Source organism: Rathayibacter iranicus NCPPB 2253 = VKM Ac-1602 (genome assembly GCF_003149025.1).
In the GTDB taxonomy this organism is placed as follows: Bacteria; Actinomycetota; Actinomycetes; order Actinomycetales; family Microbacteriaceae; genus Rathayibacter; species Rathayibacter iranicus.
This window is the reverse complement of record NZ_QGDV01000007.1, coordinates 1-56,386: the sequence shown is the minus strand read 5'-3', so window position 1 is coordinate 56,386 and position 56,386 is coordinate 1. Positions and strand designations below refer to the sequence as shown.

Below are 56,386 nucleotides of genomic sequence, written 5' to 3'. Positions count from 1 at the left end.
CCGTCGACGGTGGCGTTCAGATCGCGGTGCCGGTCGTTCTCGAATTCGTGGGTGGAGCGGCCGTCGAGCTCGACGATCAGGGTCCGGCCGATCAGCAGATCGACCCGACCGACTCCGGGGACGTGCACCTGAGTTCGAGCGACGACGCCCACGACGTGCAGGCGCCAGCGGGCCAGGGTCTCGACTCCGCTCTGGGAGTCGTTGCGAGCGAACGCGAGGAGCGCATGCAGCCGCTGCGGGCACGCGGAGCGGAGGTCGGCGAGGTCGTCGGGGCCAAGGATCCGCTTCTCGAGGGCGGACTCGAGCGCGACGAGCAGATCCTCCTCCCCGAGGACGCGGCCGAGCTGCAGCAGAGCGTGGATGGGCGAGACGCGCAGAGGTTCGTCGCCCGGGTGCGCGGGATCCCAGTGCAAGCGGATCCCGCGGGGGGCAGCTACGCGGGCGGCATGGGGGCCGACGTGGATGTGGAGCTGCGTGGAGCGCAGGACCCAGAGGCCGTGGGAGCGGGCGGCGTCGGTCGCGGCGAGGCGGCCACCGAGGCGGAAAGCGGTGAGGGCCTCGGACGGGAGGTTCGGGGCGGCGTACCAGCCGCGGCGACCGCGGACGAGCCGACCGGTGACCACGGCGGCGTTGAGTTCGCGCACCGTCGCTCCCGTCGCGACCAGTGCTGCGCGCCGCGCGATCCCACCCCGACGCATCAGCTCGGCTTCGATGTCCATGGCGCCACGATCGCGGATCTGCTCGAGCATCGGTGGTCGGCCGGGTCTTCTGGGGAGGGCTACCGCTTCCTGCGGGATGTGGAGGGAGGTCTGGGTAGGCCGCGGAGCGGAGGTGCTGTTCCAAACGAAGGAAGGATCTGCCGAGGCCGGCCGGAAACACGGGGCTCGGAGCCCGGTCCCGCCAATCCTTCCTTCGTTGAGAACGGGATAATCGGCGCATGCAGATCTACGCCGACCTCCCGGCCGTCCGAGCGCGACAGATCGTGGCGGATGCCCTCTCGATCGGAGTTGCTGTGGTGGCGATCGCCGCCGGGCTCGCCGTCGGCTCGCTGATCGCCGGCCTCGCTGAGATCGGGCGGCGACTCGAGAGCGCTGGCAGCGGCTTCGGCTCGACGATGAGCGACGCCGGCAGCACGCTCGGCGAGATTCCGCTCCTCGGCGATGCCGTACGCGCCCCCTTCGATGAGGCAAGTGGCGCCGGTTCGATGCTGGCCGCCGCGGGCCGCGACCAGCAGCAGCTCGCCGGCGCCCTGGCGGTGGTCGCTGGAGTCTCGGTGGCGGGGCTGCCGCTCCTCCTACTTGCTGTCCTCTGGCTGCGGCCTCGGCTGCGCTTCGCCCGGCGCACGGCTGAGCTCCGGACGCTCGGGTCGACCGTGACGGGCTCTGAGCTGCTGGCTCTGCGTGCGCTCACCCAGGCGACGCCGCGCGAGATCCTTGCCGCGCATCCCGACGCGGTTCCCGCGTGGCGCCGTGGTGATCCCGTGGCGACTTCGGCTCTCGCGGCTCTCACCCTCCGCCGGGCTGGTCTTCGACCGCGCTGACCCGATGCCGAGTGGAACGTCCCTCGGAGGGATGACGGCCACACCACCCCCCGGACGACGACGGCGACACGTGCGGCTCCGTAACGTCGAGGACATGCAGAACCAGACCTCCTCCGTCGTGGCGCGCGTCGAGGGCGTGCGCAAGCTCTACGGCAGCACGCCGCCCGTCGTCGCCCTCGACGACATCACGCTCTCGATCGAGCGCGGTGAGTTCACCGCCGTCATGGGTCCGAGCGGATCCGGCAAGTCCACGCTCATGCATGTGCTGGCGGGGCTGGACACCGCGTCCTCCGGTCGCGTGTTCCTCGGCAGTGCTGAGATCACCGCGATGAGCGACGCCGAGCTCACCGTGCTGCGTCGGCGCAGCGTCGGTTTCGTGTTCCAGGCCTTCAACCTGGTGCCCACGCTCGATGTCCGCGGGAATATCCGCCTTCCGTTCCAGCTCGACGGCCGTGCCATCACCGCCGAGGAGGAGGACTGGATCGCCCGCCTGATCGACTCCCTCGGCCTCCGCGAACGCCTCAACCACCGACCGTACGAGCTCTCGGGCGGCCAGCAGCAGCGCGTCGCGATCGCCCGCGCACTCGCCACCCGCCCGGAGCTGATTTTCGCGGACGAGCCGACCGGCAACCTCGACTCCCGCACCGGCCGGGAGGTGCTGGCTTTGCTGCGCGCCTCCACTCGCGAGTACGGGCAGTCGATCGCGATGGTGACGCACGACCCGATCGCCGCCGCCTACGCCGACCGCATTGTGTTCCTCCGCGACGGGGTCGTCGTCGACGACCGCCGTGGAATGAGCGCCGAGGAGATCTCGCGCGCCATGCTCGCTATGGAGGGAGCAGCGTGAGCCGCGTGAATACCGGCTCTAGCCAGGGCGGCGGTGCGATCGTGACCGTCGCCGCGCTCTCGGCCATGTTCGGCACGATGCTGGTACAGGTCGTTACCGTGATGTCCGCGGCGATCTCGGCGAGGGGGCTCGAAAATGTCGGTACGGTCTCGCTGACGCTCTCGATGGTCGGGGCCGTTTTCTTCGGTATTGCGGTGTACGTGGGCGGGATCGTCACGGCCAACTCCGTCTCGACAGTGATCGCCGGGCGCACCCGTGAAATCGCGCTGCTGCGACTGCTCGGCGCCTCTGGCCGGTCCTTGCGCGGCGAGGTGGTGCGCACCGGTTTCCGCCAGGGCCTGCTCGGCGCGGCGATCGGGCTGGTGGCTGGGGTCGCCCTGGTCGCGCTCGGTGCGGAGTTCGCGATGCGCAACGGCATGATGGGCCGTTTTGAGTACCCGTTGGTGTCGTTCGGGCTCGTCGTGCCTCCGCTGGCGGTGATCGCCTCGACGGTGATCGCATCCTGGTCCGGCTCGCGCCGCGTCCTCGTGGTGGCTCCCGCCGACGCGGCTGGCTCCTCGGCCGAGCCGCGCTACGACGAGCTGCGCGCTCGTACCGTCCGCAACGTGTTCGCGATCGTGCTCGTCGTGATCGGCGGGCTCCTACTCGCAGGCGGGGTCGTGATGGGTCTGACGAATCCGACGGGCGTCCTGCCGGGTCTGCTCGGCGGCATGGTGTCGTTTACCGGAGTCGTCCTCGGGGCGCCCGTGCTGCTCCCGCCGCTGACCGCGCTGGTCGGACGTGCCTTTGGCGGCAGTCCGGTAGCGCGCCTCGCCTCCGCCAACGCGATCCGCAATCCCGCCCGCAGCGCCCGCGCCGTGATCGGTCTGGTGATCGGAGTGGCCCTGGTCACGATGTTCGCGGTCGGTACGGCGACGTTCAGCTCGATCATGAAGCGTGCAGGCGAGCTGAACCCGGAACAGTTCGCCGCGTTCGAGCAGATCGTCTCGGTGACCACGGCGGTGATGACCGTCCTGCTCGGATTCTCGGTCCTCCTCGCCGCAGTCGGCATGGTCAACACGCTTTCGCTGAGCGTGCTGCAGCGCCGCCGCGAGCTGGGGCTCCTTCGTGCTCTCGGGTTCACCGGCTCGCAGGTGCGCTCGATGGTGGTGCTGGAGGCGGCTCAGATGATTCTCGCGGCGATACTGCTCGGCGTGGTGCTCGGCATCGCCTATGGCTGGTGTGGGGCGGTCTCGCTCTTCGGATCGAACCCCGGCGTCGGCCTGGTGCCGCCGACGATTCCCGTGCCGACCCTCGTGGGCGTGCTCGCCGTGAGCATCGCGATCACGGTCGTCTCGGCCGTGGTGCCGGCGCGCCGGGCCACGACGGTGTCTCCGGTCGCGGCGCTCGCCGTCGCCTAAGTCGCCCGGAGGTCGTGCTCGCACGACCGAGAACCCCAATGGGAGGAGTTCCTGCTCGCTGTCAGCGAGCAGGAACTCTTCACGGTCAGAGCGAGCGGCCAGGCCGCCGGTCACGGTATAGACCGCGGATGCCCCCAGTTCCGGTGGCGTCCACTGCTCCCGCATACCTGGTCGAGGAGGCGCACGAGGGCCCCGGCGGACGACTCGGTAGGCTAACTCTCGACGAGCCCGCGCGTCCCTCGATGGTTGCGCGACGTCCCGAAGGGAGAACGGCCTCATGGGGCGACTGATCTACGACTCGACCCTTGAGGCAGACTTCGACGACCGGCTGTTGGCGCACCTGCAGATCGTGATCGGGTCGAAGCTTGCCCGCAACGAGTCGTTCTACTTCTCCTGGAAGGACTCGCAGGCGGTGGGCGACGGGCGTACCTCGATCTGGCTGCACCCTGCGATCCCTCTGCGATTCAAGTACCACGGCGGCCGGGCTCCGGCCATCAACCCCGACTGGATCCGCCAGCTGCTGGCCGATTCGCACACCGCTCACGGTCTGCGGATCAGCGAGGAGCCGCACGGCGCCGTCCGTCACACCGACGAGGAAACCCTATGAAGCGCGTCGAGATCACGTACGGCGGGCTGCCGTTCAGCCTCAGTGAGACGAGCGCCGCCGAGGTCCGTGCGAGCATCGACCGCGCACTCGATGGATCCGCACCGCGCTGGATCACCGTCAACCAGGGCGAGGGTGAGTCGCGGGAGACGTCGATCCTCATCACTCCCGGCGTCGCGTTCTCGGTCGCCGACGTCGCGCACTGATTCCGCGACGGCCGAGCACTGCTCCTGCGGTCAGCGAGCGAGCACGGCCGGAAACTCTCGCGCGATCTCGCTGGCGAGGTACCCTGCTGGGCCGAGTCGTCCCGCGAGGACGGCGTCAGCCTCCGTGTGGAGGTAAGCACCCCAGGCAGCGGCGCCCATCGGATCGACGCCGCGGCCTCGAAGTCCCGCCGTCGCTCCCGCCAACACGTCGCCGCTGCCTGCGGTCGCCAGGCCCGGATGCTCGCCCTCGATCCAGACGACGTCGCCGTTCGGTGAGGCGATCGTGTTGAACAGGCTCACCACCGCGCCGTAGCGCGCGGCGATCGCCACCGCGGCGCGCTCCACGTCGTCGACCTCCGCGCCGAGCAGCCGGGCAGCCTCCTCCGTATTCGGCGTGAGGAGGAGCCGCCCCGCCAGGCGTCGGGCCACCCGGCGCTGCCCGGGGAGCACGCCGAGTGGGAAGGCGTCGAGGTGCACCGCTGGCACGGCGTCGAGGAGGGGCGCGAGCGAGCGCAGGGTCGCGGTCGTCGCTCGAGGATCATCCAGGCCGGGCCCGACGAGCGCGACATCGGCCGAGGCGAGTTCGCCGGCCAGCGCCTCCAACCCGCGGCCCGAGATCGAGCCGCCGCGGGTTTCGGCGAGTGGCACGACGCCGCACTCCGGCAGAGCGACGGCCGTGGCCGGGGCGACCGACTCGGCGACACAGAGTGTGATCCGTCCGGCTCCAGTGCGCAGGGCGGCGACGCCCGCGAGTATCGCGGCTCCGGGAGTCTTGCGGGCACCTCCGACGACGACGACGTCGCCGCGGGCGTGCTTCGAGCCGCTGGGCGCAGGCAGCGGCCAGCGCCGTTCGAGGAGGGCGCGATCGGTGACCTCACTCATAGGGATCTCCTTCTCCGGCGTCGCGGTTGTCGTGCCGGGTGACGGGAGCGCCGGAGCGCTCGAGGTGCGTGGTGCGGTTGAACAGCGCCAGGCTCCAGCCACCGCCCTCGCGGACGAGGCGGGTGACGGACGCGTTCGCGACCGGGGTCGACGCGCCGATATCGAGCAACTCGTGCTCCGAGAGCATTTCGCAGACGTAGCGGACGATCAGCACGACCGCGTCGTGACAGAACAGCACGGCGGGGCCGTGGGGCGCGGCGGCGTCGAGATGGTCGAAGAACGAGCGGACCCGTAGCGCAAGATCCGTCCAGGCTTCGCCCCCCGGCGGCCGGTAGTAGAACTTGCCAAGCCACTCGCGACGAGCTGCCTCCTCGGGCAGACGGGCGCGTAGGCCCGCGGAGGTGAGGCGGTCGGTGACGCCGAGGTCGCGGTCGCGCAGGCGTTCGTCGCTGTGCAGCGGCAGGTCGATCCCGGCCTCTGCAAAGGCGAGACGCGCGGTTGAGGAGGCGCGGCGATAGGGCGAGGTCCAGGCCGAGGCGGGTTTTTCCTCGCCAGCTAACCAGCGGCCGAGCGCCCGGGCCTGCTCCTCGCCCGCGGGAGAGAGGTCGACGTCGGCGTCGCGCCGATCGACCATGATTTCGTGGGCTCCCTTGGCCTCGGCAGCGCTCGCCGCGATATTGGCGAGACTCTCGCCGTGCCGTACCAGGAGGATCTCGGTCGGTCCGGTCGTGCGGGAGGCTGCCATTCCTCCACGCTCGACCTCTCTGCCGCGAAGCGCCAGGGGTTTGCGTGTCGGTGCGGCGGGTTGCTACGCGATGGTGCGGTCCTTCGAGACGGAGGGTGGGTCCTTCTCGGCCGTGACCGCGGTCTCGACTGCGGCGCGCGTCTCGGGGTCGCCGAGGATGCGGAAGTGGCCGCCGGTTTCGATCCGCACGTTGACCGCGCCCTCGAGCATGCTGCCCTCGGGGATGTGCGGATCGAAGAGCCCGAACACCGAGGTGATCCGGGCATTCGCCCCCGCTCGGCCGGCGAGCAGCAGCGTCGTCGCATCCCGAGGGGAGAAGGCCCGGAGGCTCCGCAGTATCAGGTAGGGCGCGTAGCGGGAGCCGCCGAACGGGGTTGAGACGGCGACCATCCGGTCGATGCGGCCGTCGTGGTCGAGTTCGGTCATCACGTACTTGCCGATCAGGCCGCCTTTGCTGTGCGCGACGATCACCACGTCGCGCAGATTGTGCTCGGCGAGGTAGGCGGCCACATCCTCCGCAGTGCGGGCAACCGGGCGACCGTTGCGGCCGAGGCTCGTGAGAACGTGCAGCGGATGCCCGCTCGCGTGCAAGGGGTCGATGATCGGGCGGAGGAACGACCAGGTCTCCCAGATGCCGGGCAGGACGACGACCGGCCGGCGGTCACCGTCGAGGTAGTCGTCGGGCGCCCGGCGTGAGAGGACGCCGCGCACCTGCCAGGCGACGGCGTATGTGTAGTCCTGAGTCCACCAGGTGGCGGTGCGCAGCAGGCTCCGGAGCCGCCTCATGCGGCCGACTCCGCCTGGCGGGGTGCGGGTAGCGGAGTCGGCGCCTCGTCGAGCGCGGCGGCGAAGCGGAGGATCTCGTGCGCCAGAGCTTCGGGCTCGGTGCGCGGCACCACGTGGCGCGACGCCGCCAACTCGGCGAGGCTTCCCCGCTCGGCGTCGGCGAGGAGGCGCTCGCACCAGTCTCGGGTCGCGATCGGGTCGTCGCGCCCGCGCACGATCAGGACCGGCTGGGCGAGAGCGGCGAGCCGCAGTTGGATCGGGTAGTGCAGCATCTCGGGCAGCTGACGGAGGTACCAGCGCAGTCCGCCGCGCAGGTAGTCGGCGAGCACGATCGCATCGACTCCGACCGGCTCGCCGAGGCAGTCGCGCAGGAGAGCGAGCCCTTGGCGCAGGGAGCCGGGCCTCAGTGGGTCGACGACGGGCCCGATCAGGACCGCCCCGTCGATGAGATCCGGAGCGCGCAGGGCAAGTTCGACGGCTACCTGCGTTCCCATCGAGTGCCCGATCGCGACCGCCCGGGTGACGCCACGCTCGATCAGCGCTTGCTCGACCTGCCGGGCATGATCTTCGATCCCGACCCGCTGCTGTGGTCGGCGGTTCGCCCCGAAACCGGCGAGGTCGACTCCGATCACCCGGCTGTGCCGGCCCAGCGCCGCCGCGAGGGGGGAAAAGGTGTGGTGCGACATCCCGATGCCGTGGATCACAACGAAGGTGCGCTGGGCCTCGGCGCGTCCACCGGTGAGGGTGCGCAACTCGACCCCCTCGACGTCGTGTCGCACAGAGGTCACGCGTCGGGGTGATGTCGGCAGCATCGTCCCAGGCTAGGTACTCGGCGCGGACAGCGCTTGGGGATGCGCGCGCGGCGGCTGTGGTCTAGGCGTCCGGCCCCTGTGGAGGAGCGACCGGCGGGCGGACCTGTCAAGCGCCTCCGCTGCGGCAGCCGTGCTGCCTACCCTCAAGCGAGGGCGACGGATGCCGCTCGCGGAGGGATGACGACATGCGGATCGCGATTGTCGGGGCGACGGGAAATCTGGGTACGGCACTGCTGCGACGCCTCGACGGCGAGGCCGGGGTGGACGAGATCGTCGGAGTCGCGCGGCGGGCACCCGCGCTCGACTCCGAGGAGTACCGGGGCGTGCGCTGGGTCGAGGTCGACATCGCCTCGAGTGAGGCGCCGCGCCTGCTCCGCGAGGCCTTCGCCGGGATCGACGCGGTCGTGCACCTCGCGTGGGCACTGCAGCCGAGCCACGATGAGCGGTTCCAGCGGCTGGTCGACGTCGGAGGGACCGCGGCCGTGCTCGCGGCGGTCGCCGCCGCCGGAGTTGGCCAGGTTGTGGTCGCGTCGTCCGTCGGTGCGTACAGTGCGGCTCCCAAGTCGACCCGGGTCGACGAGAACTGGCCGACCGGTGGTCTGCACACATCGACGTACAGCCGACATAAAGCAGCGAACGAGCGGGCGATGGATGTGTTCGAGGCCGAGCACCCGGAGGTGGTGGTCACCCGGCTGCGCCCTGGGCTTGTGTTTCAGCGCGGCGCGGCGACCGAGATCGCCGGACTTTTCGCGGGACCGCACTATCCCACCCGATGGCTGAAGGCGGTCCGTATCCCTGTCCTGCCGCTGCCTCGGACCCTGATCGTCCAGGGCGTGCACGCCGACGATGTGGCCGACGCGTTCTGGCGCGCACTCGACAGGCAAGCGGGCGGCGCCTTCAACGTCGCTGCCGAGCCTGTCCTCACTCCGCAACTCCTGGCCCGCGCGATCGGCGCCCGGCTGGTGACGGTGCCCTTCGGTCTCCTCCGTTCGATCGTCACCGCGACGTGGCACCTGCGGCTACAGCGGACGGACGCGGGGTGGCTCGACATCGCGGGCAACGTCCCGGTGATGTCGACCGAGCGGGCGCGCGCCGAGTTGGGCTGGACGCCGAGGTTCACGGCCGAGGAGGCGCTCGGCGAATTGATCGAGGGCCTGGGCGACCGGTCGACCATCGCGGGATCTCCTCCGCTGCGGGGATAGGCGAGCCGCGGGAGGGTCAGCTACTCAGCGAGACCGGGCCGGAGGCGTCAGGCCTGCTCGTCCGTCACCCAGATGAGGACCTTGCCGATGGCTCCTTGCTCGACCGCGTCGTGCGCGGCGGCAGTCTCCTCGAGCGGGAACCACGTCAGCGGCAGGCCCGCCGCCTCGCCCACCGGCAGTGCGCCGTCGGCGAGGGCGGCGGTGATGTCCTCCGCGGCGGCCTGCAGGGCCTCCTCGCCGACCGTGTACAGAAGGAGACCCTGCCAGCGCGCGTTCTTCGCGAAGCTGGCGACGATCGGCGCCGTGAACTCGTCGCCGTTGTTGTTCGCGTAGTAGGCGATGCTGCCGTGGTTGGCCAGCACCGCCACGTCGAGGGCGGCGTTCTGCGCGGGCGCGACCTCGACGATGTGCTGAACACCGTCGGGCGCGAGTACGCGGATACGGTCAGCCAACGCGTCATCCGGGTACTGCAGCACGTGCTGCGCGCCTGCCGCGCGGGCGAGTCGCTCCTTGGAGTCGCTGCTCACCGTCGCGATGACCGTGGCGCCCGCCCAGACGGCGAGCTGGATGGCCGCATGCCCGACCGCGCCGGCGCCGCCCTGGACCAGGACGGTGCGGCCGGAGAGGGCACCGGGAGCGAGGCGAGAGGGGCCGTGTTCGTGCACGGTGAGGGCGCGGTGGGCCGTCATCGCGGGGACGCCGAGGCTGGCGGCGACATCGGTCCCGATCCCGTCGGGGAAGCGCACGACATGCTCTGCGAGCAGCACCGCCGACTCCTGCGCAGTACCGGTGGGGCGCTGATGGGCTGACAGGTACATCCAGACCCGGTCTCCGACGCGCAGGCCCTCGACGCCGTCGCCGACCGCTGCGACGATTCCCGCGCCGTCCTGGTTGGGGACAACCTCCTCGAAGGCGAGCTCGCCGCCGGCGCGTGCCTTCCAGTCGGTCGGATTCACTCCTGAGGCGAGCACCTGGACGCGGACCTCGCCGGGCCCGGGGTTTTGCGCCTCCCGGTCGACGAGGGAGAGAACGGAGGAGTCACCGGTGCGGGAGTAGACGATCGATCGCATACCGAGGGCAAGGCACGGATCGCGCGAGGTATTCCCGTTCGTACTTGCGCTGCCCGAGGTGCTCCTTCGGGTCGCGGAGCGGTCTCTCGTCCTCCCCTTATTCGGCGCCAACGGGAGCAAGGTTTGTGGATGGTGCCTATCATGACGACCACTCAAAAGCGTCTCGTGGGGGGCGCGGAAGGCAGGAGGATCCGTGCGAGTACGGTTTGATGCGGAGGCGGCGAGTCTTCTCTCGTCACGATTGCGGAGTGCGGGGGTGGAACTCTCGCGCCAAAGTCAGGAGCGGGAAGCCGCGGTGCTCGACGTGCAGATCGACTTCTCGGGGGTCGCGCAGGTGGTGTTCGAGCGGGCGTGCACGATCGCTCTCAACGATCGGATGGCGCTCATCGACGTCTTCTCGATGGTCGCCGACCAGGTTGACGCGGTGGCTGAGCAGGCGGTGGCGGAGCAGGAGCGCCGCGACGCCCTCGACTCCTGGTACGAGCGGGAGAGGATACGTCTACACAATCAAACTACCGGGGACCCATTCCAGGCGCTGAAGGACGAGGTCGCACGGGATCTCGATCCGCGGCCCTCCACCGAGCCGATCCGTCCCCGTCCGCTGTACGTGTCCTTCGGAGTGCGGGCGCGATACCACTCGACCGAGGGCGCTCCGACGTCGGGGAGGAGTTCGGCCGACCCGATGCGCCTGCGCAGCTTCCTGGGAGTCGCTCGGGCGCTCGATCGGGAAGCGGGCGACCTGGTCAACCGGCTCAGCGGCGACTGGACCGATTTCGTGGACAGGTGCTCCTGGGCACCCATCGAGCGAATGGACGCGCTGGGCGGTCTGATGGGTCTCCTGAACGAAAATGCGGACGATGCGAATTGGCTTGAGCGCGTCGCAGAGGCGTTCGAGCGCGCCGGGGGCGGCACGCTCTCGGACGTCGCGATCGGCACCTGCGCGATCGGGCGGCAACCGGCTCCGCTGCGACATCTCCTCGATCGGAGTCTCACGTCGCCGGACGTGCTCGCCGCGTGGCGAGACTCGGGGCTGAGGCCCTCCGACGTTGCGGGTCTTCCCCTCGCGACGCAGATCGCGTTCGCCGATCTCGACGGGCTGCCGGCCGCCGCCCGCGATGCCGCGTCGCGGGCCGTGCTCGATGCGGCGGAGCGCGACCCGATGGGGGTATATCTGGCCCTCGGGTTGGGGAGTGGGGAGGGCATCGGGCTGGCAGAGTTCACGAAGCAGATGAGTGCGTTGCGGGATGCGGTGCGGGATGCGGACGAGAAGGCGCTTGATCTCCCGACCGGGCCCGAGGGGAAAGTTGCACAGCTTGTCGGGCTCAGCGTGGACGATGGGGCACTGGTCGGGGCTATCTCGCTGGGGAATCTTGATACGGCGGACCGGGTGACCGTTAATGTTCCGGGAGCGACCACGACAGTTGCGAGCATGGAGCAGAACGTACGCGTGGCGAATGATCTATTCGAGGGCGCTGCCTTCATCCATCCTGATACCTCCTTCGCTGTCGTCTCGTGGATCGGCTACCGCACTCCCGCGGGAGCTGAGGCCTTGACCGATGCGCGTGCCGCCTCCGGGTCTCCCCGTCTGAGTGGCTTCATCGATGGTTTCCTCGATGCGCGAGCGGATCTTCTGCCCGAGAACATTTCCCTCTTGAATCACTCCTACGGCTCGCCGACGGCGGTCGATGCCTGTCGGGACATTCGGCACCGCATCGACGCGCTCGTCTCCTATGGCTCCGCTGGGGTCGACCCAGATATCGACCTGAAAGACCTGAATGTCGACAAGGTGTTCGCGACCGAGGCCGATGCCGACGGGACGGCAGATATCGGCCGTCTCTGGGGTCTGGGTCCGCGCGTCGACCCCCGGACCCTCGACGGCGCGATCATCTTCTCCGCCGAGGAAGGGGACGGGACAAAGGCTGTGACCGGACATGATATGTCGCCAGACGAGTCGAATGGAGACGTCGGCTACCTTTCACCGGATGCGACCTCCTTCAAGTCCGTAGTCAAGATTATGGCGACGGGGGACGTGGCTCAGTGAGAGCGAGGAAGAATTTGCGGCGGACTGTCCGTGCAATGCTGGCGACGGCACTACTGGTGATGCTGCTCTGCGGATGCGGAGCGGGTGGAGAAAGGAGCACGATGACGGAGCAGCGGGATGCGGCGGGGATGACGCAGGCGGAGGTGGCGGAGTTGTCTTTGGAGCAGGAGTTCGAGTTAAATGCGCAGCATTATGTGCATATGAACGAGTTGTTGCGGGATGCGCAGTTGCGGATTAGTGACGGTGTGTGGAGGTGGAACGGTGGGGAGACGTTGCCCGAGGAGGGGTTCAATGGTGGCGTGGGTGGGGGTCTTCCGGGCGCGACGGGCAAGAACAGCTACTACGTGCAAGGAGGCCGGATTATCACCCCGGAGGGGGCGAACGGTTCTCTCTCGGACCTGGATCCGATGCGGAAGTATTTCGAGGAGCAGGGGTGGCAGTATTTCACACGGGAGCACACAACGGACGCCGATTTGTGGGGTATCACGGGTGATGGCTATCGGATTAACTATTATATCCAGGCGAGTGGAGTGTATTCAATTCAGGTGTATAGCGAGTTGTTTTGGACGAACGATGCTCATGCATTGTTCGAAGCGGTCGCGTCGAGGAGGGAGAGGGAGCATCCGGAGGAGTCGCTTCCCGGCGTGTATGTCCCCTTTCCTCAATGGGATGCTCCGATCCGTCCGTTGGGTCGTCAGTGATCCTTCTGCGGGCGGCAACGAGGATCGTAGGGGTTCTCGTGGTCCTTCTCGTCGTGTCGGCGTGTTCGTCGGTTCCGGTGACGGAGCGGCGGGATGCGGCGGGAATGACGCAGGCGGAGGTGGCGGCGTTGACTTTGGAGGAGGAGTTCGAGTTGAATGCGCAGCATTATGTGCATGCGGAGGAGTTGTTGCGGGATGCGCAGTTGCGGATTAGTGACGGCGTCTGGATGTGGAACGGCGGGGAGACGTTGCCGGAGGAGGGGTTTAATGGTGGTGTAGGGGGTGGTCTTCCGGGTGGGACGGGTAAGATCAGTTACTACGTCACGTGTACTCGGATCATCAAGCCTCCGGGGGCTCAAGGGGCGAAGGCGGATCTGGATCCGATGGTGGCGTATTTCGAGGAGCAGGGGTGGGAGTACTTTGTTCGGGAGAAGTCTAAGAGCGCGGATTTGTGGGGGATCACGGGTGACGGCTACCAGATCAACTATTTCATTCAGGCGAGTGGTCAGTACTCGATCCAGGTGTATAGCGAGTTGTTTTGGACGAACGATGCTCATGCATTGTTTGAAGCGGTCGCGTCCCGGGATTACGACCCGTTCCCGGAGGAGTCGCTTCCCGGTGTGTATGTCCCCTTTCCTCAATGGGATGCTCCGATCCGTCCGTTGGGTCGTCCGTGACTTCTTTGAGGATGGCAACGAGGATCGCAGGGGTTCTCGTGGTCCTTCTTGTCGTGTCGGCGTGTTCATCGATTCCGATGACGGAGCGGCGAGATGCGGCGGGGATGACGCAGGCGGAGGTGGCGGCGTTGACTTTGGAGGAGGAGTTCGAGTTAAATGCGCAGCATTATGTGCATATGAACGAGTTGTTGCGGGATGCGCAGTTGCGGATTAGTGACGGTGTGTGGAGGTGGAACGGTGGGGAGACGTTGCCCGAGGAGGGGTTCAATGGTGGCGTGGGTGGGGGTCTTCCGGGTGGGACAGGTGAGAACAGCTACTACGTGCAAGGGGGTCGAATTATCACCCCGGAGGGGGCGAACGGTTCTCTCTCGGACCTGGATCCGATGCGGAAGTATTTCGAGGAGCAGGGGTGGCAGTATTTCACACGGGAGCACACAACGGACGCCGATTTGTGGGGTATCACGGGTGATGGCTATCGGATTAACTATTATATCCAGGCGAGTGGAGTGTATTCAATTCAGGTGTATAGCGAGTTGTTTTGGACGAACGATGCTCATGCATTGTTCGAAGCGGTCGCGTCTCGGGATTACGATCCGTTCCCGGAGGAGTCGCTTCCCGGCGTGTATGTCCCCTTTCCTCGATGGGACAACCCGATCCGTCCGCTGGGCCGCCAGTGATACCCAGAAGGGCGGCGGACCCGAAAGTCCACCGCCCTTCTGCGGTGAAAGCGAAGCGGAGTGCGCGGCGGACGTTCCGTGCGGTGCTGGCTACAACACTGTTGGTGATGTTGCTCTGCGGGTGCGGAGCGAATGAAGAGAGGAACACGATGGCGGAGCGGCGGGATGCGGTGGGATGACTCAGGCGGAGGTGGCGGAGTTGTCTTTGGAGGAAGAGTTCGAGCTGAATGCGCAGCATTACGTGCACATGAACGAGTTGTTGCGGGATGCGCAGTTGCGGATCAGTGATGGTATCTGGAGATGGCACGGTGGGGAGACGCTGCCCGAGGAAGGGTTCAGTGGTGGTGTAGGGGGTGGTCTTCCGGGTGGGACGGGTGAGAACAGCTACTACGTGAGAGGTGGTCGAATTATCACCCCGGAGGGGGCGAATGGTTCTCTCTCGGACTTGGATCCGATGCGGAAGTATTTCGAGGAGCAGGGGTGGCAGTATTTCACGCGGGAGTATACGACCAACGCCGAATTGTGGGGTATCACGGGTGATGGCTATCGGGTGAAGTACTTCATTCAGGCGAGTGGAGTGTATTCGATCCAGGTGTATAGCGAACTGTTTTGGACGAACGATGCACATGCGCTGTTCGATGCGGTCGCGTCGCGAGACGTTCCTGAGTTCCCTGATGAGTCTCTCCCTGGTTTTTACGCCCCGTTCCCACGCTGGGATGCTCCGCTTCACCCCCGCGGTCGCCAATGACACGCACAGGGGCGGCGAACCCGAAGGTCCGCCGCCCCTGTCAGAAGCATCCGATCAGGACTGCGCGTCCTCCTGGACGGCGTGCTTGGCCTCGCGAGCCGAGTCCGACACGTCGTCGGCAGCGGAACCGCCGGCCTCCTTGACGTTCTGCGCGGCATCCGTCGCAGTCTCCTTGACCGCGGAGAACGCCTGCTGCGCGGGCTCGCGGAGTTCGCTGGCGGCCTCCTTCGCGGCGTCTGTCACCGTGTCAACGACCGGCTGCGCCTGCTCCTTGACGCGGCTTGCTGCTTCCTTCTCCTGACTGGACGCCGGGATCAGCGAGGCGACCAGCAGACCGGCGCCGAAGGCAATCAGGCCGACCGCGAACGGGTTGCCCTCGGCCTTCGCCTTGGCAGAGCCGGCTCCGCTCGAGAGCGAGTCGGAAGCCTCGTGGGCCGAGCCCATCACGCGGTCGCGGACCGAGCCCACGGCCGATTTCACCCTGTCGGTCTGCCGCTGAGCGATGGCGCTCGGGCTGACCTTCTCGGCGAGAGCGTCGACGTCGCCGCCGAGCTCGAGGCGAGTGTGTTCGATATCCGCGCGAATCTCGTCGGCGCTCTTCGGCGAATCCGCACTCTGCGGCGTGTTCTCTGTGTTGTAGGTCATCGTCCTGCCCCGTTCGGCTTGAGGGTTTCGGGAATCTTCTTGAGGGAGTCGACCGTTTCTGGGGCGCCGTCGACCTCCTTGAGGCTCTTGCGCCCGACGGAGTAGAGGATCGCGGCAATAACGCCCCAGATCACTGCCACGACAACTCCCGACCAGCCATTGCCGATCAGCGTGCCGAGGCCCCACCAGAGGGCAATCGAGAGGAAGAGCACGGCCATCAGCGCGGCATAGCCTGCACCCCCCAGCAGGCCTGCGCCCTTGCCCGCTTTGCTAGCGGACTCCTTCAGCTCGGCCTTAGCGAGCGCCATCTCCTGACGGATCAGGGTCGAAAGGTCGCGGGAGACCTCGCCGAGCAGATCGCCCAGCGACGTCGAGCCGGCCCGCTGGTCGGCGGTCGGTTCCGAGGAGCCTGCGCGATGCGCGCCCGACAGGTCGCTCACAGTCGGGTCCCACCGGGGAAGGAGTCGTAGCCGGTCGCGGTGGGCGGAGTGCTCAGCGGATCGGCGATTGGCTCAGTCGGCAGGTAGTCGCGCTCCAGAGAACTCGACCCGACGGTTCCGTAGGCGGAGGGCGCGGGAGCGTCGAACTCGGGTCCGTCGGTGCGGGAGGTGGTCGCCTCCTTCTCGTCCTTCGCCTCGGCGGTCAGCGCGCGGATGAGGCGCCCGCCGACCAGTCCGGCGGCGGCAGCAATCGCGATGAACGCTCCCGGACGGCGTCGTGCGAACGAGCGGACGTCGTCGAGCAGTTCGGAAGGGTCGCGATTTTCGAGCCACTGGGCCACGCCCTGGGCGCGGGAGGCCGCCTGCGAGACGAGGTTCGCTGCCGCATTCTCGTTGCCGCCTTCGCCGTTCGCGAGTGCGGTCAGATCGTCGCTGAAGGCGCGGACGCCCTTGGCGGCGTTCTCCTTCTGCGCGTGCGCCTGTTCGGTGAACTGCGTTCGGCTCTGGTTGTAGAGGTCCTTGACCTGGACCTTGGCCTCCTGAACCACAGTGGCGGCCTCGTCTTTGCCGGTCGAGAGCACCTCGCTCGCGGCCTGTTTGGCGTCGCCGGCGACGACGCCGGCCTGCTCCTTCGCGGTGCCTGCCGTCTCCTTCGCCGAGTCGACTGCGCCACCGGAGCCGGATGCGGCGTGCGCCCCAGTCTCGGTGGAGGTCTCGGTCGCGCCGAAGTTCGCGGCGCCGTTTCCAAATGGAGGTGAAGCGGGATCGATGTTCGACATCGTGTGTCCCTTCCAGGGTCGTGGTGTGGATGGCGTGCCGGCGCCGCCCAGTCTGGACGGGGCGTCGAAGCATCGGGAAGGGAGTAGCGGTCGGCTCCTCAAGGGGGATAACATCCCGCGCCCACGAGGTCGCCGGAGCTGTCGATCCTGAGAGCGGCCAGGACATTGTCTCGCGACGGGCGTCAAGCCCCTTCTGGCCGTCCGACGGGGCTGCTTACCGTCGAAGGACAGGCAGTAGATGTCCGATCCACCCGAATCATTCGACTACCGGAAAGGCACACCAGTCATGTTCTTCCACCGTCAGGAACTGCAATTCACGGCCACGCCCTCACGGCCCGACGCAGTCTTTGCCCGCCGATTCCAAGAGGTGCTCGGTGGCCAATACGGCGAGATCACCGTGGCGATGCAGTACGGATTTCAGGCCTGGAACGCGCACGACCCGGGCAAGTACCGGGACCTCTTGTTTGGCATCGGTGCCGAGGAGTTCGGTCACGTCGAGATGATCGCCGTCATGATCGCCCAGCTGCTCGAGAAGGCTCCGGTCGAGCAGTCCGAGGCTGCCATGACCAAGGACCCGGTTCTCGCGGCCGTGGTCGGTGGTATGGATGTGCAGGCGGCGATCGTCGCCGGAGCCGGGGTCCGGCCTGTCGACAGCATGGGCAACCCGTGGCAGGGCTCCTACATCACCGCCAGCGGAAACCTGCTCGCCGATTTCACGGCGAACGCTAACGCCGAGATGCAGGGGCGTCTTCAGGTCGCGCGGCTCTACCACATGACCGACGACCACGGAGTGCGCGACCTGCTCTCGTTCCTCCTGGCTCGCGACACCATGCACCAGAACCAGTGGATCGCGGCGGCTGCCGAGTTGCGCGCCGAGGGCAAGGAGGATCTGCCCGTGCCCTCGAACTTCCCGATCTCGAAGGAGGAGCGCTCGGTGTCGTACGAATACATCAATTTCTCGGATGGCGCGGCCGCGTCGGAGGGGACTTGGGCGTCCGGCCCGACCCCCGATGGCAAGGGCGAGTTCAGTTACCGCGTCGCAGAGCCGGGCGCTGGAGTCATGATGCCACCGCCCACTCAGCCGGACGAGCGCTTCTACGGCACCGACCCGAAGCCGAACATCGTCGAGAAGGCAGTGGGGGCCGTGAAGGATGCGGTGACGGGCAAGTGAGGGCCGCACGCCTCCTTGGGGCCCTGGGCGCCTCCGTTCTCGCGGTCGGCCTGCTGGCCGGCTGCACGGGCGATGCTCAGACGCCGAACCAGTCGGGAAGCGCCGTTCCCACCAGCGCTGACGACGGGTCGACCCCGACTCCCACCATGCAGCCGACGCAGACGGCCCCGTCCGAGATGGCCACTCCCGCGACCTGAGTGCTCCGTCTCGGGACCGAGCTGCGCAGTCCGAGCGCGAATATTGCCAGTCCACGCGTGTCCTCGGCAAGCCCCTTTTCGTATTCAGCCGACCGGCAGTCTTCGGCCTTACGGTCGTGCCAACGATCAGCAAAGGAGGCACCACCATGGGGCTCGATGACAAGATCAAGAACGCCGCTCAGGACATCGCCGGCAAGGCGAAGGAAGCCCTGGGCGACCACAAGAACGATGACAGCCTGAAGGCCGAAGGCCAGAAGGACCAGGCTGCGGCCTCGACCAAGAAGGTCGGCGAAGACGTCAAGGATGTCTTCAAGTAGGTCACACCTCTACCGCGAAGGCGGCGCTCCCCTTAGGGGGGCGCCGCCTTCGTCATCGGTACGCGGAGCGGATCCCCGCGGCGGCTACGGGTGCAGCACGACCTTGATGCAGCCGTCCTCCTTCTTCTGGAACGTCTCATAGAGGCCGGGAGCGTCCTCGAGGGGAGCGCGATGCGTGGTGAGATCCAGGACTCCCAGCGGGTCGGCCGGATCCTCGACCAGTGGTAGCAGCTCATCAATCCAGCGCTTCACGTTGCACTGCCCCATCTTCACTGTGACCTGCTTGTCGAACATCGACTTCAGCGGCAGTGGGTCGGCCTCGCCGCCATAGACGCCGCTGAGCGAGACCGTCCCCCCGCGGCGCACGAGATCCAGGGAGGCAGTCACCGCAGCGAGTCGATCGACCCCCACCGTGTCCATCGCCTTGCGGGCGATCGGATCAGGGAGTATCCCGGCCATCGTCTGGGCGAGGGAGCCCATCGGGGACCCGTGCGCCTCCATACCGACCGCGTCGACGACGGAGTCGGGTCCGCGCCCGTCGGTGAGGTCACGGAGCTGGTCGGCGATGTCGTCCGAGAGATCGAACGTCTCGACGCCGTGGCGGGCCGCCATCTCGCGGCGCTCGGCAACCGGATCGACCGCGAGCACGCGGTAGCCCTTGTGTACGCCGATGCGCGTGGCGAACTGGCCGACCGGGCCGAGTCCGAAGACGACGAGCGATCCGCCATCGGGTACCTGCGCATAGTCGACGCCCTGCCACGCGGTGGGCACGATGTCGCTGAGGAAGAGGTAACGCTCGTCGGGCAGGTCGGACCCGACGACGACCGTGTTGTAGTCAGCCAGCGGAACTCGCAGGAATTCGGCCTGCCCGCCGGGGACCTGGCCGTACATCTTGGTGTAGCCAAACAGTGCGGCTCCGGACCCGTACTCGGTCACCTGCGTCGTCTCGCACTGCGACTGCAGGCCGCGGCGACACATGAAGCACTCGCCGCAGGCGATGTTAAAGGGAACGACGACTCGGTCGCCAACCCGCAGCGTTGTCACTCCCGCGCCGACCTCCTCCACGATGCCCATTGGTTCGTGCCCCAGCACGTCGCCCTTGTCGAGGTACGGGCCGAGGATTCGATACAGGTGCAGGTCGGAGCCGCAGATCGCGGTCGAGGTGATCCGGACGATGGCGTCGGTCGGCTGCTGGATGCGGGGGTCGGGTACGGTCTCGACCGAGACCTTCTCGATGCCCTGCCAGGTAAGTGCTCGCATGTGTGTCTCCGTTCTCCGGTTCACGCCGGGTTGAGGTCCAGCGCACACCAGCGCGGCACGGGAGGGGAGGGGCTTGACGCCCTTCTCGGAGCGAATCGACGGTTCGACACCACGCGGGCATGCGGCGTTCACCTCGCTCACGGCGGCGGGGTGATGGGATGGACGGATGGATGCTCTTTACACCGCCATCGCCCACGCCTCCGGTGGAGGACGCGACGGCCACGTCCGCACAGAGGACGACCGTCTCGACCTCGATACCCGCGCCCCCGAAGAGCTCGGCGGCTCCGGGGAGGGAACCAACCCCGAACAGCTTTTCGCCGCCGGCTATTCGGCCTGCTTCCTCAGCGCACTGCACGGAGCCGGCCGGCAGCTGAAGATTGACACGACCGACGCAGCCGTCTCGGCCAGCGTCTCGATCGGCAAGAACGACTCCGGCGGGTTCGGTCTCTCGGTCGAACTCGACGTCTACGTGCCGAAGGCGAGCGCCGAGGAGGCGCAGAACGTTGCCGACGCGGCGCACCAGCTCTGCCCCTACTCGAACGCCACGCGGGGCAACATTCCCGTGCAGATCAACCTGGTCGACTGAGCAGCGGTAGCACGACGGCGCCTCTCCAGGGCTAGGCAGGGGCCGTCGTCTGCATCCGCTCAGCGACCAACGGAGCACGCTCCGTTAGGGTCGCACCATGAGTGAGGACCTGTCGCAAGAAGAGACCCTGGCACGAGCCGAACTGGTGCAGATTCGCCAAAGCATCGACAACATCGACGCGGCGCTGATCCACCTGCTCGCGGAGCGCTTCAAGTTCACGCAAAAGGTCGGACGGCTCAAGGCAGCTCACGGATTGCCGCCCGCCGATCTGGATCGCGAGGCGAGCCAGATTGCGCGACTGCGGGCGCTCGCCGAGGAGTCGCACCTCGATCCCGCGTTCGCCGAGAAGTTCCTCGGGTTCATCGTCGCCGAGGTCATTCACCACCACGAGCGCATCGCGAGCGGTATCGAGGACTGAATCGCCTGCTCCCGTGTCTCTCGCCGCACCACTGCGTGGTGAGCGAGCGGATCGGGGCGGTCAGTACTCCATGCCGCGTGCGGTGCAGAGATTTTCGCCCTGAACTCAGTCGGTGCCAACGCGCTTGCTCAGCAACGTCCTCACGCTCGTCAGCGCGAAGGCCGCGCTGACGCACAGCGACAGGACGGAGGCGGCCACATAGGTTGTCTCGACGGAGGTGGTCTCGGAAATCAACCCGCCGAGCGCATTCCCGAGAGGAATCCCTGCCCCGAGCGTGAGAAGTCGTCCTGCGATAGCGACCCGGCCCTGGATATGGTCAGCCGCAAGGCTGTGACGCAGCGCCGCGGAACCGACGAAGACCACGATGAAGGGGACAGCCCAGAGACCCACGACCGCCAGGGTGAAAGCGGGCGATCGGGCGACAAGCATCCCCGAGAGAGCCACCGCGGCACAGAGGAAGCTGATCGAAGTCACGAGAAGCGGGTGCCTCGTGAACGGAATTCTTGTGAGGAGCCAGGACCCGAACGCGGACCCGATGGCAATCGCCGTGTACGCCTGGGCCACGAGCGCCGTGCCTTCTTCGTGTCCGTAGCGACCGGAGAAGAGCACGACAAGTTGCCCGAGGACAAGGCCTTCGGTGAGGGCGAAGAAAAAAGCGGCGGTAGTGACGCGCCGGACAGGGAGAGTTCCCCACATAAAAGCGAAGCCAGAGAAGGCCGCTGACCATGTCGGCCTCGACCTCGGTACCGCATCGGCTGCATCGAGGCGGCCGCAGATGGCCCTGAGGAGAATCGCCGACCCCAGAAGCCCGACGGCTTCAATGAAGAAGACATTTGTCGCGCTCGTCTCATGGAGGGCGACACCAGTGGCGAGAGGTGCCGCTATTTCCACGATTGCGGAGAATCCCGCGACAGACGCGCTCGCGCGCTGAAGACCATCCGCTCCAACGAGTGTCCGTAGTGCACCTGCATGTGCCGAATCGGTTGCAACGAACAAGACATTTGTGACGACGAGGACCGTCAAGAGGATGGGCAGGCTCAAGCTGCCGAGGAGTGCGCTGGCTGCCATTCCTGCGAGAGCAAGCCCACGCAGGAGGGTGCAGACGACGAGCACCGGACCCCGAGGCCACCGATCCACGAGGTGACCGACCGGTATGCCGAAAGCGAAGTAGCTCGCACCGCCAATGCCCGAGGTGAGTCCCGTCAGAACTGCTGAGCCCGTAGAGGCGTACACAAGGACGGGGACGACAACGGTGGTCGCTGCCGCCCCCGCGATCGAAATGAGCCTTGCCGACAGATACACGACGAAGACGGTTTTGCCGTCTGCGGTCTCTGAAGGTGGTGTGTTCGATATCGTCACTGGTGGTCCTCAATCGACTTCACATAGCCTACTCTGAGAAATGTCTTGGCGAGGGTTATTGCCGCTGACCTACCAATGTGGGCACTCATGTCCGCGACGGTGATAGCTGAATTTTCTTGAAGAATCTTGAGAGCTGGCATCGCTTTCGCGTTCATCCTGTAAGTCCTCAGCCCGACTGTTACATCAACTTTGCCGTCCGGCGCATCGTTCACCGTGAGAACACGCTGTCCCTCGACTCGAATCAATCTGCTCGTCTCATCAAGGGCAGCTTCGGATTCTGCCAAGTTTTCAAAAAAATTTATATGCCCTGTGCCGGTTTGCCTGGCGGCTCTGGCTATAGCACGGTTAAAGGTTTCCACAACGTCTAATGTGCCAAGCTTGAAAATGAGTCGTTGAAAGGCACGACTCAACGCTTCGGTCACGTTTGCAGAGCGCGATTCATTGAGTGTCGGCTGCTCGGCGAAGGCTTCATCGTCCTCCGTGATGTCTTTGACTACATCCTGAAGAAGCTCGGAGAGTGACCGAGGCTTGGTCGTGACGGAAAGGTGGAAAGACATCTGGTCCACGGAGGACGCAACGTGGGGAGTTCCCCAGGGAAGATAAAGCACATCCCCGGGATTCATGACGAACCCCATCGTGGGCTCTCCTAGTGCTTGAGTATCGAGGGCGTAGCCGACCGGCGGGCGCGGAGTGATGGTCTCCCACACGCGCCACTTCTTCTGACCGTAGAGCTGGATGACGAACACCTCTGTATTGTCCAGGTGAGGGGCGAATCCTTGGACTCCACCTCCTGGCGTCAGAAAGGAGACCACGTCGCTTCGGCAGCCAAGCGCCCGAGAGAGGGTCGATGTAACCTCGCGAAGATTCGCGTTGAAGTGATTCATCGAATTCCAAGTGACCGTTGCTCCGCCTTGGAAAGCCTCAATTACCTTCTCAGGATCGATGACGTCGTCCATATGTGAGAGTTGGACTCGAGTCAGCTTAGTAAAAACGCCATCTCGAATCTGATCTCCCTCCTTCGCCATGCGAAAGTAAGGCGGGCGAATTGCTTCACTCGTGAGTAGGTCATCAACTTCTTTGAGAGTCAGCAACTCATGTGGCGCGGGTATGGCGCCAACACGAAGTAAAGGCTTCTTGTCTCTATATTCATCGAGGAATGTGTCAGCGTCTCCAGCCAGGTTCTCAAACTTTATGTTAGTCAAGGGTCGTGCCTCTCTTGCGTCAGTGATGATGAGGGTTGGGCAGGACGAAAATCCCGGGGAAGGCCGCTGCTGCTAAGTACCGGGTGGCCAGCCCCGACAAGGTACGTTGGAAACTCTTCTGACGGATCGAGATTCAGGAGTTCGCTGACCTGGGAATCTTCGAAAGCGGCAGTCTGAAATGGTCCTAGATTCACCGCTGTCGCTGCGAGCGCGAAGGTCTGGGCGACGTGACCGGCGTTGTACATCCACGTGCGGTAAGCGCGAGGATGTCGGTACTTGTAGGCGATCCTGGTGAGGACAGATGTCATGAATACTGAGAATCCCGAATCAACCGCATGCGGCTGGCTTGCTACGATTGGTAGTAGGTATTCACGGTCGGGCAAGGGTGCTACGAACTCGAGCGAGTGCTCAAGGGTATTGTAGTGATAGATTGCCGCCTCTAGTTCTGAGATATTGTAAGCGAGAACGTACGCCTCTACGTCATGCCGGGAGCCTCCAGCGGGACTCGCTTTGACGAGTTGTGTTCCTAGGGGGCCGGTGTCCTGGAAATTCGTCGCTCCGAAGGAGCGCGCAAGGACGGTGGTGAGGTCGTTAAGACTTACTGGCCGAGCGGTGAAGTCTCTATGCGTCCGCCGTCTTGAAAATGCGTCGTCGAGGGGGACTAAAAGCGGAGGAAGAAGTCGCGGAAGATAAACACGTTTCGCTTGCGGATAGTGCTTTACGCGGGCGGGTTGGCTGTCCTGAGCAAATTGCTTTGCTAATTCGGAAGACCGTTCGGAACGGAAGGGGACGAAGCCGACGTCCAACGTGGCGTGATGAAAGGCTAGCGCGTCAGGACCGAATGCGGCCGCCCACTTGCATGCTTCGCCGGTGAAACCATCGGTCGACTCGATGAACCCTAATTGGAGAAGTTCCTCGAGGAGTGTTTGAATCGCTGGCCGAGCGACCTCTGGATATTCGGCGAGTAGGGTCTCGAGATCGACCGGGCTCGCGACTCGATTGATGATGCTGAGAACATTCGCGGTGACGCGAAGTCGGTTTCTAGATCGGAGATTACTAAGTACGGCCTTCCCGTCAATCCATCGGACGGACAAGTTTGAGCTTTGAACTAGCGACAATTTTGCCTCAATGACAAGAAAAGATGAAGCGGGGCGGACGTGATTGCCCGCCCCGCGAGCAATGATGCACTAAGAGATGTTGGCCAGTGGCATGAGCTCTGATGCGTCTGCGATCAGCTCGATTTCGAGATCGATGTCTTTTTCCATGTGGTCACCCCCCTTTCTTGTTTGTTGCGCTCTTCGCCTGGATCGGCGATAAGTGATGGCATGGTCGAACGCCACCTCGGAAGCGATGAGATCCCATCGCCCGTGTCCTCTTTATCGAGGAGTCCGGACGGAGCACGCGTTGACTGACGGCGACGGTGAAGGTTGGGAGAATCTGGAGGAGTCGACGCCGTCCCCAATTCCAGTGTCCTATCCGAATGCTGGAGTTCAGCACAAAGACGTTCCTGTTACCTAGTTCTCTCTTCAGGGGCGGGCATCTCTCGGGTGCGCGAGCGAGGACGTTGTGCATTGCCGGGCGATGAATCAAACCTGCCGGGTGGCCGGAGTTGGAATGGACGTCCTCCGGGACCTCACCGCCGAAGATCTCCGAGGTTGCACGCGAGGAAGGTCTGCACATCCCGTCGAAGACTTCTTGGCGCAGCTCAGCCCTCGATGCGGAGCAGCCCCGGCAGTGGCGCGGTGCGCTCGCGAAGCACGCCGAGTAACAGCGGATAGTCGGGGAAGAACTCATCCCGACGCAGCATGGGCAGGCGTAGCCCGAGCGGCACCCGGGTGACGCGGCCGCTCGTCTCGATGAGGGTCAGGCGCAGACCGCTCCGCCCGGTCGGACTGCTTGCGACCACGGAGCGCAGCGCGTCGAGTGGAAAGACCAGGCCGTCGATCTGGATCGCCGACGCGGAGACGATGATCGTCTTGGGCAGCCCGGGTCGAAGCGCGAGGCGCGCGGCGGTCAGACCAAGCGGTAGGGAGAGGGCCGCGATCACGGAGCCCGCGATGATCTGGTGTCTCTCGCCAGAGGGGGCGTCAGCGAGGGCGACCGCCAGGATTCCCGCGGCGAACGCCTCGGTGGCGACGATGACGAGCACGAGAGCCCGCCGACGCAGCGGAGCGAGAAGTGGGCGGAAGAGCACCGCGTGCGCGCCTGTCGCGTCGGCGGGGGCGACAGCGTCGCGGATGTGGGCGACAGCACCGAGGTCGGCGAGCAGGGCGGCCAGATCCTCGGGGCGGTAGTGAGCGCAGCGGACGTCGACCCCATCACCGCGGCACCAGGCGACGAAGCCGTCACCGTCGCGCGACTCCATGAAACGGACCGACCGGCGGGGCCACTGCTCGCGCCGCCGGTGTCCGCGCATCAGCACAACTCGAGTCTCGGTGGTCATGATGCGGGTCGGCGTGAGGACGAAGAGGGACACGGCCGAGGCGAGGCCGACTGCTGCGGTCACGGCGAGGAAGATGAGGGCGAGGATCGATTCGTCGAGGACGCCGCGTCGATCGGCAAGAATCGCGAAGGGGATGAGCACGGCGGCGAGGCCCGCTCCGACCAGCCGGAAAAAGAGCGCACGCAGGCGGAGAAGGGCCGACGGGCCATACAGACGCCCGGCCCGGATCACCGCTGGTTCCGACTCCACCGCGTCAGGGTATCCCTCACTGTGCGGGGGTAGGTGGGCAGGCGCAGAGACGGCGCGATCCTCGCCTCATCCGTCCCTAGCTCGGGGTACTTCGCGCAAGAATCCATCCGACATATGCCGGGCGACGGCTCAGGAGCCGCCGCCCGAGCGGGCTACGCCTCGACGGTGCGTCGCAGGGCGCGGACGGAGGTGACCCGACGTCGAGCGATGGCGACGACGGTCAGCAGCAGTCCGAACAGTAGCCAGACCACGAGTCCGACGACCGCGCCGGCTGTTCCCTCCGTCCCCTCGACGACTCCCGAGAGCACGTTCTGCGCGGCGGACAGCGGCAGGAAGCCGAGCACATCGGTGAACAGACCCGGCACGGTCGAGATGATGCCCGCGCCGAGCGCGATCACCGCCGCGACCATCGAGAGGAACCGGCCGACGCCTCCGAGCAGTGCCACGAGGCCCTGGTTGACGGCGGCGAACGACGCCCCCGCCAGCATCGAGAGCAGGGCGAAGCCGACCCAACGGCCGAACTCCAGACTTGCGACGTTGCTCATCACGATCGCCACCGCGAGGCCCTGCACGACTCCGATCACGAGAGCGGGCACGTAGGAGGAGAGGGCCAGCGCCGCGGAGGAGCGGGTCGAGGAGAGCGCGCGGTGCGAGAACGCGGCGAGCACGAGGAACGTCGCGAGGGCGCCGAGCCAGAGGGCGATGGTCGTGAAGAACGGGACGCTGGCCGCTCCGAAGAGGTCATTCGTGTTGCTCGCGTTCTCGACCGGGTCCGAGACGACGTCGGCGAGGTTCGTCGACTCGGACTCGGTGTAGGTCGGCAGTTGGGCGACGGCTGCGTCGAGTCCCGTAGCGAGCGAGCGGGTGCCGTCGGTGAGCTGCACCGCGCCGTCGGAAACCCCGGTCGCGCCATCTGCGAGCTGGGTGGCTCCGTCGGCAGCGGAGGAGGCGCCCGTCGCGAGCTGGGCCGCCCCTCCCGCAGCGGTGGTCGCGCCGGCCGCGAGGTCGCGGGCTCCTTGCGCCGCGCTGGTCGCTCCGGTGGCGAGCTGAGCTGCGCCGCCCGCGGCCGCGTCGGCTCCGCCGGCCAGCTGCGTCAGGCCGCCGGAGAGTTGGCCGATGCCATCAGCGAGGGAGCGGGCACCTGTGGCGGACTGCCCGACGGCGTCGATCAGCGAGGGTTGCCCGCCGCCGCCGGTGCGGATTCCCGCGTCGATCCCGGCCACCGCGCCCGCCGTCTGCTGGGTGAGGGTGACCGCGCCGGTGGGTCCGCTCGCCGAGGCGAGGACGGCCTTGGCCGCGACGCACTGCTCGGTGCTGCACCACTCGAGCACGGTCGAGAGGCCGGCCAGCGTCTGCGCGGTGGCTGTGGCAGCGCCCGCGCTCAGGGCGGCAACCTGCTGCGTCCCCTCGCCGGTCTTCTCCACTCCGCCCCTGAGCTGGTCGAGGCCGTCAGCGAGGGAGGAGGCGCCGCCCTGCAACGTCGCCGCCCCCGTTGCGGAGCTGCGGGCACCCGTGGCGAGCTGCGCGACTCCGCCCGAGAGATCGGACGCGCCAGTACCCAGCTGCCCGACGCCGTCGGCGAGGGAGGAGGCGCCGGTGCCGAGCTGTGCGACTCCGTTCGACAGGGACGAGGCGCCCGTCGCGAGCTCGCCGACGCCGGTCGCGAGGCTGCCCGTGCCATCGGCGAGGGAGGAGGCGCCCGTGCTGAGCTGGTCCGCGCCGTCGGCGAGGGTCCCGGCTCCGTCGGCTGCCTGGCTGATGTTGTCGTGCAGGGTGTTGAAGCCGACGTAGACGTTCTCGAGATACGCGGTGGTGAGCTGCGTGTTCAGCAGTGAGGTGGCGGTGCTGGTGACGGTCGCCGAGATCGCGTCGTCGACGAGCTTGGCTTTCTGGCTGGTGGCGATGTCGATGGTCGCCTTGGTCGCCTGCGCAGCCTCGCCCGAGTACGAGGTGGCCGCGGCCGAGAAGGAGGAGGGGATGGTCACGACGGTCGCGTAGCTGCCGTCGGCCAGGCCCTTGGCGGCGTCGTCCTTGTCGGTGAGAACCCAGGTGAAGTTGCCGGTCGAGTCCGAACCGGAGACATTCGGCGCAAGTGTGGTGCTCGGCGAGGGCGTCGCGGTCGAGGAGTCGTTGCCACCCGTGACGAGACCGGAGGCGAGCTGGCGCCCGAGCGGAACGGTCTGCCCGTTGACCTCGACGGGCGTGTCCTCATTGACCACGGCGGCCGTGATCCGGTCGAGGCGCTCGGTCGGGTTCCATAGCGCCCAGACGAGGAGGCCGCCGATCACGAGGGGGACGAGGACGATCCCGAGAAGGGTCACCCCGGACACCTTCTTGACTCCGCGCGGGCGTTCGAGGGAGAAGCGAACCATCTGTCAGAGGACCTTTGCGATCGCGCGGCGTTCGGCCGCGGGGGAGACCGCGAGCGTGCCGCGGTCGGTGGGGAGGACGTCATCGAGCGCGTCGGCGTCGATGGCGGAGACGACCACGGTGAACCTGCCGTCGGCGGCGCGGGCCGCGTGGAGTTCGGCCCGGATTGCCTCGCGCAGCAGCGGATCGGTGACCGTGTCGAGGTCATCGAGTACCAGGATCGACGGGGCCGACTCGAGGGCCGAGCGCACCTCGGCGACAGGATCGGCTACTCCGGTCAGGCGCACCAGCCCGACCTTGGCGCGCACGGCGCCCGAGCGTATCGGCACCACCAGGCCCGCGACTTTCAAGCGCCCGGAATCGGGGGCGAGACGGCCGGCGATGCTCAGCAGCAGCGCGGTGCGGCCTGAGCGGTGCGGGCCGTGCACGACGAGGGAGGATCCGGCCGCGACCCGCAGCGACACATCGCGGTACACGGGTCCATCGGGGCCGTCGAGGCACAGGCCCTCGGCGGCGATCGCGTCGGTCGCGCCCGGCTCCGGCCAGTCGGCGAGCGCGAGCTCCTTCGTCAGGCCCTCGCCCTCCACGTCGAAGGAGGGCAGGATGCGGTCGAGCCACCGCGGCATGTGCCACGCGCGGTCGCCGAGGAGGTGCAGCACGGCGGGCACCAGCGTCATCCGCACGATGAACGCGTCAACGAAGACGCCCACGGCCAGGCCGAGCGCGATCGGCTTGATGTTGGTGTCCCCCTCCGGCACGAAGGCGGCGAAGACCGAGAACATGATGATCGCGGCGGCCGTGACCACCTTGGCCGAGCCGACGAAGCCCGACTCGACGGCCGCTCGCGCTGGCCGACCGTGCACGTAGTCCTCGCGCATCCGCGAAACCAGGAATACCTCGTAGTCCATCGCCAGGCCGAAGAGCACGCCCATCAGGATGATCGGCATGAAGCTGATGATCGGTCCGGTCTTGTCGACGTGCAGCGCCTCAGAGAACCAGCCCCACTCGAAGACTGCGGCCACGGCACCGAAGGAGGCGCCGACGGAGAGTAGGTAGCCCAGCGTCGCCTTGATCGGCACCCAGAGCGAGCGGAACACCATCGTCAGCAGCACCAGCGACAGGCCGACCACGAGCAGACCGAACGGCAGCAGCGCCTTGGCGAGCGTGTCCGAGATATCGATACCGACCGCGGTCTGGCCGGTCACCGCGAGGTCGACGCCGTACTCCCGCTGGAAGTCGTCGTGCTTGTCGCGGATCTCGGCGACCAGCGCCTTGGTTGCCTCGGAGTCCGGGCCGCCCTCCGGGATCACCTGGATGATGCCGGTGTCGGCGGTCCCGTTCGGCGTCGCAAGCGGCACCGAGGCGACTCCGTCGAGCCTCTCGATCTCGCCTTTCAGGTCGTTCATCAAGCCGAGCGGATCGGTCGAGCCGATGATCGTGCCGGTGACGATGAGCGGGCCATTGTAGCCGGCTCCGAAGTTCTCGGCGAGGAGGTCGTAAGTGGTGCGCGCCGGCGTGCCCTCGGCCTGGTAGCCCGCATCAGGCAGGGCGAGGCGCAGGCTGAGCGCCGGGATGCTGGCGACGCCGAGCACGCCGATCACCGCGATGATCGTGACGATCGGGAAGCGGGTGACGACCCGGACCCAGCCGCGGAAGAAGCCACGGGGGACCTCGGCGTGCGCGTGCGAGCCCGGGGAGGGCACGGCCGCGTGTCCTGGTGCCTCGGAGTCGACGTGGGTGCCCGAGGTGGCCGCGGCCCGCTTCTTCAGGCGGCGCTCCTTGGGGCGCAGACGTCCGCCCGCGAAGCCGAGCAGCGCGGGGGTCAGGGTGAGGGCGATGACCACGGCGATGGCGACTCCGCCCGCCGCCGCGATGCCCATCGTGGTGAGGAAGGGGATGCCCGCGACCGACAGGCCGACCAGGGCGATGATGACGGTCAGGCCGGCGAAGACGACAGCGGAGCCGGCGGTCGCGGTCGCGCGCGCGGTCGACTCCTCCGGATCCATGCCCTGGCGCAGCTGGTCCTGGTGGCGGCTGATGATGAACAGGGCGTAGTCGATTCCGACCGCAAGTCCCAGCATCAGGGCCAGGAGGGGCGTGGTCGACGAGATCGAGGCGAAGCGGGTGGCGATGAAAATTGCCGACATCGAGAGCGCGACGCCGAGCAGAGCGGTGACCAGCGGCATCCCGGCGGCCAGGAACGAGCCGAAGGTGAGCACGAGCACGACGAGCGCGACCACCAGGCCGATCGCTTCGGTGATCGTCACGCCGGGCAAGTTCTGCGCGAAGAGGTCGCCGCCGAGCGAGACGACGGAGCCGGCGGGCAGGGCGTCCTGGAGGGTCGTCGCCTCGGCCTTGAGCGCATCGCGGCTGGCGGTGCTCGTGGTGGTGGCCGAACCGTCCATCTGCGCGGTGACGACCAGAGCGTTGCCCGCCTTGGAGATCGTGCCCGACACGCTGTCGGAGTAGGGATCGGTGACCGCTGCCACTTCATCGACGTTGCCGAGGGCGGCGACCGCATCGCTGACCGGCCCCTTCACGTCGGCGTCCTGGACGCTGCCTCCCTCGGGCGCGATGACGACGTAGCGGGCCGACGTGCCGCTGACCTGGGGGAAGGTGCGCTCGAGTTGGTCGAGCGCGGTCTGGGACTGCGTGCCGGGGATGGAGAAGGTGTTGTCGGTGCCCTGGTTGAGCAGCAGCGCTCCGCCTCCGCCCGCCACGACGATGAGCAGCCAGAGGACGGCGACGAGGCGGTGGGCGCGGTACACGCGACGACCGAGACGGTAGAGCAGCGACGACACGCGGTCTCCTGACGGTGGGTGGGAGGGAGGCGATACGTCTCTGTACCTGGGCGCCAGGGTGGGGCTGGGTGCCGCGACGGGGACTGGCTTCGATACACGAGCGTATCCGATACGACGCCGTATTCGATACAGGAACGTATCGCGTACAGTGAGGGTCGACGAAGGCATTGACAATCTGGGAGGTGCACACAGTGACGGCGATCGAGCCCACTGCTCCCGAGACCTCCCGACGCGGGCGCACGCGCGAGCGCCTGCTCGACGCCGCCTACGACGTCTTCGCCGAGACCGGCGTGCACTCCGCCTCCGTCGAGCAGATCTGCGAGCGCGCGAGCTTCTCGCGCGGTGCTTTCTACTCCAACTTCTCCTCGAAAGAGGAGCTGTTCTTCGCCCTGATGGAGCGGGAGAACGGCGCTCGGATCACCGGCCTCGTCGAGCAAATGGGTCGCACCATCCCCCGGGTCGTCGAGTCGGACGAGCCACTGAGCGCCGAGACCCTCGCGGTGGTCATCCTCGACTTCCTTCAGGGGCCGGTGACCGACAGTCGGCGGTGGTGCGTGGTGGAGTCGGAGTTCGAGCTGTTGGCCCTGCGCGATCCGCGCATTGCGCCGCAGTACCGGGACTTCCGGGCCCGGTTCGACGCCTCCCTCGTGCAGATCGTGCACGGGGCGCTGCGCCAGGTGCGGCGGGATTTTTCGCTCGAGCCGACGACAGCTGTGCGGCTGCTGGTCGCGGGCTATGACGACGCGGTCAAGCAGTCGATGCTCGAGGACGAGTCGGAGTCGGCGGCGCTCGAGCGGCTACGGACGACGTTGACGGCGATTGTGCTGGCGATCTCGGTCGCCGACTCCTGAGGCCGGTGCGTACTGTGCCCTCCACGCGACGCAGGGAGAGAGTTGCTTCTGCTCGGGCCGCTGGGACGCGGTGCGGGGAGGTCGTGTTCCCAACGAAGGAAGGATTCGTGTCGGCGCTCGCAGATCCGCGTGAATCGGGGCCGGGTACGCGATCCTTCCTTCGTTGGGAACGGCCCGCGGTGAACCGCCGCGTGTGTGGGTGCCTGGACCGTTCATCCTTCGTTCGACAGGTGCTCAGTCGAGGGAGGCCAGCTCTTCAGCGGTGAGCTGCAGGTCGGCTGTCGTCGCGGAGTCGCGGATGCTTTCGGGCCGGGAAGTGCCGGGGATCGGCAGCACGTTAGGGGCCTTCGGCTAGAGTCGCGGCATGGTCCGGACGACGCAGCGGCTCGTGATCGCTTTCTCTGTAGTGCTCCTACTCGCGGGCTGCACGGCTCCCGGACCAGGCGGAGCGGAGGCGGTCGGGACAGCGGATGTACCCGCGGCGGAGTCTGCGGGTGCCGGGTCCGATGGGCGGACGGCCGGTGGCGGGTCGCCGCGGCCCGTGCCGAGTGTGTCGATCACTCCGGCGCCGGTTGCGAGCGACACGGGCGAGTGCGCGAGTCAGACCGTCGGTGCCGGCACCCTCGACGGAATCAGGCTTGAGGTGGTGCGCGATCGCGGCACGCGGGTGGGCGCGACCGGGGTGGTGCGGACCGCTTCCGATGGCACGGTTGCCGCGTACGTTGTCGCCGCAGGCGATATCAGCGAGCGGATTGCCGACCGCTTCTGCGTGAGCACGGAGTATCTCGACGCCCTCAACTCGGTGCGTCGCGATGGCGTGAGCATCACCAGTCTCTTCGGTGGCGACACGCTGAACCTGAGCCCGTCGACGGTGCTGAGCGTGGGCGATCAGAACGGCCGCGTGCTCGACAACGCTGAGCCGGACGACCTGCCGGCGCAGTCGGGCTGACGGCGCGGACGCGGCCCCTGGGGGCCGACGCGAGAGCGCAAAAGTTGTCGCACTCGGCGTCGAGTGCGACAACTTTTGGACATTCGCGAAAGCGCGGGCGCGCGGGCGGCGCCGGGTCAGCCGAAGTGGTGCGGCAGCACGGCGCTGTTGACGGCGCGCAGCTCGTCGAGCGGCAGCGTGAAGAGCCCCTGCACCTCGACCGCCGGAGTCGCCGCGTCGGTCACGCCGATCCGCAGCACCGGGTAGCCCCGGCCCTCGCAGAGGCCGCGGAACTTGACATCGTCCTCCCGCGGAACCGACACGAGCACGCGGCCGGTCGACTCCGAGAACAGCGCGGCCGTCGTGTCGACGCCGTCGCGCTCCATCAGCTCATCGAGCCAGATGCGCGCGCCCACGCCGAAGCGCAGAGCCGACTCGGCCAGCGCCACCACGAGACCGCCGTCGGCGAGGTCGTGGGCGGAGGCGATCAGCGACTCCTTCGCGCCGGCCGCAATGAGTTCGGCCAGCGAACGCTCAGCCGCCAAATCGAGTTGCGGGGGCCGCCCGCCGAGGTGGTCGTGCACCGTGCCCGACCATGCGGAGCCGTCGAGTTCGTCGCGGGTCGTACCGAGGAGGTACAGGTTGTCGCCCTCGTCCTGCCAGCCGGAGGGGATGCGGCGCGCGACGTCGTCGATCACGCCGAGCACGCCCACGACCGGGGTCGGGAAAATCGGGACGTCTCCGGTCTGGTTGTAGAACGAGACGTTGCCGCCGGTGACGGGGATCTCGAGCTCGAGGCACGCGTCCGCGAGCGCGCCGACGGCCTCGCGGAACTGCCACATCACCTCGGGGTTCTCGGGACTGCCGAAGTTGAGGCAGTCGGAGACGGCGACCGGCGTCGCTCCCGTGACCGCCACGTTGCGGAACGCCTCCGCTAGTGCGAGGCGAGCGCCCTGGGCCGGGTCGAGCTGGCACCAGCGGCCGTTGGCGTCGGTCGCGACAGCGAAGCCCAGGCCCGACTCCTCGTCCACGCGGACCATGCCGCCGTCGTCGGGGTAGCTGAGCGCCGTGTTGCCGAGCACGTAACGGTCGTACTGCGAAGTGATCCAGCTCTTGTCGGCCAGGTTCGCGGAGCCGAGCAGCGCGAGAGTCTCGGCGCGGAGGGCATCGCCGCCGGTGGAGCGCGGCAGACGGGAGGCGGAGTCGGCCTGCAGTGCGTCGAGCCACGCGGGGTAGGCAATCGGGCGCTCATAGACCGGTCCGTCCACGGCGACGGTCCGCGGGTCCACGTTGACGATCTCTTCGCCGTGCCAGTCGATGATGAGGCGGCCGGAGTCGGTGACCACGCCCAACACGCTGGTCTCGACATCCCACTTGCCGACGACCTCGAGGAACGCGTCGAGCTTGTCGGGTCGGACGACGGCCATCATCCGTTCCTGCGACTCGGACATCAGGATCTCCTCCGCCGTGAGTGAGGGGTCACGCAACAGCACGGAGTCGAGCGAAATGAACATGCCGCCGTCGCCGTTGGAGGCGAGCTCGGACGTGGCGCACGAGATGCCCGCGGCGCCGAGGTCCTGGATGCCCTCGACCAGATCCTTGCGGAACAGCTCGAGGCAGCACTCGATGAGCACCTTCTCGGCGAAGGGGTCGCCGACCTGCACGGCGGGGCGCTTGGTCGGGCCTCCGTCGGCAAAGGTGTCGGAGGCGAGGATCGACGCGCCGCCGATGCCGTCGCCTCCCGTGCGCGCCCCGAACAGCACCACCTTGTTGCCGACTCCGCGGGCGTTCGCGAGGTGCAGGTCTTCGTGGCGGAGGACGCCGACGGCGAGCGCGTTCACGAGCGGGTTGCCCTGGTAAACGGAGTCGAAGTAGGTCTCGCCGCCGATGTTCGGCAGGCCGAGGCAGTTGCCATAGAAGGAGATGCCGGCGACCACGCCGTGCACGACGCGGGCGGTGTCCGGGTCGTCTACGCGTCCGAAGCGCAGCGCGTCCATGACCGCGACCGGCCGCGCGCCCATCGAGATGATGTCGCGGACGATGCCGCCCACTCCGGTTGCCGCGCCCTGGAAAGGTTCGATGTAGCTCGGGTGGTTGTGGCTCTCGATCTTGAACGTGACCGCCCAGCCCTCGCCGACGTCGACCACTCCCGCGTTCTCGCCCATGCCGACCATGAGGTTCTTCTTCATCGCGGGCGAGACCTTCTGCCCGAACTGGCGGAGGTACATCTTGGACGATTTGTAGGAGCAGTGTTCGCTCCACATCACCGAGTACATGGCTAGCTCGCCGCTGGTGGGTCGTCGGCCGAGGATCTCGCGGATGCTCGCGTACTCGTCGGGCTTGAGCCCGAGTGCCGCATACGGCTGCTCCCGTTCGGGCGTCGCCTCCGCGTTCGCAGTGGTGTCGGGAACGGCGGTGCGGCTGTCTGCCATGTGCTGGAGGCTCCAGGGGAGGGGGACGGGATGCGCGTCGATCCTACCGGCCGTCACCCTCTCGGCCCGGGCCGGGAGGTGGCACCTCGCGAGATGGCGGGAGACGGACGAGATGCGAGGCCGCGGCGGGGGATCTCGACCGCCGGGCGGCATCTCGCGACATTTCGCGGAACGAGGAGAGGGGACCTAGCGCGGGGAGAAAGATTATGCCCGAGAGGGCGGCCAGCGCCATGGTTATGAGCGCAGCCTCGAAGCTGGCACTGATCAGTAGGCCGGCGACGACGGTAAGCACCGCGGTGCCGAGCCCCGTAGCGAGCGAAGCGTAGAGCCCTTGCGCTGTGGCGTGAATATCGACGGTGACGCGATCGCGAACGTACATCGTGAAAGCCATGTGCGTAGTAGCGAAGGACCCGCCATGCAGCAGTTGCGAGAATGCAAGGAGTTGCCAGTTTCCGGCGAAGGCAAGCAGGACCCAGCGCGCCGCCGCAACAACTATCCCGATAGCGAAGAGTGTTCGATAATCACAGCGCTCGAACCGCCGCCGCGCGAGAAAGAACAGTGCAAATTCGCTCAGCGGTGCGAGTACCAGAAGCAGGGGCACGGCGGCTGGAGAGGTGATTTCGCTGGCTCTGAGCGCCCCAAAGCTGTAATACGCAGCATGGGAGCCTTGAACGAGAACGGCGATCGTCAGGCACGCAAGGAAGGCCCTGTCCCGCGCAAGAGCGGCGAAACCGTGCATTCCGGAGCCTCGGATGCTCAGTGCGTCTGCGTCTCGCGGGCCGATGATGCCGATCACAGCGATCAGCAGGCACGCCCCGATCAGGGTAGGAGCGAGTACACCGGCGCCGAGCAGTGAGGTGAGCCCGCCTGCGGCCAGGGTGCCGACGATGAAACCGAGGGAGCCGAGTGCTCTCGTGGGCCCATAGGGCAGCAACCCTCGTCTGGCGGCGACCGTCGCTATCGTCTCGTTGAGGGGAAGCATGATCGGATAGATGAACCCGAACGCGATCGAGATGACGAGAAGCATCGGAAACCCGATCACGAACAGGTAAGGGACCGAGGCTGCAGTGACGAGCCACGGCACGATCCGGCTCAATCGCAGCAGTGTCGCATGACGATTCAATGCCGGATAGACAACTGCCACCGTGACGGCGCGCGCGGCGAGTGAGCAACCAACCGCCGCGCCGATCTCGGATACCGAGAGTCCGCGATGGGCGAGCCACATGCCCCAATACGACTGGAAAATTGCCCAGCTCACGAAAAACGCCAAGAACCTCGTCGATACCCAAGCACGCACGCCTAATGTCACGGCAAAGACTCCTCTGGCAGCGCAACACACGCATCTCCTTGTGCTCGCTGGGGGCACAATTCGTCGATGCGAAGCAATTCCTCCCCGGCTCGGATAAGAATTTCGGTGCCGGGGTTAGTTGCGGTCGCTTCATTCACACCGACACCGAGGCACTGTTCGAGCGAACCCAGTGGCTCGACTCCGTTCTCTAGCACGATCTTCGTCATCGAACGGCAAGGCGTAGTCACTGGACGTGACGGTATCTCACTGCATGGCGTCGATAAAAGAGCATGGCGCAAGATCAGCCGAGCGGGTCACCCGCAGCCACCACTACCCAGGCGTCACTGCGCAACAGAGAGCCGGATTCGTCAGCGTGACGCCGGAGACCTCAGGGAGGAGTCCGTCGAGTTGCTCCCGCGTCTCACCTCGTGTGGCAGGCGCCTACGTCCACGCTGTCCGTCAGCGAGGGGGCCTGCGCCACGACCGGCGAGAGAACCGAGAGAGGGATTGCGTAGCCCACATTGCCGACCGATGCCGCCTTGCCGAAGACGACGCCGGAGACGGTGCCGTCCAGCGAGAGCAGTGGCCCACCCGAGTTGCCCTGGTTAACCACGGCTGCCAGCGTCAGCACTTGGCGGGACGCGGGCGCGCCGTCGACCACCAGCGAGACCGTCGAATCGGACGAGACCTGCGCTGCCCCGAGCGTGAGCGGCCCGCCAAACGGATAGCCCGCCACGACAGCGTCATCTCCGGCGGCGACGGCGTTGTCGAGCGCGAGGGGAGCCGCGTCGAGTCCGTCGATGGCGACGACCGCGAGATCGGCCGCGGTGTCGAGATACACCACGCGACCCGTGCGCGGAGCCTCGCCGGCGGCCTCGACCACCGGCTGCGCGACCCCGGCCACCACGTGCGCGTTGGTGATGACCCGGTCGTCGGAGGCGACGAAGCCGCTGCCCGTCACTCCGACGTCGCAGGCCCAGGCCGTGCCCGAGACGCGCACGACCGAGCGCGCGGCGGTAGCCACCTCCGGGTCGTCCGTGGCGACGGTGGGGATGGTCGGCGGCACAGACGGAGCATCGAGGGCCTCGACCACCCAGGACGTGCCCTCGCCGACCACAGTCGATTGCACCTGGGCGAGGAAGGAGCGGACCGGCGACGGAGTGAGGTCGCCGATGGCGCGGACGACGGTGGAGCCGGCGATCGACGTGGTGAGGAGCGGAACGCCAAGGAGCGAGACGGCCGAGGTGACCGCGATCCAGACCAGGCCAGTGATTGCGACGCCTGCGACTCCTCCGGCGAGGCGATCGAGGACACCGAGCTTGACCCGGTCGGCACCGCGGCCGATAACTGCGCCGACCGATGCTCCGATCGCATAGCCGACACCGAGTAACAACACCGCCGTGCCGATGACGGTAAGCAGGCGCCACTCGCTCCCGGCCGCCCAGGCCGAGACGGCGGGCACTGCGAAGGAGGCGGCGATAGCGCCCGCGACGATTCCGGCGAGTCCGCCGACGCTGCGGAGGAATCCACGGCGCAGACCATCGACGAGCGCGACGACAAGGCTCAGCACGACAATGACGTCGACGATCACGGATGCACCCACGCGGGCCTCCTGGCGGTATCGGGGACGGGCCCTCCAGCATGACCGACGCGGGATGCGCGGACGCCCGGAGGAGCCTGGCAGTCGCTCCGCCGAGGTGCGATGTGCAGGTGATTCGGGCTTTCGCCCGAATTCCGCGCGGCGGGACGCGCAAATGTGCGCGGATCCCCTGCACATCGCACGCCGGTCCTGCACATGGCACGCCCCCGCCCCCGGAGGCGCAGCCTAGAAGAACGAGATGCAGTACGGCGTCGCCACCGGCGCGAAGAACCGGTCTACCCGCTCCGGCCCGCCCACGAGCCGCACCGACCCGGCCCGCGCCAGGACCGACGGCCGTACCGAGCCCAGCAGCAGCGAGCCGAGGTCCGCGACGTCCAGCGCCAGGTCGGCGTCGTCATCCGTGCGCTCCACCCGGCCGGAACCGTCGGCCGCGGTGATCCGGTACCGCCCTTCTACAAGCCCCAGCCCATCGGCCACGTCCACCACGATCGTGCCGTCGGCGGTCCACGGCCGTGCCGAGAACGCGGCGGCGACGTCGAGGATCCGCAGCCAGATCAGGTCGCCCACGTGCCGCACCTGCACCACCCGCGCATCGCGCAGGGCCCAGGTCAGTGGGTCGTCAACCGGCGCCATGTCCCAGGTGACAGAGGACGCGAGGTCGACAGCGCCCAGATAGCCCCAGAGCGCGAGGTAGGCGTCGGGGGAGGGGGCGACGAAGTCGACCACCTCCAGCGCGCGGTCGTCCTCAGGGCCGATCGCGCGGTAGGTGACGAATCCGTCGAGCGTGCCGTCCTCGTCGAGGTGCACGGCGGAGCGGACATCGAGACCCGGAGTGCTCTCGCCGGGGACGGTGCCCACGGAGCCGGCTTCGTAGCGGGACTGGCGAGTCACCGATCCGGGCGTCGAGGCCTGGAAGGCGGCGAACACCGCCGGGATGCGCGATTGCAGCCAGCTTGTCGCGACGACCTCGACCCGGCCCGAGGGCTCGGTCTGCAACCCGAACCGCAGTCCGGTGTCGACGCGGATCGAGCGGGTGAAAGCGGAACGGCCAAAGCCGAACCGGCGATAAATGGACGCTTCGCTCGCCGTGAGCACGGCGACCGGAGTCCCAGCCTCCTGCGCGAGATGCAGATCCTCGGTGATCATGGCGCGGAGGATGCCGCGGCGCCGGTGCGTCGGCCGCACAGTCACCTGAGAGACCAGGTGCGCGTCGAGTTCGCGGCCCCGGCCCACCTGTAAGGACCCGGGAAACGCGGCGTACGTGCCGACGGGAACGCTCGCGCCGTCCAGCCCCTCGGGCGAGGCGGAGTCGAGCACCGCGGTCAGCATCCGCTGGTCGGCGACCATGTGCTCGGCCCAGTCCCGCAGCTTCTCGGGGGTGAACTCCTTGTCGTGGAAGGCCGCGTTGGTCGCGGTGGCCCATGCGGCGGTGGCGGAGTCGGGGGCGCCGTCAGCGGTCAGAGCGGCGGGGAAGCGACGAAGGTCAAGCCCGGGGAGAGACATCCGTTCAGTTTATTCACCAGCGGACGCCGCGCGCTGGGAGCGTGCCGTCCGCTGGTGCGCGGTGGACCGGCGCCGTCACAGCACCGTCCACCGTTTCTCCAGCGCTGCGTCTACCGCCTCCGCTAGCGCGTCCACTCCTACCGCCTCGCCCTGTACTCGCGTGCTCATTGCGGCGATCGCGGCCCGCCGCCGCGGCAGGGTCGCTGTGAAGGCGCACTCTCGCAACAGCACGAGCAGTCGCGCCGCGCCGGCCCCGGTCTCGCCGAGTACCTCAAGCCGACGCTCGAACGGCGACTCCGGCGCCATCACCCGCAGGAACCCGTTCGCGTCCTGGAACGCCGCCGGCGGATCCGGGAGCCGCGCCAGCAGTGCGAGCGCCGAGCCGAGAGCGTCCAGATCGTCGGCCCGAGCCAGCTCACGCAGCCTGGAATCCACATCGGCCGCAGGCCCCGGCCCAAGCGAAACGGTCTCCAGGGCGAGCGCGTCGAGCCGCCGCTCCTCCTCCTCGCCCGGCACCAACGCAGTCGCCGACCACCACGAGAGCAGCGGAGTCGCGGCCACGGCGTACTCGCCCACCCGTCGCTCCAGAGCGATCAGCAGGTCCTCACGGGCGGCGAGGGTCACCAGCGCCTCGAGGTCCACATCCAGCACTGTCCCCGACTCTGGGGGGAGGACGAGGCGGCGCCCGGAGGGAGGGACCACCTCCGCCCGTGTCCTCGCGCCCGGGCCACGCTCGCTGGAGAGGAGGATCGCCTCTTCGAGAGTCTGCTTGGGCCGTCGTCGTCCTCTTCCGCGCGCCATCCCGTCACGCTACCGTCGGCCGCATGGCCCGATACCTCGCCCTCCTCCGCGGAGTGAACGTCAACGGCCGAACCGTGCGCAGCGCCGACCTCGCCGAAGCGGTCGCCGGGATCGGAGTGGAGCGGGTGCGGACGGTCCTCGCGAGCGGCAACGCGGCATTTGACTCCGACCGTTCGGTCGTCGAGTTGAAGCCCGCGCTGGAGGCTGCGCTCGCCGAACGGTTCGGCTACGACGCATGGATCGTCCTCGTGACGCAGGAGGCGCTCGCCGCAGTCGCCGCCGCCTACCCGTTCCCGCGGACGGATGACGACGCGCACCCATATGTCGTCTTCGGCTCCAACGAGCGGGCCCTCGACGCGGCACAGGCGGCCATCGGCGAGCCCGATCGGGCGGTCGAGCTCATCGGGCGCGGCGCCGGTGTCCTCTACTGGCGCTGCCCACGTGGTTCGTCCACCGAGACTCCGGTCGCGAAGGTCCTCGCCCGCGCGGCCTACCGCTCGAGCACCACGACGCGGAACCTCCGCACTGTCGAGAAACTGGCGGTGGCCTGACGCGCTCGGTCGGCCTCGCGTTCGTTACCGAGGTTCAGACGCGCTGAACGTCCTCCCGCAGGGCTTTGCGCGAGTCCTGACCTCGATTGCGAACACGTGACGAGCAGATAGTGCGCTGCCAGGCACTCTGTGGTCGTGCGCAGCGTCACCTGAGGCGCGGATCGATACGCATGACGGCGCGCAGATGACAGAGATGTAAACGGTTCCACACGGCGTCCAGGGGGCGTATACGATACCTGCATTCCGCGGCGGATGACCGTCATCGGCGGAACCGCCGAACACCTGCCCCGATCAGAGGTCCTCCCCGCCGTGACTGCAACCCCGACGCGCCCCAATGCCTCCGCACTCGGCGGAATCCACGCTCTCCTCTTCGACCTCGATGGCGTGCTGACTCCGACCGCCGACGTGCATATGCAGGCCTGGTCGCGACTGTTCACCGACTACCTCTCCTCGCGCGGCATCGCGGAGGGCTACACCGACGCCGATTACTTCCGCTACATCGACGGTCGCCCGCGCTATGACGGGGTCCGGGCGTTCCTCGACTCCCGCGGCATCGCCCTCCCCGAGGGCACTCCCGCTGACGATCCGACACTCGACACCGTGTGCGGCCTCGGCAACCGCAAGAACGACACCTTCACCAGCACGCTCGCCGAGACCGGCGTCGCCCCCTATCCGGGATCGCTCCGCTTCGTCGACGCCGCGATCGCCGCGGGCGTTCAGGTCGCGGTGGTCACCTCCTCCCGCAATGGCGTGCCCGTGCTCGAGGCCGCGGGCCTGCGTGACCGCTTCGAGGTCGTGGTCGACGGCCTCCTCGCCGCCGAACGCTCGATCGCCGGCAAGCCTGCCCCCGACACCTACCTCTACGCCGCCGAGCTTCTCGGCCTCGAGGCCTCGGTCTGCGCGGTCCTCGAGGACGCGCATTCCGGAGTCGCCGCTGGCCGCGCGGGCGGCTTCGGCCTCGTCGTCGGGGTCGACCGTGGAGTCGGCGCTGACACCCTCCTCGAGCACGGAGCGGACCTGGTCGTGGACGACCTGGCCGAGCTCCTTCCCTTCCTCCCCACCGCTCCCGCACCCGAGGACGTCGTATGAACCCCATCACCTCCGACCCACTCGACCGCAACCGTTTCCCAATCGACGAGTGGGCCCTCGTGGAGACCGAGTTCGCCTCCGAGTTGCAGGGCCGCACCGAGACCCTCTTCGCTGCCGGCAACGGCTACCTCGGCTTGCGCGGCAATGTGGAGGAGGGGCGCGACGGCTACGCGTACGGCACCTTCATCAACGGCTTCCACGAGACTTGGCCCATCCGACACGCGGAGGAGGCGTTTGGCTTCGCTCGCGTCGGCCAGACGATCGTCAACGTCCCCGACGCCAAGATCATCCGCCTCTACGTCGACGATGAGCCCTTCGTCCTGAGCGAGGCGGATGTCCTCGCCTACTCCCGCCGCCTCGACTTCGCGAACGGCGTGCTGATCCGCGAGCTGGAGTGGCGCACTCCCTCCGGCAAGCGCGTGCTCATCCGCTCGCGCCGCCTCGTCTCCTTCACCGACCGCCACCTCGCGATCCTCGACTACGAGGTCGAGATGCTCGACGCCGACGCCTCGCTGCTCATCTCGAGCCAGATCCTCAACCGTCAAGACGGCGTTGACGAATACCACGCCCCGTCAGGCAGCGAGGCAGCCGGATTCGACCCGCGGAAGGCGGAGTCGTTCGAGGACCGCGTGCTCCAGCCACGCCTCAAGCGCGTCACCGGTACTCGGTACCTCCTCGGCTACCGCACCACCAACTCCGAGATGACGGTTGCGTGCGGCGCCGAGCACCGGCTCGAGACCGAGAACGAGTGGGATCAGACATCCCAGATCGACGACGACCTCGCTAAGCACGTCTACCGCGTGCAGGCGAAGGCCGGCCGACCGGTCCGCCTGATCAAGACGCTCACTTACCACACCTCGCGCGGCGTGCCCGTGCGCGAGCTTGCCGACCGCTGCGACCGCACGCTCGATCGCGCGCGCGAGACCCCGGTCGAGGAGCAGTTCACGAAGCAGCGCGAGTGGCTCGATGACTACTGGGCCCGCTCCGACGTGCAGCTCGACGGGCAGCCCGCGATCCAGCAGGCCGTCCGGTGGAACCTCTTCCAGCTCGCGCAGTCCACGGCGCGCACCGACGGTGGCGGAGTCGCGGCCAAGGGCGTCTCCGGCTCCGGCTACGGCGGCCACTATTTCTGGGACACCGAGGTCTATGTCCTCCCGTTCCTGAGCTACACCGCGCCGCTCGTCGCTCGCAACGCCCTGCGCTTCCGCCAGAACATGCTCGAGCCGGCTCGTTCCCGTGCGGCAGAGCTCAACCAGCGTGGCGCGCTCTTTCCCTGGCGTACCATCAACGGCCAGGAGTCGTCTGCCTACTACGCCGCCGGAACAGCGCAATACCACATTGACGCCGACATTTCCTATGCGCTCATGCAGTATGTGGGAGCCACCGGTGACGACGACTTCCTCGCCCGAGGAGCGATAGACATCCTGGTCGAGACCGCGCGGATGTGGGCCGACCTAGGCTTCTGGCGCAGTAACGGCGATGACCACTTCCACATCCACGGCGTCACCGGGCCGGACGAATACACCACGGTCGTGAACGACAACCTGTACACGAACGTGATGGCCCGGGCGAACCTGCGCTCCGCGGCCCGTGCGGTCGAGCTACTCAAGGCCGTCGAGCCCGCGGCCTACGAGCGGATGGCCAACCGCCTCGCGCTCGACGAGGGCGAGGTGATCGAGTGGGCCCGCGCCGCCGACCGGATGCACATCCCCTTCGACCCCCGCGCGGGCATCCATCCGCAGGACGCGGCCTTTCTCGAGAAGGAACTCTGGGACCTAGAGAACACCCCGGCGAGCAAGCGCCCGCTGCTGCTGCACTTCCACCCGCTGGTGATCTACCGCTTCCAGGTGCTCAAGCAGGCGGATGTCGTGCTTGCGCTCCTCCTCCAGGGCAACGAGTTCACGGCCGAGCAAAAGCGTGCCGACTTCGAGTATTACGACGCGCTCACGACCGGAGACTCAACCCTCTCCGCTGTCGTGCAATCGATCATCGCGGCGGAGGTCGGTTACAGCGACCTCGCCCGTCACTACTTCCTGTCGTCCCTGTTCGTCGACCTCGCCGACCTGCACCGCAATACCGCTGACGGCATCCACGTCGCGTCGACCGGCGGCGTCTGGAGCGCCCTCGTCTACGGTTTCGGCGGGATGCGCGATCACGGCGGGCGGATCACACTCGACCCGCGCCTCCCCGACGACTGGGAGCGCCTCACCTTCCGGATCACCCTGCACGGCACCCGCGTGCGGGTCGAGGTGACGCAGTCCGAGGTGGTGCTGACCGCCGAGATCGGCGACTCCGCGTCGATCACGGTCCGCGACGAGCGCGTGCACGTCGAGGTGGGAAACCCGGTCCATGTGTCGCTCACCCATCAGGGCCGCCGCCTGCACGGCGCCCCCACCACCTCCGACATTGAGGGCACCCGTCGCTCCGACGGCTCCGTCATCACCGCGTCGATCCCGACAGTGTCGATGAGCCCCGAGCCCGAGGTGCTGAAGGGGGCGTGACGCGCCCTCGCGGGCGTCGTGCGAACGCGTCTGGCGGAATCGAGGTCCCCCCGCTGGTACGGGCGACCTCACCCGTGAGCCACGCTCGGTCAACAGGCCGACCGAGCGTGGTCCAGCCCGGCCTCCACCTCCTCGTCCTCCGACAATCCAGAATCGCAGTTCTTGGAGCCGATCCGCCGAAGCGGTGCAGCTTGGAAGCATGAGCGCTGGGTGCTGCGAGAGGGCATTCCACTCGGGAGGCCAGACGCAGACGGGGCAGGAGGCGCCATGACAACGGCGATTGGAGGGAACGGGACCTATACCGGACGCCGCTTCCTCGACGGTGGGCCGCGCGATCACGGCTGCGCTCGGGTCGGAGCGTATTAGTCGGTTGGCCTCGCTCGTTCACGCCGTTCCTGCAGAGGGAACGCGAGTGCACGGGGCGTTCGGCCTCGGCTCGGTCTTTGTCGATGAACGCAGTAACGCTGTGGTCGTTGCCGGGCCGGAGGGCGGGTTCGGTCCTCCCGAGTTCGATGCAGGCTGGCTCCGCGGCGAGTTCACCGAGCTTTCGCTGGCCGCTGCCGCGGTCGGCGAATCGGACGCACCGTACGCCCGATCAGCAGCCGCGTTCCACCGCGGCTACGCGGAGGCGGGCGGCAGGCCACTCAATCCGAGGCTCCTTGACGCTGTAGTCACCCTCCGCTTCGCTTTACATCAGTGGGACTACCACGAGACTTATGGCTCCTCGCCCTCGCCCGCCGATCTTGCATTCCTGGTCTGGCTCCTTGATCGCGGGCCTTCCGACCATCCGATCCAGCAAGTCCCAGCTCACTGGAGGCGACCATGAAATCCTCGCAGCACTCCCCGGCCGTCAGCGTCGAGGCTCTCCGCATGCGCTATGGCGTGAAGGACGTCCTCGCAGACGTGACCCTTCACGTCGAGCGCGGCCAGCGAATTGCCATTCTCGGCCCCAACGGGGCGGGCAAGAGCACTCTGATCGAGATTCTCGAAGGATTCCGCCGCCCGTCAGCGGGGCGGGTCCGTGTCCTCGACGCCGACCCGATCGGCGCACCCGCGATGTGGCGCTCTCGGATTGGGATCGTCTTGCAGGTATGGCGCGATCACGGGACGTGGCGTGTCCGGGAATTCCTCGAGTTCGTGGCCGCGGCGCACGACGCCGCGCGTCCAGGTGTTGCGCTGCCCGTGCACGATGTGCTGCTTTCTGTGGGCCTCAGTGACCTCAGAGACAGGCGTCTCGCCACGCTTTCCGGGGGGCAGCGTCGTCGCGTCGACGTGGCCGCCGCGCTGATCGGGCGCCCGGAGCTGGTCTTTCTCGACGAGCCGACGACCGGCTTCGACCCGGAGATTCGCGCATCTTTCCACGAACTCATCCGCACTTTGACGCCCGACACGACGGTTCTCTGGGCGACGCACGATCTCCACGAGGCGGAGGCGATGTGCGACCGGATCGTCATCCTCGTCCGGGGTGCCGTCGAGGCCGACGGCACCCCGGACGAGCTTCGAGACCGCCTCGGATCCGGGACGACAATTCGATGGCGCACCGAGGGACGCCTGCACACCGAGCGTGTCGATGACCCCGCGCCCGTGCTGGCCCGTCTGTCGGCGGGCGGAGTCGATCTCTCGGGACTCGAGGTGCGCCGCGCCTCGCTTGAGGACGCCTACCTTTCCATCGTCGCGGGCTCGGAGAATGTCGACGCCCCGCCCGCTCTCGCACCCACCGAGAAGGAGACCCGCCGGTGAGCACTGCAACAACGACCACGTCCGCTGCGCCTGGAAGCGGCCGCGCCCGCACGGCCGCGGGAATCGTCCGCGTCGCCGCCCTGCAGGCGCGGATTGAGCTCCGACGCCGCTTCCTCCGCTGGACTGCCGTCTCCTTCCTCGTTCCTCCGGTCGTCCTTTACCTCGTCTTCCGCTTCCTCGATCTGGACCTGTTCGGAGGTGCGGACGTCGTGCGCTCGGTTCTTGCCGGCTTCGCGGCCGCGTCGATGTTCATCGGCGGCATAGTGGGTATCGCGAGCGAGCTTGTCACGGAGCAGGAGGACGGCTCGGTCCTGCGGGCCAAGACCCTTCCTTTTGGTATGGCCACCTATCTTTCCGGCAAGCTGATAGCCCTGAGCGTCACGAACTTCGTCGCCCTCGTGCTCATCCTCATAAGTTCCGACCTTGTCATTGGAGGCATCTTGCCCCGCGATCCCGCGGGCTGGATCGGCTTGACCGGCTTGGCGGTGCTCACCCTGGCCTGCACGGTCCCCCTCGGCGCCACCCTCGGCAGCCTTGTCTCCTCGCCCTTCGCAGTTCTGCCGCTCTCTCTGGCCGCGTACGGGCTGATGCTGATCTCTGGTGTCTTTTTCCCAGTCGCGCTCCTCCCCGACTGGATCCAGCTCTGCGTCTCATTTTTCCCCGTCTACTGGCTGGGGGAACTCGCGCGGGCAGTGCTGCTGCCCGGGTTCGTTCTCGGCGGCGGGGAGTTTGCTTTGGCGATCGTGGTCCCGCTCGCCTGGGGAGTGCTGGGCATGCTCCTCGCACCGCGCGCCCTGGGCGCGATGTCGCGTCGTCAGTCGGGGCGGCGTCTCGAGACCATCCAGGAGCGACGGACCCAGCGCGGTTACTGAGGCGCCGCGGCTTGGGCCCGATTCACGTCGCTAATCAGCAGGGCGAGGGCGACGCGGCCGGAGATCTCGAGCTTGGCGTAGGAGTTCGAGAGGTGTGTCTTCACCGTCGATTGGGAGAGGTGTAGCTCCTGAGCGATCTCCCCGTTCGAGCGGCCGGCCGCGACGAGGCGGACGACGTCGCGCTCTCGGTCGCTCAGCACGGCCAACGTCTCCCTGAACCTCCCGGTGACTGGACAGCCGTCGGGCTCGTCGCTGACGTGGATATTGAACGTGCTCCGTCGCGCGAGTCGCCGCGAGATAAGGACGCTCCCCGTCGCGACCGCCCTCACTGCGTTGACGACCGCATTGGCGCCGGACTCCCGGAGAACGTAGCCGCTGGCCCCCGCGGCGAGCACTTGTGCCGCAAAGGCGTCGTCATCGAGTGCGGAAAGGACGAGGATCGAGCAGGACGCGTTCTCGGCGAGTTTCTGCACTATGGGCTCTGCGCGTGGTTCGTCGATCGAGACGACCACGACGTCTGCGTCGCACACGTCCCATGACCCGCCAGCGGGATCGACGAGCACGAGGTCCTCCTCGGCGGAGAACACGCGTTGCAAACCCGCTACGACGATCTCGTCGCCGACTACGCTCACCCGGATAGTGCCATCTTGCATGTCTGCAGCCCCTCGGACTTACCGGGAGTGAATGGAACACGCCCCTGGTAGGCCGTCACTTTAGTCAGGAATCTCGCGTGAAGCTGAGAAAGGCGCGATTGCTGTCCCTGTGCATCTCCAGCGCATCCTCTCGTTCTCCTGGCCCATGCTGCGGCTCGACTCAGGTACCTCTGTCCGATGGCGGCTCTGCGATCGATGAGCGACCATGGCGGAGCGCGCAGGCTTCTGGGTCGCGCACCTCACGACGAAAGAGAGGAACACACCATGGCATCTCCCCTCAGCGGTCTTCTCGGCGACCACGCCGACCCGGCCGAGGAACTCATGGCCATCTTTGGCGGCGAGGCCGCGACCGCTGCGGCGGCCGTCGCCTCCGCTGTCGAGTGGGGCCGCCGCCTGCTCGCACAGCGTGGGATCGAGCCGCAGATGCAGGTCGCCGCCATTCGCGCCTTCCGTCAGGCGGAGCCGCGCCTGTCCCTCAAGCCCGCAACGTACCTAGCGACGCTCATCGCGGCGTGAGCGCCGTCGCCCGCGCGTGGGCATGAGACATGAGCACGACCACAGGACGAGGCTCTCATCCGCAGGGCGCGCGTCCCGCTGTCGGAGGTCCGCCCCCATCTCGGACAATGCCAAGGGCAACCCACGTCGATTTCGACCCCGCCGCCTCTCGCGGCCAGCACCGCGAGAGGCGGCCGGCGCGCGCCTGCGAATGTGCTCAGCGGCGCCAACCACCGTCCTCGATCGCCGACCGTGTCTCCCGCGCCTTTGCGACGGATGACGCGCCTCCCGAAAGGAGGAGGTCGGGCACGGTGCTAGCGTCGGCGCGATGGTCGTGAGAAAATCGCAGCTCGCCACGAAGGTCCCGCACGGGGCCGACACGGTCGACGGTGGAAGCCGATCGCAGGCAGCTCGCGCGACAATCGCGGTCATCAGCGATTATGCGCTCGACTACACGGGCGGCGCGCAGACCGCAATGGTCGCGGAGTGCCGGAGCCTCGTGCAGGCGGGCATCTCGGTTCTGCTGGTCGTCCCGGACTCGTCCACGACGCTGCCGCTCGACGGCATCGACGTGCGCCTCCTACCGGCGCCGAGGCTCCCCATCGTCGGTCTGCCGGTGATCCGCAACACCAAGCGCACTCGTTCGCTACTCGAGGCGATCTTCCGCGACGAGGGTGTCGGCGCGGTCCACGTGCATTCCGACTTCGGTCTCGCCGTCGCCGCGATCGATGTCGCCGCACGACTCTCGATCCCGTCGATCGCCACGGTGCATACGTTTTTCTGGCGCGGCGTGCCCGGCCCCGTCGGGCACCTGCTAGCCCCGCTTGCAGCGGCGTACTTCGCCGGCGTGACCGGTCGCCGACCGCGACAAGGGCGAGCCGGACGCGACCGTCTCGGCGATCTTCTGCGCGATGTCACGCGAAGCACTGCTGCGCGCGCCGATCTCGTGATCTCGCCTTCACAGCACCAGGCCGAGGCTCTTCGGCGAGCGGGCCTACCAAGGGTCGAGGTGCTGCCCAACACCGTGCTGCCTCGCGTGCAGGTCGCTGGCGACTTCGAGCACAGTTACGCAGGAGCAGAGGCGGGCGCGGAAGGCGGGGGCCCGTTGCGCCTGCTCTGGATCGGCCGGTGTGCCCCGGAGAAGCGCCTTCTGCCTTTCATTGAGGCGTGCCTCCTCGTCCTCGATCGGGACCGCGAGGCCATCCGGGTCGAGGTCATCGGGACCGGACCCTCGCTCGCACGTGCCGTTCGGCTCGCCGCGGGATCGACGGCCATCACCTTCCGCGGGTTCGTCGAGAACAGCCGGGTCGGAGGTGTCATCCGGGAGTCCGACCTGGTCGTCCTCACCTCGTTCGGATTCGACAATCAGCCGATGGTCATCGTCGAGGCGCTGAGGGAAGGCCGCGGCGTCGTGTACGTCGACCCAGACCTCGAGGAGGGACTCGATGGCCCGGGACTTCTCGCGCCTGTGGAGCCAGCCGCTTTCGCCGCCTATCTCGAAGGGCTGTGCAGTGATCGCGCTCTCGTCCGAGACGCCGCCGCCGCCGCGCGCGAAGCCTTCGCCCCCTTCACTCCCGCGGCCCACGCCGCGTCCGTCCTGGCCCTGCACGCCACAGCGCGGAGCCATCTCGCGGATCGCGACCGTTGACTCGCGACCGCCTGGTCGACCCCACCCGCGACCAGTAGGTCCCTCGTCAGGCGGAGGCGACCAGCGCGCGCACCGCGGACGTGAAGAAGACGAGCCCATCGACTCCCGAGCGCATGGCGGCCGCAGTGTCGGGGCCGAAGCCGGGCTCGACCGCATGTTCCGGGTGCGGCATCAAGCCCACCACGTTGCCGCGGGCGTTGCTGATGCCGGCAATGTCGTTCATCGAACCGTTGGGGTTCCGCCCCAGGTAGCGGACGACGACGCGTCCCTCCGCTTCGAGCTCAAGCAGCGTCTCGGCTGACGCGACGTACCCGCCCTCACCGTTCTTCAGCGGGATCGTGATCTCCTGGCCCGGCTCGAAGCCGTTGGTCCAGGCGGTCGCGGTGCTCGCGACGAGCAAGCGTTGGTCGCGGCAGACGAACGAGCCGACGTCGTTGCGGATCAGGCCGCCGGGCAGCAGATGCGCCTCGGTCAGCATCTGGAAGCCGTTGCAGATGCCGAGCACAGGCGTCCCAGCGTTCGCCGCGTCGATCACCTCGCGCATGATCGGGGAGTGGGAGGCTATGGCGCCGCAGCGAAGGTAGTCGCCGTACGAGAATCCGCCGGGCAGGACAATTGCATCGATGCCGTCGAGGTCATGGTCGCCGTGCCACAGCGCCACGGGCTCGGCGCCGGCTAACCGGACGGCGCGCTGGGCGTCGCGATCGTCGAGCGAGCCGGGGAACGTGATGACGCCGATCCTCATCGCGCGTGCTCCGCCGGGTAGTGAATGCCGACGACGTCCTCGATCACCGAGTTGGACAGCATGTCGTCGGCGACCTGCTGTACCGCGGCGCGCACCTCGTCGGTGACCTCGTCGACCGTGATCTCGAAGCGTTTGCCCACCCGCACGCTGTGCAGAGCGGAGTGGCCGAGCCGCGCGAGTGCACCGGCCACTGCCTTTCCCTGCGGGTCGAGCAGCTCGGCCTTGGGCATGACTTCAACGACGATCGTGGGCACCGTGTTCTCCGGAGTCTCGGGGGAGTGCGGTCTTCCGCGCGATCATCGTACCCGCGGCACTCAGCGGCGCCCCGCCGCATCTCGCGAGGTCCCCGCGCCCGGACGAGATCGGCCGCGGGGGCGCCGCATCTCGTCCGGATGTCCCGATCTCGCGACATTTCGCGACATTTCGCGGCGGGAGCAGCGGGTCGGGGTCAGGGCGTCGTCACGCGGAGCGTGTTCGACCACGGGTCCTCGAAGGCGAGCACGCGGCCGTCGTCGCGGGTGGCGACTCCTGAACTCGCGAGTCGTTCACCGAGGGCGCCGAGGTCATCGGCGCCGGGGACGACGATCTCCACTTGCCCGAGGCCGAGAGCGAGCCTTCGCCGCCCGGCACCGGCCGAGTTCCACGTGTTCATTGCCATGTGGTGGTGATACCCGCCCGCCGAGACGAACAGCGCCTGCCTGCCGTACGCGATCGTCGTTTCGAAGCCGAGACGGTCGACGTAGAACTCCTTTGCGGTGGCGATGTCGCCAACGCTCAAGTGCACGTGCCCGACGGAGGCGCCGCCCAGTCGCGGCCGCGCCCTCGCCTCGTCGGTCAGATGCTCCTGCAGGAACCGGTTCGGATCCAGGAACAGGGTGCTCATCTCGATCTGCCCGTGCGTCCACGACCACTGCGTGCGCTCGCGGTCCCAGTAGAGCTCGACGCCGTTGTGCTCGGGGTCGTCGAAGTAGAAGGCCTTGCTCACCACGTGGTCAGAACTGCCGGTGAAGGAGCCGGGGTGGCGGGTGGCGACGCTGTGCACGGCGGCCGCGAGCGCCGCCTCCGACTCGAAGAGGATCGCCGTGTGGAACAGCCCTGCGCTCTGCGGCGACGCGTGCGTCAGTTCCGGAGCGTGTTGGAGGATCACGATCGGCACGCTCTGGCGCCCGAGCACCGCGACGGAGCCATCGTGCGCAAGGAGGTCGAGTGTCACGGCGTCGCGATAGTAGGCGATCATCCCGTCGAGGTCAGCGACGCGCAGGGTCACCGCCCCCATCGCGGTGTCTGGAGCGAGCAGGTCGGGGGAGGAGGTGGTCACGCTCATACCGTAGCTTCGATTAGTTGTTGCCACAACCATTTAGCGAGGCGGTCTTAGGACACGCATATGCTGCGCCCAGCTAGCGCGGGGCCTGCGACCGTGGAATAGGAGCCGGTCGCCGTCAAGGGTGGCCCCGGTCACGAGGACGACACGATGAACGAGCGACATGAACCCAACGAAAGCGAATTCACCGACCCCATTGCGGCGCAGGCAGACGCCGCCACGGAGCGCCAGGCGTTGCGCGCCGACGACCGTCGCCGTCGCCGTCGAGCCCTCATCGCCGGCGGCGCGGGCCTCGCGGTGCTGATCGGAGTCGCGGCGGGCGGTGTCTCGTACGCTGGTCGCGTCGAGGCTGCCGCTTCGGCATCCTCCAGCACGACCGCCACGGTCGACCCCGGGCGCTCGCGCGGCGTCATCACGATCTCGCCGTTCCCCAACGGGTCGATCTCTTCGGGCGGATCCGCTGCGGGCGGCTACGGCTCGTCCACAGCGACCGATGCCGTCCCCGCGAGCACATCTCAGACCGCCGGGGTCGTCACGATCACCTCCGACCTCGCATACCAGAACGCTCGATCCGCCGGGACTGGCGTGATCCTCACCTCGGACGGCATGATCCTCACGAACAACCACGTGGTCGCGGGAGCCACCGCGGTCACGGTGACGGTCGAATCCTCTGGGCACACCTACTCCGCCCGCGTCGTCGGCACCGATGCGACGCATGATGTCGCCGTTCTCCAGCTTGAGAACGCCTCCGGACTGACTCCTGCACGCCTCGACACCGACGGCGTCGCGGTCGGAGATGCGGTGGCCGCGGTGGGCAACGCCGGGGGTACCGGCGACCTCGTCGTCGCCGCCGGTTCCGTGACCGCTCTCAACCAGCAGATCACCACGAGTTCCGAGGCGGGCGTCTCGGGCGAAACTCTCACCGGGCTGATCCAAACTGACGCCGATATCGTCTCGGGCGACTCCGGCGGCCCGCTGGTCGACTCGACGGGCCGGGTGGTCGGGATCAACACCGCTGCCTCCAGCGGAACAGCCGACATCACCGGCTTCGCCATCCCCATCTCGACAGCTCTCGACGTCGTCGCCGCCATTGAGGCAGGTGCCGACACGGCGACCGTACGGATCGGCTACCCCGCCTTTCTTGGAGTGTCCCTGTCATCAAGCGCGTCGGTGCGGCCGGGTGGCCGGGGGGTCAGCTCCACCTCCGGCGCCCTGATCGCAGGAGTCGTCGAGAAAGGTCCGGCCGCGGCGGCGGGACTCGCTGCCGGGGACACCGTCACCGCGGTTGACGGTACGGCGATCGCCTCCGCCGACGCTCTCTCCACGACGCTCGCCGCACGCGAGCCCGGCGAATCGGTCGTCGTGTCGTGGATCGACGCCTCGGGCGCTGCTTACTCGGCACCGGTCGTGCTGGCCGAGGGCCCGGTCGCGTGACCCTCGCATGACCCGCGGGAGGTCACCGCCCCTCGCCGCGAAGGTCACGGGCGTGCCATTCACTCGCGTCGACCCCGCCTTGTTGTGAGTCCATCAAGACAACTCCGTTACTGTCGCCATCATGACGACAGTCGATGGTCGGCTCCGGGCGTCGGGTCTCAAGGCCACTGCTACCCGGCGGGCGGTGTTTCTCGCGCTCGAGGAGTATCCGCATTCCGGAGTGGGGGCGGTCCTCACCCGGGTGCGCGACAGTCTCCCCGAGGCGTCCGCGCAGGCGGTATACGGGGTCCTGTCGGCGTTCACCGACGCCGGACTCGTTCGCCGTATCGAGCCGGAGGGTCACCCCCGACGATTCGAGCTGAGGGTCGGCGACAACCACCACCACGTCGTTTGTCGAAGCTGCGGAGCCGTCGCCGACGTCGAGTGCGTCGTCGGTGAGGCTCCGTGCCTGCACCCGTCGATGGCGAGCGGCTTCGCCATCGACACCGCGGATGTCACCTTCTGGGGCACCTGCCCCGACTGCCTGGTTCTCGCCGTGCACTGAGAGACATCCGCCCACCACCGACGCGGGAGGCCCACGGGCCGCTCGCCGACAGGAGAAACATGACCGAGGAACGATTCACCACCACGAACTCCGGAGCACCGGTCGCCAGCGACGAGCACTCGCTGAGCGTCGGAGCCGACGGCCCCCTCGCGCTCCACGACCACTACCTCGTCGAGAAGCTCGCCCAGTTCAACCGCGAGCGCATCCCGGAGCGGGTCGTCCACGCCAAGGGTGGCGGAGCGTTCGGACGCTTCACCACCACCGGCGACGTCAGCGCGTACACCCGGGCCGCACTCTTCCAGCCCGGCGCTCAGACTGAGATGCTTGCGCGCTTCTCGACCGTTGCTGGCGAGCAGGGTTCGCCGGACACGTGGCGCGACCCTCGCGGATTCGCGCTGAAGTTCTACACGAGTGAGGGTAACTACGACCTCGTCGGCAACAACACCCCCGTGTTCTTCCTCCGCGACGGCATCAAGTTCCCCGACTTCATCCGCTCGCAGAAGCGCCTGCCCGGGAGCCACCTCCGCGACCACGACATGCAGTGGGACTTCTGGACCCTCTCGCCTGAGTCGGCGCACCAGGTCACCTGGCTGATGGGCGACCGTGGTCTTCCGGCCTCCTGGCGGCACATGGACGGCTTCGGCTCGCACACCTATCAGTGGATCAACGCAGCCGGCGAGCGCTTCTGGGTCAAGTACCACTTCAAGACCGACCAGGGCATCAAGATCCTGAGCCAGGAGCAGGCCGACCAGATCGCCGGAGAGGACGCCGACTTCCATATTCGCGACCTGTCCTCCGCGATCGACCGTGGCGACTTCCCCTCGTGGACGCTGTCCGTTCAGGTGATGCCCTACGAAGACGCGAAGAGCTACCGCTTCAACCCGTTTGACCTCACCAAGGTCTGGCCTCACTCCGACTACCCGCTGATCGAGGTCGGCACGATGATGCTCGATCGCAATCCCGAGAACTACTTCGCGCAGATCGAGCAGGCGGCTTTCGCCCCGTCGAACTTCGTCCCCGGGATCGCGGCCAGTCCCGACAAGATGCTGCTCGCGCGCATCTTTAGCTATGCCGATGCCCATCGGTACCGAGTGGGGACGAACCATGCGCAGCTGCCGGTGAACGCTCCGAAGTCGCCGGTGCACTCGTACTCGAAGGATGGCCCGATGCGGTTTGACTTCCAGAAGTCCGAGGTCCCGGTCTACGCGCCCAATACGCAGGGCGGCGCCCACGCCGATCCCACTCGTGCCGCGGAGTCGACCGGCTGGGCAGCCGACGGCGAGCTGACGCGCGCCGCCGCCACCCTCCATCCGGAGGACGACGACTTCGGTCAGGCGGGGACCCTGTACCGCGAGGTGCTGGACGATGACGCGCGAGCCCGCCTCGTCTCGAACATCGCCGGGCACGTGTCGAAGGTCACTCGGGCCGAGCTGCGTGAGCGTGTGCTCCAGTACTGGGCGAACGTCGACACCTCGCTCGCCCAGAGGGTCGCGGAAGCGCTCGAGCCGTCCGCGCCAGGCGCGGACGTTGCGCCGGAGGAGATCGGTATCGGGGCGTAGGTCCGGGTCGCCCCCGTCGAGGAGCGTGTGGAACGGAGGAATCTGAACCACGCGCTCCTCGCGTGCAGGAGGAGTCCCGCCGGTTCCGCTGCCGCTCCTCGACGAGATCGCCGCCAACCGCGACACGCCCGAGATGCGCAATTTTCGGCCGCGGTTTGACAGCGGCTCGAACGCTGCGTAACTTATCCCGAGTCGCCACAAAGGCCGCAGGGAAACGGAAAGAGCAGCAGCTCCTACGTCCCGGCCTCAATAGGGACCATCCACTCGGCAGAACAGCCTTTCGGGGCCCGCCCGCCGTGCGGATGTAAAGCCCTCGCAGAATCCGTGAGATTCAGCATCTTCGCCGCTCGGCGCACGACTACGGTCATGCGTCTGGGCGTCGCCAAAGCGCCAGCAAGCGTCGAGGCCTCGCGAAGAGGCCGGATTTGACACGGTCTGCGGATGTGCTAGGTTAGTCAAGTTGCCACGGCGGCGGGGAGAGAAACTTTTCCAGCTTAGTCGAGTCAACCGGTAAGATGCAAGCAGTAATGCTTACAATGATTAATTGTTTTCGATCACGTTCGTTGTGAAGCGCCTTTGTGGTGTGGAGGCGGGGTGTGTCCGATTTTTGAGAACTCAACAGCGTGCACTATGTTCAATGCCAATTTTATATCCTG

At 67.5% G+C, this 56,386-nt stretch carries 54 protein-coding genes (1 of these 54 cut by a window edge); 29 read left to right on the top strand and 25 right to left on the bottom strand.

Translation table 11 applies throughout. From position 1 onward, the window contains the following. A protein-coding gene (locus B0H03_RS09095) for a DUF559 domain-containing protein (RefSeq protein ID WP_160487305.1) crosses the window boundary here: on the bottom strand, positions 1 to 719 show its 5' portion. Its footprint begins 103 nt before the window's first position; the window shows 719 of its 822 coding nt (coding positions 1-719); the start codon lies at positions 717 to 719; its stop codon lies off the left edge, out of view. Between the two features lie 218 nt (positions 720 to 937). Between B0H03_RS09095 and B0H03_RS09090 the strand changes: the two genes are divergently transcribed. The 5 genes from B0H03_RS09090 (at position 938) to B0H03_RS09070 (ending at position 4,597) form a co-directional block, all read left to right on the top strand. Continuing rightward, positions 938 to 1,540 carry a hypothetical protein gene (locus B0H03_RS09090; protein ID WP_104265928.1) on the top strand — a complete coding sequence of 201 codons (603 nt, stop codon included), beginning with the start codon at positions 938 to 940 and terminating at the stop codon, positions 1,538 to 1,540. Between the two features lie 94 nt (positions 1,541 to 1,634). Next, a complete protein-coding gene (locus B0H03_RS09085) occupies positions 1,635 to 2,387 on the top strand; it encodes an ABC transporter ATP-binding protein (RefSeq protein ID WP_104265974.1) in 753 nt (250 codons plus the stop codon). Further along, complete coding sequence (locus B0H03_RS09080) at positions 2,384 to 3,787, top strand: ABC transporter permease (protein WP_104265929.1); 1,404 nt, start codon at positions 2,384 to 2,386, stop codon at positions 3,785 to 3,787. Before B0H03_RS09085 ends, B0H03_RS09080 begins: the two co-directional genes overlap by 4 nt. A gap of 277 nt (positions 3,788 to 4,064) precedes the next feature. Beyond that, the gene (locus B0H03_RS09075; RefSeq protein ID WP_104265930.1) at positions 4,065 to 4,394 is read left to right on the top strand and encodes a DUF7882 family protein; all 330 of its coding nucleotides are present in this window, start codon (positions 4,065 to 4,067) and stop codon (positions 4,392 to 4,394) included. Further along, entirely contained in the window at positions 4,391 to 4,597 is a 207-nt protein-coding gene (locus B0H03_RS09070; protein WP_104265931.1) for a hypothetical protein, read from the top strand. The genes B0H03_RS09075 and B0H03_RS09070 overlap by 4 nt, the downstream gene beginning before the upstream one ends. A 30-nt stretch (positions 4,598 to 4,627) precedes the next feature. On the opposite strand, the gene B0H03_RS09065 is transcribed toward B0H03_RS09070, so the two are convergent. From B0H03_RS09065 to B0H03_RS09050, 4 genes are all read right to left on the bottom strand, one after another. Beyond that, complete coding sequence (locus B0H03_RS09065) at positions 4,628 to 5,479, bottom strand: ADP-dependent NAD(P)H-hydrate dehydratase (protein WP_104265932.1); 852 nt, start codon at positions 5,477 to 5,479, stop codon at positions 4,628 to 4,630. Beyond that, positions 5,472 to 6,224 carry a histidine phosphatase family protein gene (locus tag B0H03_RS09060; RefSeq protein ID WP_104265933.1) on the bottom strand — a complete coding sequence of 251 codons (753 nt, stop codon included), beginning with the start codon at positions 6,222 to 6,224 and terminating at the stop codon, positions 5,472 to 5,474. The genes B0H03_RS09065 and B0H03_RS09060 overlap by 8 nt, the downstream gene beginning before the upstream one ends. A gap of 63 nt (positions 6,225 to 6,287) precedes the next feature. Then, a complete protein-coding gene (locus B0H03_RS09055) occupies positions 6,288 to 7,010 on the bottom strand; it encodes an esterase/lipase family protein (RefSeq protein WP_237399460.1) in 723 nt (240 codons plus the stop codon). Next, complete coding sequence (locus tag B0H03_RS09050) at positions 7,007 to 7,822, bottom strand: alpha/beta fold hydrolase (RefSeq protein WP_104265934.1); 816 nt, start codon at positions 7,820 to 7,822, stop codon at positions 7,007 to 7,009. The genes B0H03_RS09055 and B0H03_RS09050 overlap by 4 nt, the downstream gene beginning before the upstream one ends. A 185-nt stretch (positions 7,823 to 8,007) precedes the next feature. Between B0H03_RS09050 and B0H03_RS09045 the strand changes: the two genes are divergently transcribed. Then, on the top strand, positions 8,008 to 9,024 hold the full coding sequence (locus B0H03_RS09045; protein ID WP_104265935.1) for an NAD-dependent epimerase/dehydratase family protein: 1,017 nt from the start codon (positions 8,008 to 8,010) through the stop codon (positions 9,022 to 9,024). A gap of 47 nt (positions 9,025 to 9,071) precedes the next feature. Here B0H03_RS09045 and B0H03_RS09040 read toward each other — a convergent pair whose 3' ends face one another. Continuing rightward, entirely contained in the window at positions 9,072 to 10,094 is a 1,023-nt protein-coding gene (locus tag B0H03_RS09040) for an NADPH:quinone reductase (protein ID WP_104265936.1), read from the bottom strand. Between the two features lie 256 nt (positions 10,095 to 10,350). On the opposite strand from B0H03_RS09040, the gene B0H03_RS09035 reads away from it, so the two are divergent. From B0H03_RS09035 to B0H03_RS09015, 5 genes are all read left to right on the top strand, one after another. Then, complete coding sequence (locus tag B0H03_RS09035) at positions 10,351 to 12,135, top strand: alpha/beta hydrolase (protein WP_104265937.1); 1,785 nt, start codon at positions 10,351 to 10,353, stop codon at positions 12,133 to 12,135. 101 nt (positions 12,136 to 12,236) lie between these two features. Further along, positions 12,237 to 12,836, top strand: a complete 600-nt coding sequence (locus tag B0H03_RS09030) for a hypothetical protein (protein ID WP_104265938.1) — start codon at positions 12,237 to 12,239, stop codon at positions 12,834 to 12,836. A gap of 38 nt (positions 12,837 to 12,874) precedes the next feature. Next, positions 12,875 to 13,513, top strand: coding sequence for a hypothetical protein (locus tag B0H03_RS09025; RefSeq protein ID WP_127844031.1), 639 nt, complete (start codon positions 12,875 to 12,877; stop codon positions 13,511 to 13,513). Between the two features lie 38 nt (positions 13,514 to 13,551). Next, a complete protein-coding gene (locus B0H03_RS09020; protein ID WP_146082769.1) occupies positions 13,552 to 14,190 on the top strand; it encodes a hypothetical protein in 639 nt (212 codons plus the stop codon). 175 nt (positions 14,191 to 14,365) lie between these two features. After that, positions 14,366 to 14,938 carry a hypothetical protein gene (locus B0H03_RS09015; RefSeq protein WP_104265941.1) on the top strand — a complete coding sequence of 191 codons (573 nt, stop codon included), beginning with the start codon at positions 14,366 to 14,368 and terminating at the stop codon, positions 14,936 to 14,938. Between the two features lie 54 nt (positions 14,939 to 14,992). On the opposite strand, the gene B0H03_RS09010 is transcribed toward B0H03_RS09015, so the two are convergent. From B0H03_RS09010 to B0H03_RS09000, 3 genes are read right to left on the bottom strand one after another with little or no spacing between them, the layout of a single operon-like run. Next, a complete protein-coding gene (locus B0H03_RS09010; RefSeq protein WP_104265942.1) occupies positions 14,993 to 15,583 on the bottom strand; it encodes a DUF3618 domain-containing protein in 591 nt (196 codons plus the stop codon). Beyond that, entirely contained in the window at positions 15,580 to 16,023 is a 444-nt protein-coding gene (locus tag B0H03_RS09005; protein WP_241560462.1) for a phage holin family protein, read from the bottom strand. Before B0H03_RS09005 ends, B0H03_RS09010 begins: the two co-directional genes overlap by 4 nt. After that, the gene (locus B0H03_RS09000; protein WP_104265943.1) at positions 16,020 to 16,802 is read right to left on the bottom strand and encodes an ATP synthase subunit B family protein; all 783 of its coding nucleotides are present in this window, start codon (positions 16,800 to 16,802) and stop codon (positions 16,020 to 16,022) included. The genes B0H03_RS09005 and B0H03_RS09000 overlap by 4 nt, the downstream gene beginning before the upstream one ends. A 286-nt stretch (positions 16,803 to 17,088) precedes the next feature. Between B0H03_RS09000 and B0H03_RS08995 the strand changes: the two genes are divergently transcribed. The 3 genes from B0H03_RS08995 (at position 17,089) to B0H03_RS08985 (ending at position 18,487) form a co-directional block, all read left to right on the top strand. Next, positions 17,089 to 17,973, top strand: a complete 885-nt coding sequence (locus B0H03_RS08995; RefSeq protein WP_104265976.1) for a manganese catalase — start codon at positions 17,089 to 17,091, stop codon at positions 17,971 to 17,973. Beyond that, positions 17,970 to 18,170, top strand: a complete 201-nt coding sequence (locus B0H03_RS08990; protein WP_104265944.1) for a hypothetical protein — start codon at positions 17,970 to 17,972, stop codon at positions 18,168 to 18,170. The genes B0H03_RS08995 and B0H03_RS08990 overlap by 4 nt, the downstream gene beginning before the upstream one ends. 146 nt (positions 18,171 to 18,316) lie before the next feature. After that, entirely contained in the window at positions 18,317 to 18,487 is a 171-nt protein-coding gene (locus tag B0H03_RS08985; RefSeq protein WP_085477811.1) for a CsbD family protein, read from the top strand. Positions 18,488 to 18,571: 84 nt separating this feature from the next. Here the strand turns inward: B0H03_RS08985 and B0H03_RS08980 are convergent, their stop codons facing one another. Then, complete coding sequence (locus tag B0H03_RS08980) at positions 18,572 to 19,747, bottom strand: zinc-dependent alcohol dehydrogenase (protein ID WP_104265945.1); 1,176 nt, start codon at positions 19,745 to 19,747, stop codon at positions 18,572 to 18,574. A 166-nt stretch (positions 19,748 to 19,913) separates the two neighbouring features. Here B0H03_RS08980 and B0H03_RS08975 point away from each other — a divergent pair, with 166 nt between their 5' ends. Both B0H03_RS08975 and B0H03_RS08970 read left to right on the top strand, forming a co-directional pair. Beyond that, a complete protein-coding gene (locus tag B0H03_RS08975; protein WP_104265946.1) occupies positions 19,914 to 20,333 on the top strand; it encodes an organic hydroperoxide resistance protein in 420 nt (139 codons plus the stop codon). A gap of 97 nt (positions 20,334 to 20,430) precedes the next feature. Then, the gene (locus B0H03_RS08970; RefSeq protein ID WP_104265947.1) at positions 20,431 to 20,751 is read left to right on the top strand and encodes a chorismate mutase; all 321 of its coding nucleotides are present in this window, start codon (positions 20,431 to 20,433) and stop codon (positions 20,749 to 20,751) included. Between the two features lie 105 nt (positions 20,752 to 20,856). On the opposite strand, the gene B0H03_RS08965 is transcribed toward B0H03_RS08970, so the two are convergent. The 6 genes from B0H03_RS08965 to B0H03_RS08940 form a co-directional block, all read right to left on the bottom strand. Further along, on the bottom strand, positions 20,857 to 22,110 hold the full coding sequence (locus B0H03_RS08965; RefSeq protein ID WP_104265948.1) for an MFS transporter: 1,254 nt from the start codon (positions 22,108 to 22,110) through the stop codon (positions 20,857 to 20,859). Continuing rightward, positions 22,107 to 23,312 (bottom strand): cupin domain-containing protein, encoded by a 1,206-nt coding sequence (locus B0H03_RS08960; protein ID WP_160487304.1) that lies wholly within the window; start codon positions 23,310 to 23,312, stop codon positions 22,107 to 22,109. Before B0H03_RS08960 ends, B0H03_RS08965 begins: the two co-directional genes overlap by 4 nt. After that, the gene (locus tag B0H03_RS17455; RefSeq protein WP_160487303.1) at positions 23,309 to 24,118 is read right to left on the bottom strand and encodes a SagB/ThcOx family dehydrogenase; all 810 of its coding nucleotides are present in this window, start codon (positions 24,116 to 24,118) and stop codon (positions 23,309 to 23,311) included. Before B0H03_RS17455 ends, B0H03_RS08960 begins: the two co-directional genes overlap by 4 nt. Before the next feature lie 899 nt (positions 24,119 to 25,017). Further along, on the bottom strand, positions 25,018 to 26,004 hold the full coding sequence (locus tag B0H03_RS08950) for a hypothetical protein (RefSeq protein WP_104354390.1): 987 nt from the start codon (positions 26,002 to 26,004) through the stop codon (positions 25,018 to 25,020). Positions 26,005 to 26,156: 152 nt separating this feature from the next. Continuing rightward, the gene (locus B0H03_RS08945; protein ID WP_241560463.1) at positions 26,157 to 28,325 is read right to left on the bottom strand and encodes a YhgE/Pip domain-containing protein; all 2,169 of its coding nucleotides are present in this window, start codon (positions 28,323 to 28,325) and stop codon (positions 26,157 to 26,159) included. Positions 28,326 to 28,379: 54 nt separating this feature from the next. Further along, the gene (locus tag B0H03_RS08940) at positions 28,380 to 31,175 is read right to left on the bottom strand and encodes an MMPL family transporter (protein WP_104265953.1); all 2,796 of its coding nucleotides are present in this window, start codon (positions 31,173 to 31,175) and stop codon (positions 28,380 to 28,382) included. A gap of 182 nt (positions 31,176 to 31,357) precedes the next feature. Between B0H03_RS08940 and B0H03_RS08935 the strand changes: the two genes are divergently transcribed. Together B0H03_RS08935 and B0H03_RS08925 are read left to right on the top strand one after the other, a co-directional pair. Further along, on the top strand, positions 31,358 to 32,026 hold the full coding sequence (locus tag B0H03_RS08935) for a TetR/AcrR family transcriptional regulator (RefSeq protein ID WP_160487302.1): 669 nt from the start codon (positions 31,358 to 31,360) through the stop codon (positions 32,024 to 32,026). 364 nt (positions 32,027 to 32,390) lie between these two features. Then, a complete protein-coding gene (locus tag B0H03_RS08925; protein ID WP_104265955.1) occupies positions 32,391 to 32,975 on the top strand; it encodes a hypothetical protein in 585 nt (194 codons plus the stop codon). A gap of 116 nt (positions 32,976 to 33,091) precedes the next feature. Here the strand turns inward: B0H03_RS08925 and purL are convergent, their stop codons facing one another. From purL to B0H03_RS08900, 5 genes are all read right to left on the bottom strand, one after another. Beyond that, positions 33,092 to 35,386 carry a phosphoribosylformylglycinamidine synthase subunit PurL gene (purL, locus tag B0H03_RS08920; RefSeq protein WP_104354392.1) on the bottom strand — a complete coding sequence of 765 codons (2,295 nt, stop codon included), beginning with the start codon at positions 35,384 to 35,386 and terminating at the stop codon, positions 33,092 to 33,094. Between the two features lie 43 nt (positions 35,387 to 35,429). Next, positions 35,430 to 36,683: an MFS transporter gene (locus B0H03_RS08915; protein ID WP_258062074.1), complete on the bottom strand. Its 1,254-nt coding sequence runs from the start codon at positions 36,681 to 36,683 to the stop codon at positions 35,430 to 35,432. Between the two features lie 412 nt (positions 36,684 to 37,095). Further along, complete coding sequence (locus tag B0H03_RS08910; RefSeq protein WP_160487300.1) at positions 37,096 to 38,277, bottom strand: MarP family serine protease; 1,182 nt, start codon at positions 38,275 to 38,277, stop codon at positions 37,096 to 37,098. A gap of 222 nt (positions 38,278 to 38,499) precedes the next feature. After that, the gene (locus B0H03_RS08905) at positions 38,500 to 39,777 is read right to left on the bottom strand and encodes a GNAT family N-acetyltransferase (protein WP_104354394.1); all 1,278 of its coding nucleotides are present in this window, start codon (positions 39,775 to 39,777) and stop codon (positions 38,500 to 38,502) included. Between the two features lie 75 nt (positions 39,778 to 39,852). Next, positions 39,853 to 40,578: a DUF2254 family protein gene (locus tag B0H03_RS08900; protein WP_104354395.1), complete on the bottom strand. Its 726-nt coding sequence runs from the start codon at positions 40,576 to 40,578 to the stop codon at positions 39,853 to 39,855. Between the two features lie 23 nt (positions 40,579 to 40,601). Between B0H03_RS08900 and B0H03_RS08895 the strand changes: the two genes are divergently transcribed. The 6 genes from B0H03_RS08895 to B0H03_RS08870 all read left to right on the top strand — a co-directional run bounded on the left by B0H03_RS08895 (position 40,602) and on the right by B0H03_RS08870 (position 47,331). Next, on the top strand, positions 40,602 to 41,129 hold the full coding sequence (locus B0H03_RS08895) for a DUF1697 domain-containing protein (RefSeq protein WP_104265961.1): 528 nt from the start codon (positions 40,602 to 40,604) through the stop codon (positions 41,127 to 41,129). Positions 41,130 to 41,381: 252 nt separating this feature from the next. Continuing rightward, complete coding sequence (locus B0H03_RS08890; RefSeq protein WP_104265962.1) at positions 41,382 to 42,218, top strand: HAD family hydrolase; 837 nt, start codon at positions 41,382 to 41,384, stop codon at positions 42,216 to 42,218. Further along, entirely contained in the window at positions 42,215 to 44,719 is a 2,505-nt protein-coding gene (locus B0H03_RS08885) for a glycoside hydrolase family 65 protein (RefSeq protein WP_104265963.1), read from the top strand. The genes B0H03_RS08890 and B0H03_RS08885 overlap by 4 nt, the downstream gene beginning before the upstream one ends. Before the next feature lie 412 nt (positions 44,720 to 45,131). Continuing rightward, positions 45,132 to 45,545 (top strand): hypothetical protein, encoded by a 414-nt coding sequence (locus B0H03_RS08880; RefSeq protein ID WP_104265964.1) that lies wholly within the window; start codon positions 45,132 to 45,134, stop codon positions 45,543 to 45,545. Then, positions 45,542 to 46,459: an ABC transporter ATP-binding protein gene (locus B0H03_RS08875; protein WP_104265965.1), complete on the top strand. Its 918-nt coding sequence runs from the start codon at positions 45,542 to 45,544 to the stop codon at positions 46,457 to 46,459. The genes B0H03_RS08880 and B0H03_RS08875 overlap by 4 nt, the downstream gene beginning before the upstream one ends. Continuing rightward, on the top strand, positions 46,456 to 47,331 hold the full coding sequence (locus B0H03_RS08870) for an ABC transporter permease (protein ID WP_104265966.1): 876 nt from the start codon (positions 46,456 to 46,458) through the stop codon (positions 47,329 to 47,331). Before B0H03_RS08875 ends, B0H03_RS08870 begins: the two co-directional genes overlap by 4 nt. Here the strand turns inward: B0H03_RS08870 and B0H03_RS08865 are convergent. After that, positions 47,325 to 47,984, bottom strand: coding sequence for a helix-turn-helix transcriptional regulator (locus tag B0H03_RS08865; protein ID WP_104265967.1), 660 nt, complete (start codon positions 47,982 to 47,984; stop codon positions 47,325 to 47,327). The genes B0H03_RS08870 and B0H03_RS08865 overlap by 7 nt on opposite strands. 264 nt (positions 47,985 to 48,248) lie before the next feature. Between B0H03_RS08865 and B0H03_RS08860 the strand changes: the two genes are divergently transcribed. After that, positions 48,249 to 48,500, top strand: coding sequence for a hypothetical protein (locus B0H03_RS08860; protein ID WP_104265968.1), 252 nt, complete (start codon positions 48,249 to 48,251; stop codon positions 48,498 to 48,500). 307 nt (positions 48,501 to 48,807) lie between these two features. Beyond that, positions 48,808 to 50,127: a glycosyltransferase family 4 protein gene (locus B0H03_RS08855; RefSeq protein ID WP_104265969.1), complete on the top strand. Its 1,320-nt coding sequence runs from the start codon at positions 48,808 to 48,810 to the stop codon at positions 50,125 to 50,127. Between the two features lie 46 nt (positions 50,128 to 50,173). On the opposite strand, the gene purQ is transcribed toward B0H03_RS08855, so the two are convergent. The 3 genes from purQ to B0H03_RS08840 all read right to left on the bottom strand — a co-directional run bounded on the left by purQ (position 50,174) and on the right by B0H03_RS08840 (position 52,196). Continuing rightward, positions 50,174 to 50,872 carry a phosphoribosylformylglycinamidine synthase subunit PurQ gene (gene purQ, locus B0H03_RS08850; protein WP_104265970.1) on the bottom strand — a complete coding sequence of 233 codons (699 nt, stop codon included), beginning with the start codon at positions 50,870 to 50,872 and terminating at the stop codon, positions 50,174 to 50,176. Continuing rightward, on the bottom strand, positions 50,869 to 51,126 hold the full coding sequence (gene purS, locus B0H03_RS08845) for a phosphoribosylformylglycinamidine synthase subunit PurS (RefSeq protein ID WP_104265977.1): 258 nt from the start codon (positions 51,124 to 51,126) through the stop codon (positions 50,869 to 50,871). The genes purQ and purS overlap by 4 nt, the downstream gene beginning before the upstream one ends. Positions 51,127 to 51,320: 194 nt before the next feature. Continuing rightward, positions 51,321 to 52,196, bottom strand: coding sequence for a VOC family protein (locus tag B0H03_RS08840; RefSeq protein WP_237399459.1), 876 nt, complete (start codon positions 52,194 to 52,196; stop codon positions 51,321 to 51,323). Positions 52,197 to 52,343: 147 nt separating this feature from the next. Here B0H03_RS08840 and B0H03_RS08835 point away from each other — a divergent pair, with 147 nt between their 5' ends. The 3 genes from B0H03_RS08835 to B0H03_RS08825 all read left to right on the top strand — a co-directional run bounded on the left by B0H03_RS08835 (position 52,344) and on the right by B0H03_RS08825 (position 55,730). Next, positions 52,344 to 53,627 carry a S1C family serine protease gene (locus B0H03_RS08835; RefSeq protein ID WP_104354397.1) on the top strand — a complete coding sequence of 428 codons (1,284 nt, stop codon included), beginning with the start codon at positions 52,344 to 52,346 and terminating at the stop codon, positions 53,625 to 53,627. 121 nt (positions 53,628 to 53,748) lie between these two features. Continuing rightward, positions 53,749 to 54,171, top strand: coding sequence for a Fur family transcriptional regulator (locus tag B0H03_RS08830; protein ID WP_104265972.1), 423 nt, complete (start codon positions 53,749 to 53,751; stop codon positions 54,169 to 54,171). Between the two features lie 59 nt (positions 54,172 to 54,230). Beyond that, positions 54,231 to 55,730 (top strand): catalase, encoded by a 1,500-nt coding sequence (locus B0H03_RS08825; protein WP_104265973.1) that lies wholly within the window; start codon positions 54,231 to 54,233, stop codon positions 55,728 to 55,730. The last annotated feature ends 656 nt before the right edge of the window (positions 55,731 to 56,386 follow it).

Bases quoted from the DNA above. Each gene is read 5' to 3' on its own strand.
- B0H03_RS08970 (WP_104265947.1), top strand. From the start codon at position 20,431: ATGAGTGAGGACCTGTCGCAAGAAGAGACCCTGGCACGAGCCGAACTG.
- B0H03_RS09090 (WP_104265928.1), top strand. From the start codon at position 938: ATGCAGATCTACGCCGACCTCCCGGCCGTCCGAGCGCGACAGATCGTG.
- B0H03_RS09000 (WP_104265943.1), bottom strand. From the start codon at position 16,802: ATGTCGAACATCGATCCCGCTTCACCTCCATTTGGAAACGGCGCCGCG.
- B0H03_RS08905 (WP_104354394.1), bottom strand. From the start codon at position 39,777: ATGTCTCTCCCCGGGCTTGACCTTCGTCGCTTCCCCGCCGCTCTGACC.
- B0H03_RS08825 (WP_104265973.1), top strand. From the start codon at position 54,231: ATGACCGAGGAACGATTCACCACCACGAACTCCGGAGCACCGGTCGCC.
- B0H03_RS08895 (WP_104265961.1), top strand. From the start codon at position 40,602: ATGGCCCGATACCTCGCCCTCCTCCGCGGAGTGAACGTCAACGGCCGA.
- B0H03_RS08890 (WP_104265962.1), top strand. From the start codon at position 41,382: ATGACCGTCATCGGCGGAACCGCCGAACACCTGCCCCGATCAGAGGTC.
- B0H03_RS08985 (WP_085477811.1), top strand. From the start codon at position 18,317: ATGGGGCTCGATGACAAGATCAAGAACGCCGCTCAGGACATCGCCGGC.
- B0H03_RS09075 (WP_104265930.1), top strand. From the start codon at position 4,065: ATGGGGCGACTGATCTACGACTCGACCCTTGAGGCAGACTTCGACGAC.
- B0H03_RS09070 (WP_104265931.1), top strand. From the start codon at position 4,391: ATGAAGCGCGTCGAGATCACGTACGGCGGGCTGCCGTTCAGCCTCAGT.
- B0H03_RS09015 (WP_104265941.1), top strand. From the start codon at position 14,366: ATGACTCAGGCGGAGGTGGCGGAGTTGTCTTTGGAGGAAGAGTTCGAG.
- B0H03_RS09055 (WP_237399460.1), bottom strand. From the start codon at position 7,010: ATGAGGCGGCTCCGGAGCCTGCTGCGCACCGCCACCTGGTGGACTCAG.
- B0H03_RS09085 (WP_104265974.1), top strand. From the start codon at position 1,635: ATGCAGAACCAGACCTCCTCCGTCGTGGCGCGCGTCGAGGGCGTGCGC.
- B0H03_RS08865 (WP_104265967.1), bottom strand. From the start codon at position 47,984: ATGCAAGATGGCACTATCCGGGTGAGCGTAGTCGGCGACGAGATCGTC.
- B0H03_RS09010 (WP_104265942.1), bottom strand. From the start codon at position 15,583: ATGACCTACAACACAGAGAACACGCCGCAGAGTGCGGATTCGCCGAAG.
- B0H03_RS08830 (WP_104265972.1), top strand. From the start codon at position 53,749: ATGACGACAGTCGATGGTCGGCTCCGGGCGTCGGGTCTCAAGGCCACT.
- B0H03_RS08925 (WP_104265955.1), top strand. From the start codon at position 32,391: ATGGTCCGGACGACGCAGCGGCTCGTGATCGCTTTCTCTGTAGTGCTC.
- B0H03_RS08840 (WP_237399459.1), bottom strand. From the start codon at position 52,196: ATGAGCGTGACCACCTCCTCCCCCGACCTGCTCGCTCCAGACACCGCG.
- B0H03_RS09040 (WP_104265936.1), bottom strand. From the start codon at position 10,094: ATGCGATCGATCGTCTACTCCCGCACCGGTGACTCCTCCGTTCTCTCC.
- B0H03_RS08835 (WP_104354397.1), top strand. From the start codon at position 52,344: ATGAACGAGCGACATGAACCCAACGAAAGCGAATTCACCGACCCCATT.
- B0H03_RS09060 (WP_104265933.1), bottom strand. From the start codon at position 6,224: ATGGCAGCCTCCCGCACGACCGGACCGACCGAGATCCTCCTGGTACGG.
- B0H03_RS09045 (WP_104265935.1), top strand. From the start codon at position 8,008: ATGCGGATCGCGATTGTCGGGGCGACGGGAAATCTGGGTACGGCACTG.
- B0H03_RS09050 (WP_104265934.1), bottom strand. From the start codon at position 7,822: ATGCTGCCGACATCACCCCGACGCGTGACCTCTGTGCGACACGACGTC.
- purQ (WP_104265970.1), bottom strand. From the start codon at position 50,872: ATGAGGATCGGCGTCATCACGTTCCCCGGCTCGCTCGACGATCGCGAC.
- B0H03_RS08860 (WP_104265968.1), top strand. From the start codon at position 48,249: ATGGCATCTCCCCTCAGCGGTCTTCTCGGCGACCACGCCGACCCGGCC.
- B0H03_RS09065 (WP_104265932.1), bottom strand. From the start codon at position 5,479: ATGAGTGAGGTCACCGATCGCGCCCTCCTCGAACGGCGCTGGCCGCTG.
- B0H03_RS08995 (WP_104265976.1), top strand. From the start codon at position 17,089: ATGTTCTTCCACCGTCAGGAACTGCAATTCACGGCCACGCCCTCACGG.
- B0H03_RS08885 (WP_104265963.1), top strand. From the start codon at position 42,215: ATGAACCCCATCACCTCCGACCCACTCGACCGCAACCGTTTCCCAATC.
- B0H03_RS08875 (WP_104265965.1), top strand. From the start codon at position 45,542: ATGAAATCCTCGCAGCACTCCCCGGCCGTCAGCGTCGAGGCTCTCCGC.
- B0H03_RS08975 (WP_104265946.1), top strand. From the start codon at position 19,914: ATGGATGCTCTTTACACCGCCATCGCCCACGCCTCCGGTGGAGGACGC.
- purL (WP_104354392.1), bottom strand. From the start codon at position 35,386: ATGGCAGACAGCCGCACCGCCGTTCCCGACACCACTGCGAACGCGGAG.
- B0H03_RS08855 (WP_104265969.1), top strand. From the start codon at position 48,808: ATGGTCGTGAGAAAATCGCAGCTCGCCACGAAGGTCCCGCACGGGGCC.
- B0H03_RS08900 (WP_104354395.1), bottom strand. From the start codon at position 40,578: ATGGCGCGCGGAAGAGGACGACGACGGCCCAAGCAGACTCTCGAAGAG.
- B0H03_RS08980 (WP_104265945.1), bottom strand. From the start codon at position 19,747: ATGCGAGCACTTACCTGGCAGGGCATCGAGAAGGTCTCGGTCGAGACC.
- B0H03_RS09030 (WP_104265938.1), top strand. From the start codon at position 12,237: ATGACGGAGCAGCGGGATGCGGCGGGGATGACGCAGGCGGAGGTGGCG.